At 41.9% G+C, this 57,671-nt stretch carries 45 protein-coding genes, 1 tRNA gene, 1 CRISPR repeat array and 1 riboswitch (1 of these 48 cut by a window edge); of the genes, 31 read left to right on the forward strand and 15 right to left on the reverse strand.

Annotation, left to right across the window (positions count from 1 at the left end; translation table 11 throughout):
• The 4 genes from cas6 to cas2 form a co-directional block, all read left to right on the forward strand.
• Nucleotides 1-131 carry the end of a CRISPR-associated endoribonuclease Cas6 gene (gene cas6, locus RMZ95_RS07030; protein WP_322684384.1) on the forward strand. The gene continues 703 nt to the left of window position 1, outside the view, so only the last 131 of its 834 coding nucleotides appear in the window; its start codon lies beyond the left edge, outside the window; the stop codon is at nt 129-131.
• A 31-nt stretch (nt 132-162) separates the two neighbouring features.
• Entirely contained in the window at nt 163-759 is a 597-nt protein-coding gene (gene cas4, locus RMZ95_RS07035; RefSeq protein ID WP_322684385.1) for a CRISPR-associated protein Cas4, read from the forward strand.
• A 360-nt stretch (nt 760-1,119) separates the two neighbouring features.
• Entirely contained in the window at nt 1,120-2,124 is a 1,005-nt protein-coding gene (cas1d, locus tag RMZ95_RS07040) for a type I-D CRISPR-associated endonuclease Cas1d (protein ID WP_322684471.1), read from the forward strand.
• Nucleotides 2,125-2,155: 31 nt separating this feature from the next.
• Nucleotides 2,156-2,443 carry a CRISPR-associated endonuclease Cas2 gene (gene cas2 / locus RMZ95_RS07045; RefSeq protein WP_322684386.1) on the forward strand — a complete coding sequence of 96 codons (288 nt, stop codon included), beginning with the start codon at nt 2,156-2,158 and terminating at the stop codon, nt 2,441-2,443.
• 267 nt (nt 2,444-2,710) lie between these two features.
• A CRISPR array of direct repeats spans nt 2,711-3,475; the repeat unit is 37 nt; unit sequence ATTGCAATTTATCAAAATCCCTATTAGGGATTGAAAC.
• Between the two features lie 43 nt (nt 3,476-3,518).
• Here the strand turns inward: cas2 and RMZ95_RS07050 are convergent.
• Entirely contained in the window at nt 3,519-4,103 is a 585-nt protein-coding gene (locus RMZ95_RS07050; RefSeq protein WP_322691611.1) for an NAD(P)H-dependent oxidoreductase, read from the reverse strand.
• A 161-nt stretch (nt 4,104-4,264) separates the two neighbouring features.
• Between RMZ95_RS07050 and RMZ95_RS07055 the strand changes: the two genes are divergently transcribed.
• Genes RMZ95_RS07055 through RMZ95_RS07065 form a run of 3 tightly spaced genes read left to right on the forward strand, consistent with a single transcriptional unit; the run spans nt 4,265 to nt 5,437 of the window.
• The gene (locus RMZ95_RS07055) at nt 4,265-4,507 is read left to right on the forward strand and encodes a hypothetical protein (protein WP_322674758.1); all 243 of its coding nucleotides are present in this window, start codon (nt 4,265-4,267) and stop codon (nt 4,505-4,507) included.
• On the forward strand, nt 4,504-4,893 hold the full coding sequence (locus RMZ95_RS07060; RefSeq protein ID WP_322684388.1) for a type II toxin-antitoxin system VapC family toxin: 390 nt from the start codon (nt 4,504-4,506) through the stop codon (nt 4,891-4,893). The genes RMZ95_RS07055 and RMZ95_RS07060 overlap by 4 nt, the downstream gene beginning before the upstream one ends.
• Nucleotides 4,894-4,948: 55 nt before the next feature.
• A complete protein-coding gene (locus RMZ95_RS07065) occupies nt 4,949-5,437 on the forward strand; it encodes an NUDIX hydrolase (protein WP_322684389.1) in 489 nt (162 codons plus the stop codon).
• On the opposite strand, the gene RMZ95_RS07070 is transcribed toward RMZ95_RS07065, so the two are convergent.
• The 3 genes from RMZ95_RS07070 to RMZ95_RS07080 all read right to left on the reverse strand — a co-directional run bounded on the left by RMZ95_RS07070 (nt 5,434) and on the right by RMZ95_RS07080 (nt 9,089).
• The gene (locus RMZ95_RS07070) at nt 5,434-6,168 is read right to left on the reverse strand and encodes an amino acid ABC transporter ATP-binding protein (protein ID WP_322684390.1); all 735 of its coding nucleotides are present in this window, start codon (nt 6,166-6,168) and stop codon (nt 5,434-5,436) included. The two genes, RMZ95_RS07065 and RMZ95_RS07070, sit on opposite strands and share 4 nt — an antisense overlap.
• Nucleotides 6,161-7,651 carry an ABC transporter permease subunit gene (locus RMZ95_RS07075; RefSeq protein ID WP_322684391.1) on the reverse strand — a complete coding sequence of 497 codons (1,491 nt, stop codon included), beginning with the start codon at nt 7,649-7,651 and terminating at the stop codon, nt 6,161-6,163. Before RMZ95_RS07075 ends, RMZ95_RS07070 begins: the two co-directional genes overlap by 8 nt.
• Before the next feature lie 457 nt (nt 7,652-8,108).
• On the reverse strand, nt 8,109-9,089 hold the full coding sequence (locus RMZ95_RS07080; RefSeq protein WP_322684392.1) for a 2-dehydropantoate 2-reductase: 981 nt from the start codon (nt 9,087-9,089) through the stop codon (nt 8,109-8,111).
• Nucleotides 9,090-9,403: 314 nt separating this feature from the next.
• Here RMZ95_RS07080 and RMZ95_RS07085 point away from each other — a divergent pair, with 314 nt between their 5' ends.
• On the forward strand, nt 9,404-9,589 hold the full coding sequence (locus RMZ95_RS07085) for a hypothetical protein (RefSeq protein ID WP_409882188.1): 186 nt from the start codon (nt 9,404-9,406) through the stop codon (nt 9,587-9,589).
• 99 nt (nt 9,590-9,688) lie between these two features.
• Here the strand turns inward: RMZ95_RS07085 and RMZ95_RS07090 are convergent, their stop codons facing one another.
• From RMZ95_RS07090 to RMZ95_RS07120, 7 genes are all read right to left on the reverse strand, one after another.
• Nucleotides 9,689-10,558, reverse strand: coding sequence for an inositol monophosphatase family protein (locus RMZ95_RS07090; protein WP_322684393.1), 870 nt, complete (start codon nt 10,556-10,558; stop codon nt 9,689-9,691).
• Nucleotides 10,559-10,972: 414 nt separating this feature from the next.
• A complete protein-coding gene (locus RMZ95_RS07095) occupies nt 10,973-11,578 on the reverse strand; it encodes a PEP-CTERM sorting domain-containing protein (protein ID WP_322684394.1) in 606 nt (201 codons plus the stop codon).
• A gap of 89 nt (nt 11,579-11,667) precedes the next feature.
• Complete coding sequence (locus RMZ95_RS07100) at nt 11,668-12,405, reverse strand: cobalt-precorrin-6A reductase (protein WP_322684472.1); 738 nt, start codon at nt 12,403-12,405, stop codon at nt 11,668-11,670.
• The gene (locus RMZ95_RS07105; RefSeq protein WP_322684473.1) at nt 12,405-12,824 is read right to left on the reverse strand and encodes a DUF1636 family protein; all 420 of its coding nucleotides are present in this window, start codon (nt 12,822-12,824) and stop codon (nt 12,405-12,407) included. Before RMZ95_RS07105 ends, RMZ95_RS07100 begins: the two co-directional genes overlap by 1 nt.
• 21 nt (nt 12,825-12,845) lie before the next feature.
• Nucleotides 12,846-13,008: riboswitch (cobalamin riboswitch) on the reverse strand.
• Between the two features lie 49 nt (nt 13,009-13,057).
• A complete protein-coding gene (gene cobA / locus RMZ95_RS07110) occupies nt 13,058-13,837 on the reverse strand; it encodes a uroporphyrinogen-III C-methyltransferase (protein WP_322674764.1) in 780 nt (259 codons plus the stop codon).
• Nucleotides 13,834-14,580 carry a sirohydrochlorin chelatase gene (locus tag RMZ95_RS07115; RefSeq protein WP_322684395.1) on the reverse strand — a complete coding sequence of 249 codons (747 nt, stop codon included), beginning with the start codon at nt 14,578-14,580 and terminating at the stop codon, nt 13,834-13,836. The genes cobA and RMZ95_RS07115 overlap by 4 nt, the downstream gene beginning before the upstream one ends.
• A gap of 139 nt (nt 14,581-14,719) precedes the next feature.
• Nucleotides 14,720-15,103: a DUF4359 domain-containing protein gene (locus RMZ95_RS07120; RefSeq protein ID WP_322674766.1), complete on the reverse strand. Its 384-nt coding sequence runs from the start codon at nt 15,101-15,103 to the stop codon at nt 14,720-14,722.
• A gap of 124 nt (nt 15,104-15,227) precedes the next feature.
• Here RMZ95_RS07120 and RMZ95_RS07125 point away from each other — a divergent pair.
• The 5 genes from RMZ95_RS07125 to RMZ95_RS07145 all read left to right on the forward strand — a co-directional run bounded on the left by RMZ95_RS07125 (nt 15,228) and on the right by RMZ95_RS07145 (nt 25,612).
• Nucleotides 15,228-15,300 (forward strand) — tRNA-His (locus RMZ95_RS07125).
• A 457-nt stretch (nt 15,301-15,757) separates the two neighbouring features.
• The gene (locus RMZ95_RS07130; RefSeq protein ID WP_322684396.1) at nt 15,758-20,437 is read left to right on the forward strand and encodes an ATP-binding protein; all 4,680 of its coding nucleotides are present in this window, start codon (nt 15,758-15,760) and stop codon (nt 20,435-20,437) included.
• 739 nt (nt 20,438-21,176) lie between these two features.
• Nucleotides 21,177-23,597, forward strand: coding sequence for a sucrose synthase (locus tag RMZ95_RS07135; RefSeq protein WP_322684397.1), 2,421 nt, complete (start codon nt 21,177-21,179; stop codon nt 23,595-23,597).
• Between the two features lie 267 nt (nt 23,598-23,864).
• Nucleotides 23,865-24,959 (forward strand): AAA family ATPase, encoded by a 1,095-nt coding sequence (locus RMZ95_RS07140; RefSeq protein WP_322684398.1) that lies wholly within the window; start codon nt 23,865-23,867, stop codon nt 24,957-24,959.
• Nucleotides 24,956-25,612: a DUF4276 family protein gene (locus tag RMZ95_RS07145; RefSeq protein WP_322684399.1), complete on the forward strand. Its 657-nt coding sequence runs from the start codon at nt 24,956-24,958 to the stop codon at nt 25,610-25,612. The genes RMZ95_RS07140 and RMZ95_RS07145 overlap by 4 nt, the downstream gene beginning before the upstream one ends.
• 167 nt (nt 25,613-25,779) lie before the next feature.
• On the opposite strand, the gene RMZ95_RS07150 is transcribed toward RMZ95_RS07145, so the two are convergent.
• Nucleotides 25,780-26,334, reverse strand: a complete 555-nt coding sequence (locus RMZ95_RS07150; RefSeq protein WP_322684400.1) for a peptidoglycan-binding domain-containing protein — start codon at nt 26,332-26,334, stop codon at nt 25,780-25,782.
• Between the two features lie 955 nt (nt 26,335-27,289).
• Entirely contained in the window at nt 27,290-28,006 is a 717-nt protein-coding gene (locus RMZ95_RS07155) for an ROK family protein (RefSeq protein ID WP_322684401.1), read from the reverse strand.
• Nucleotides 28,007-28,514: 508 nt separating this feature from the next.
• Between RMZ95_RS07155 and RMZ95_RS07160 the strand changes: the two genes are divergently transcribed.
• Nucleotides 28,515-29,018, forward strand: coding sequence for a 2TM domain-containing protein (locus RMZ95_RS07160; protein WP_322674770.1), 504 nt, complete (start codon nt 28,515-28,517; stop codon nt 29,016-29,018).
• A gap of 318 nt (nt 29,019-29,336) precedes the next feature.
• Here RMZ95_RS07160 and RMZ95_RS07165 read toward each other — a convergent pair whose 3' ends face one another.
• Both RMZ95_RS07165 and RMZ95_RS07170 read right to left on the reverse strand, forming a co-directional pair.
• Nucleotides 29,337-29,903 carry a phycobiliprotein lyase gene (locus tag RMZ95_RS07165; protein WP_322684402.1) on the reverse strand — a complete coding sequence of 189 codons (567 nt, stop codon included), beginning with the start codon at nt 29,901-29,903 and terminating at the stop codon, nt 29,337-29,339.
• A gap of 75 nt (nt 29,904-29,978) precedes the next feature.
• Entirely contained in the window at nt 29,979-30,659 is a 681-nt protein-coding gene (locus tag RMZ95_RS07170) for a HEAT repeat domain-containing protein (RefSeq protein WP_104905234.1), read from the reverse strand.
• A gap of 78 nt (nt 30,660-30,737) precedes the next feature.
• On the opposite strand from RMZ95_RS07170, the gene RMZ95_RS07175 reads away from it, so the two are divergent.
• The 17 genes from RMZ95_RS07175 to RMZ95_RS07255 all read left to right on the forward strand — a co-directional run bounded on the left by RMZ95_RS07175 (nt 30,738) and on the right by RMZ95_RS07255 (nt 56,919).
• Nucleotides 30,738-30,860, forward strand: coding sequence for a hypothetical protein (locus RMZ95_RS07175; protein ID WP_322674773.1), 123 nt, complete (start codon nt 30,738-30,740; stop codon nt 30,858-30,860).
• Nucleotides 30,861-31,295: 435 nt separating this feature from the next.
• Nucleotides 31,296-32,108, forward strand: coding sequence for a DUF3102 domain-containing protein (locus RMZ95_RS07180; RefSeq protein ID WP_322684403.1), 813 nt, complete (start codon nt 31,296-31,298; stop codon nt 32,106-32,108).
• A gap of 1,033 nt (nt 32,109-33,141) precedes the next feature.
• Nucleotides 33,142-34,248: a 3-deoxy-7-phosphoheptulonate synthase gene (gene aroF, locus RMZ95_RS07185; protein ID WP_322684404.1), complete on the forward strand. Its 1,107-nt coding sequence runs from the start codon at nt 33,142-33,144 to the stop codon at nt 34,246-34,248.
• Between the two features lie 76 nt (nt 34,249-34,324).
• Nucleotides 34,325-36,028: an aromatic amino acid ammonia-lyase gene (locus RMZ95_RS07190; protein WP_322684405.1), complete on the forward strand. Its 1,704-nt coding sequence runs from the start codon at nt 34,325-34,327 to the stop codon at nt 36,026-36,028.
• An 18-nt stretch (nt 36,029-36,046) separates the two neighbouring features.
• The gene (locus tag RMZ95_RS07195; protein WP_322684406.1) at nt 36,047-37,471 is read left to right on the forward strand and encodes a cytochrome P450; all 1,425 of its coding nucleotides are present in this window, start codon (nt 36,047-36,049) and stop codon (nt 37,469-37,471) included.
• A 184-nt stretch (nt 37,472-37,655) separates the two neighbouring features.
• The gene (locus RMZ95_RS07200) at nt 37,656-39,176 is read left to right on the forward strand and encodes a long-chain fatty acid--CoA ligase (RefSeq protein WP_322684407.1); all 1,521 of its coding nucleotides are present in this window, start codon (nt 37,656-37,658) and stop codon (nt 39,174-39,176) included.
• A 53-nt stretch (nt 39,177-39,229) separates the two neighbouring features.
• Nucleotides 39,230-41,032: a thiamine pyrophosphate-dependent enzyme gene (locus tag RMZ95_RS07205; RefSeq protein WP_322684408.1), complete on the forward strand. Its 1,803-nt coding sequence runs from the start codon at nt 39,230-39,232 to the stop codon at nt 41,030-41,032.
• 26 nt (nt 41,033-41,058) lie between these two features.
• On the forward strand, nt 41,059-42,207 hold the full coding sequence (locus RMZ95_RS07210; RefSeq protein WP_322674437.1) for a 3-oxoacyl-ACP synthase III family protein: 1,149 nt from the start codon (nt 41,059-41,061) through the stop codon (nt 42,205-42,207).
• Between the two features lie 137 nt (nt 42,208-42,344).
• Nucleotides 42,345-44,450 (forward strand): calcium-binding protein, encoded by a 2,106-nt coding sequence (locus RMZ95_RS07215; protein ID WP_322684409.1) that lies wholly within the window; start codon nt 42,345-42,347, stop codon nt 44,448-44,450.
• Nucleotides 44,451-44,840: 390 nt separating this feature from the next.
• Nucleotides 44,841-45,830: a hypothetical protein gene (locus tag RMZ95_RS07220; protein ID WP_322684410.1), complete on the forward strand. Its 990-nt coding sequence runs from the start codon at nt 44,841-44,843 to the stop codon at nt 45,828-45,830.
• Nucleotides 45,830-46,741: an SDR family oxidoreductase gene (locus tag RMZ95_RS07225; RefSeq protein WP_322674440.1), complete on the forward strand. Its 912-nt coding sequence runs from the start codon at nt 45,830-45,832 to the stop codon at nt 46,739-46,741. The genes RMZ95_RS07220 and RMZ95_RS07225 overlap by 1 nt, the downstream gene beginning before the upstream one ends.
• Before the next feature lie 432 nt (nt 46,742-47,173).
• On the forward strand, nt 47,174-48,922 hold the full coding sequence (locus tag RMZ95_RS07230) for a cupin domain-containing protein (RefSeq protein ID WP_322684411.1): 1,749 nt from the start codon (nt 47,174-47,176) through the stop codon (nt 48,920-48,922).
• Between the two features lie 153 nt (nt 48,923-49,075).
• Nucleotides 49,076-49,468 (forward strand): chorismate mutase, encoded by a 393-nt coding sequence (gene aroH, locus RMZ95_RS07235; RefSeq protein ID WP_409882178.1) that lies wholly within the window; start codon nt 49,076-49,078, stop codon nt 49,466-49,468.
• Between the two features lie 444 nt (nt 49,469-49,912).
• The gene (locus RMZ95_RS07240) at nt 49,913-50,938 is read left to right on the forward strand and encodes a zinc-dependent alcohol dehydrogenase family protein (RefSeq protein ID WP_322684412.1); all 1,026 of its coding nucleotides are present in this window, start codon (nt 49,913-49,915) and stop codon (nt 50,936-50,938) included.
• Nucleotides 50,931-53,162, forward strand: a complete 2,232-nt coding sequence (locus tag RMZ95_RS07245; protein ID WP_322684474.1) for a pentapeptide repeat-containing protein — start codon at nt 50,931-50,933, stop codon at nt 53,160-53,162. Before RMZ95_RS07240 ends, RMZ95_RS07245 begins: the two co-directional genes overlap by 8 nt.
• 1,079 nt (nt 53,163-54,241) lie before the next feature.
• Complete coding sequence (locus RMZ95_RS07250; RefSeq protein ID WP_409882179.1) at nt 54,242-55,162, forward strand: hypothetical protein; 921 nt, start codon at nt 54,242-54,244, stop codon at nt 55,160-55,162.
• A gap of 392 nt (nt 55,163-55,554) precedes the next feature.
• On the forward strand, nt 55,555-56,919 hold the full coding sequence (locus RMZ95_RS07255) for a hypothetical protein (protein ID WP_322684414.1): 1,365 nt from the start codon (nt 55,555-55,557) through the stop codon (nt 56,917-56,919).
• Nucleotides 56,920-57,671: the final 752 nt, after the last annotated feature.

Here is a 57,671-nt window from a genome sequence, read left to right on the forward strand (position 1 = left end):
AGATTTTGGGAGAAATTGAACCCATCCAAATTAAGCAAATTAATGCTTTAGCTGATTTTGCTTTGTATAGCGGTGTCGGGAGAAAAACAACTATGGGAATGGGAATGACGCGGCGGCTGTATTCTCCCTAATTTCAATAATCATTTAAAAACCACCTAAGTTATGAATCAAACTGAATATATTTCTATTGCGGCATTGAATCAATATGCCTATTGTCCGCATCGCTGTTGGCGGATGTTTTGTGCAGGAGAATTTACCGATAATCAATACACAATTGAAGGCACAACATTACACGATCGCGTCCACACCACAAGCGATATCCAGCGAGGAGAAACTTGGCAAGTTCGAGCAATTTGGCTAAAGTCTGAGCAATACAAACTCATCGGTAAATCTGATTTGATTGAAGCCGAATCAGGTGAAATTTATCCAGTGGAATATAAACGAGGACGCAAAGGCGAATGGGATAACGATGAATTGCAAGTTTGTGCCCAAGCCTTATGTTTAGAAGAGATGACAGGACAACCAGTTAACACTGGATATATCTATTATGCCCACTCCCATCAACGGCAATTAGTAGAGATTAATCAAGAGTTACGGCAAAGTGCGATCGCAACTATTGAAGCTGTCACAAATCTCCTAGAAACAGGAGCAATGCCAAAACCAGTTTACAGCAAACGCTGCCAAGGATGCAGCCTTTATTCGCAATGTTTGCCCAAAGCAACTGATAAAGTCAAAAGTTATCAAGAAGTTAATTTTTGAAAATTATCTTGGATCATAAAATTTCCTACTACATCCACATACATAACTGATGCGAATTTCTCTAAAGTTTGCTTAGGTGGACTTTGTTTGTGTCTGATTTTTCATTTATACGACAAATTTAAAGTCCTTTGACCTGCATCTTTATTACATTGACCTGCATGTTTGTTGCATTGACTTGTACCTTTGTTGTATTGACTTGCACCTTTGTTGTATCGACCTGCATCTTTGATGTATCAAGCTGCACCTTTGTTGTATTGACTTGCACCTTTGTTGTATCGACCTGCATCTTTGATGTATCAAGCTGCACCTTTGTTGCATCGACTTGAGTTTGACAATTTTCAATTAATTAAGGATGAAATCATGGGAACACTTTACGTAACACAAGCCGATGCTTTTATCGGTAAAGTTGACGAACGTCTCACCGTCAAAGCCGAACAAAAAACTATCATGGATATTCCTTTAATTAAACTAGAGGGAATTGTAGTACTAGGACGAGCTACTATTTCTCCCGCCGTCGTTAGTGAACTTTTAGAACGTCACATTTGTTTAACATTTCTTACACAAAACGGACGATATTTAGGGCGTTTAGAACCAGAAGCGACTAAAAATATTTTTGTTCGTAAAGCCCAATGGCAAGCTGTGGGAGAATCAGAACCAGCAATACATTTAGTTAGAGGATTTGTGCGAGGTAAATTAAAAAATTACCGCCATAGCTTACTTCGCACTCAGCGAGAACATCCCGATCTTGACCTGAATAATAATATTACTCGATTGGAAAACGCGATCGCACCAATCGAAAAAACTAACAGTATTGATTCCCTCAGAGGCTTAGAAGGTGCTGGTAGTGCAGCTTATTTCGGTTGTTTTCAACAGCTAATCAAAACCTCAGAATTTCGATTTGAAGCCAGACGCCGCCGCCCACCAACCGATCCAGTTAATGCTCTACTGAGTTTTGGGTATTCATTGCTACGTCATGATGTGCAAAGTGCCTTAAATATTGTTGGCTTCGATCCCTATCTAGGATACTTACATGTTGAACGTTATGGTAGACCTTCCCTAGCCTTAGACTTGATGGAAGAATTTCGTCCTTTAATAGTGGATGCTGTAGTGTTGTCGCTGATTAACAAGCGATCGCTCACCCTAACTGACTTTACCACCGAACCGCTCAGTGGTGCTGTGTCTTTAACCAAAGAAGGACTGCATACATTTCTTCGCGCCTACCAACAAAAGAAACTATCGAATTTCAAACATCCAGTCATGGGAAACAAATGCACCTACCAAGAATCCTTTGAAATTCAAGCGAGGTTATTAAGTAAATACCTGATGAACGAAATCGATAAATATCCCCCTTTAATTCTCAAGTAATTTGTAATTTATCCCTCTCCCCTACTTTCCCATGTATATTGTTGTCAGCTACGACATTCCAGAAGATAAGCGTCGGACTAAAATCCATTCGGTTTTGAAGTCTTACGGACAATGGATGCAACTGAGTGTATTTGAGTGTGATATCACTCTGACTCAGTATGCTAAACTGCGATCGCGTTTAGCCAAATTGATTAAACCCGACACTGACAGCGTTCGTTTTTATTTTCTCTGTGGCTGTTGTCAGCGAAAAGTCGAACGCATTGGCGGAGAACAGCCACGAGACGAAACAATTTTCTTTGCTGAGTCTCCTTCTAACTAGGTTTCTGCTTCTCAAATGCGCGGAAGGGTAGGTGTAAAAATTTCACAGCCAAAAAAAATGCTTCTATCCCAACTCCAGCAAGGCTTTGAAGCCATTAGTCGCCTAATCCTCATCCGCGCAATCCCTGAAATGCTTATCAAAATACGATTTCAGCCTTTAAATTTTCCTGGCGCTCTTTCCAAACGAATTCTCTAATGCTATGATTGCTCGATAATCGCGCAACCGCACCTTGAAAACTAAATACAGCTTGGCTTTCAGGCTCCCGCTATTGCAATTTATCAAAATCCCTATTAGGGATTGAAACTTTAGCTGGACTTTGGGATGGTGCAATAGAGGGTAAGATTGCAATTTATCAAAATCCCTATTAGGGATTGAAACTGCGTTGCCAATGGCATTGCAGACATCGGGGCATCATTGCAATTTATCAAAATCCCTATTAGGGATTGAAACGACGAAAATATTATTTCTGATGATTCTAGATTGGAATTGCAATTTATCAAAATCCCTATTAGGGATTGAAACGCCCTGCTTCACTCATTACCCCCTCATTACGTTCAATTGCAATTTATCAAAATCCCTATTAGGGATTGAAACCTGCTCCATTTAAGAGCAAAAAGGGCGGACTATCTGAATTGCAATTTATCAAAATCCCTATTAGGGATTGAAACAAAAGCTTCTTGAGCCTCGCCCTTGACTTTACGTGTTAATATTGCAATTTATCAAAATCCCTATTAGGGATTGAAACATGGAAAATGCAGCGACATCATGGCAGTTGCGATCATTGCAATTTATCAAAATCCCTATTAGGGATTGAAACTAAGTTTGAGATTCGTACTTCATGGATACGTCGCATTGCAATTTATCAAAATCCCTATTAGGGATTGAAACAGAACTAAGCGATATTCAAAAACTAATCGTAAAAATTGCAATTTATCAAAATCCCTATTAGGGATTGAAACACAGCCTGACCCCGTTTTTCTGGATGGGGTAAACTCATTGCAATTTATCTAAATCCCTATTAGGGATTAAAACATTTACTTATAGGTGTTCGTTATTTACTGAACACCTGAAGAATTTAGTTAAGCTTCAGCAATATCTTTGTTAAGCCATCGCCTAACTGCTCAATAGATTGTTGCTGTTTCGGATCTTTTAAGGTGCCATCAGCATCAAAGGCTTCATAAGCTTTGGGTACTGCTATTTGATCGGGAAGTACCAAAACTTTGATGTTTCCCAAAATAGAGCGCAGGTGAACTAACCCCCGCAAACCACCAAGAGCGCCTGGGGAAGCGCTCATAATACTAGCAACCTTCCCTGCAAAAGCAGTCAAAGCCAAAGGTGCTTCATTTTGATATGGACGAGATGCCCAGTCAATGGCGTTCTTCAAAACTGCTGTGAGTGAACTGTTATATTCTGGCGAAGCAATCAGCAATCCTTGATGAGAAATCATCAAGTCCTTAAACGTGCGGGCGTTGGCTGGTAGTCCTTCTTGAGCTTCCAAGTCTTCATCATACAGAGGCAAGGGCAAATCGCGGAGGTCTATATAAGTCACTTCTGCGCCAGCTGCCTTAGCGCCAGCTGCCGCGATTTTTACCAGTTTTTTGTTGTAAGAATCTATCCGGGTGCTGCCAGCAAAGGCGAGGATTTTCGGTGTAGATGCCATAATTCTAGGTTGAATGGGAAGGATTAACCTGTTCAGCTGCATTATCCTGTTTTCAGGCGATCGCTGTTTGCTACTTTTAGAGTTTCTTTACAAACTATCTCTAAGTTACAAAATTACACTAATTCTAGTGAAGACTGAAAATTTGCCTTTGGAGTCGAAATATGAATGCTCACAAGATAGAAGTCGTTTTAACTGAAGATGGAACTTTGACACTACGCGGTTTACCCTTTCATGCCGGAGATGCTGTGGAAGTGATTATTCTGGAAACGAAAACTTCACACCACCAAGCAGCGCCAAAACCCAAATTTGAGACAAATCCAAATCTATTACACAACACACAGCCATACCGTTATGACGACCCCACAGAACCCGTCGCCCTAGAGGACTGGGAAGTTTTGCAATGATTGTACTTGATACTCATATTTGGGTTTGGTGGGTTCAGAACGATTCACGACTGACTAAACAACAGCGACAATGGTTACAAGATTACGAGTCTGGCGGTTTAGGAATCAGCATTCTTTCTTGTTGGGAAGTAGCTAAATTGCTAGAGAAAAAGAGACTAATTTTACCTTTAGCTATTGATAAATGGCTAGAAGCTGCTTTAAGTTATCCAGGAGTACAACTATTAGATTTATCTGTGCTAATAGTAATTGATTTAACTCAATTAAGCGGCTTCCATAACGACCCATTTGACCAACTTATTGTGGCTACAGCCAGATTTTATGATTGTCCTTTGTTAACTTCAGATGCCAAAATTCTTAACTACCCTGGCGTGAAAACACTGAAGTAGATTTAGATCGCTGTTTGCTACTTTTAGATTTTCTTTACAAACTTTCTCTCAGATTATGGCGAATTGGTCAGATTCTTATCTTGGCAAGTTACGACAAGTTGTAGGCGATCGCTTACTTCTATTATTTGGCGCACGTGTGATTATAGAGGATAATTTGGGGCGCGTTTTGTTGCAAAAGCGGAGTGATTTCAAACTTTGGGGGCTACCTGGTGGCTGTCCAGAAGTAGGTGACTCTGCCGAAGAATGTTCAGCACGAGAAGTTTTTGAAGAAACTGGTTTAACAGTTAAGCGTTTTGAAGCTGTGGGGTTTTCTTCCAATCCAGCCTTTGAAACTGTAACTTATCCCAATGGCGATCGCGTCCAAAATTTCATTTTAATTTTGCGAGCCGTTGAATGGTCAGGCAGTCTCGCTTGCTTAGATGGAGAATCGCTGGCGCTGGAATTTTTTGATTTAGCTGACTTACCTACGTTAATGCCAAACGATCGCCCTGTTTTAGAAAAGTTTCAAGAATATAAAGAAAGCGGCAAATTCCTGATGTTCTAAAGCATTTTTTCCAAAAACTGCTTGGCGCGATCGCACTGAGGATTTTGGAAAAACTCGCTAGGAGTAGTATCTTCTGCTAAACTTCCCCGATCGAGGAACATAATCCGATTGGCAACTTCTTTGGCAAAGCCCATTTCATGCGTAACGATCGCCATTGTCATTCCAGATAGCGCTAAACCTTTCATCACTTCCAGCACATCTTTGACCATTTCGGGATCTAAAGCAGAGGTGGGTTCATCAAATAAAATCATCTCAGGTTCCATTGCTAATGCACGGGCGATCGCTACTCGCTGTTTCTGTCCCCCAGATAATTTGGATGGATACACAGACACTTTTGATTCTAAACCTACCTTCTTCAGCAATTCTAAGCCATGTTCTGCTGCTTTTTGCTTGTTTACTCCTTTTACCTTTATCGGCGCGTAGGTGACATTTTCCAGCACATTCATGTGGGGAAACAAATTAAAATGTTGAAATACCATCACCAAATGCTGGCGTACTTTAGCAATGTTTGCTTTAGGCTTGGTAATTTCTCGGTCGTGAAAGTAGATTCTGCCTCTGGTGGGTTGTTCTAGCAAGTTTATGCACCGTAAAAAGGTAGACTTACCCGAACCAGAAGGGCCTAATATGGCAACCACTTCCCCTTGGTAAAACTCAGTGGAAATATCTTTGAGTACGTCGAGTTTACCAAAGGATTTAGATAAGAATTCCGTGCGAATGATTACATTACTCACTTTCTCGTAACCTCCTTTCTAAAGCGGATGCACCCAAGGTCATACCCATTACCAAAACATAGTAGATTAACCCTGCAAATAGCAGTGGTTCAAAATAAATATATTTGTTTGCACCAACGATTTGGGCGCTGCGTAATATTTCCACTACCCCAATCGTTGACACCAGCGCGGAATCTTTAAGCAATCCGATAGTTTCATTTACCAATGCGGGAAGAATGTTCTTCAATGCTTGCGGCAAAATCACATCCCACATCATCAACCAATAGGGAACACCCATAGACATCGCCGCTTCACTTTGTCCTTTATCCACTGCTTGAATCCCACCTCTGATGGTTTCCGACATATAAGCGCCAGAATTTAGGGTAAAAGTTAGCACACCAGCCTGTAATGCTGAAATGTCATAGCCTGTAAGCTGGGGTGTTGCGTAGTAAACTAATGCCAACTGTAATAACAAAGGTGTGCCTCGAAAAACAGAGGTGTAGGCGTTAGCAACCCAGGTAAGCGGTTTAATGCCGAGAATTTTTAACAGAGACAAGATTGTTCCCCAGATTAACCCCAAGGTTATAGATAATAGGGTAAACAACAAAGTTAACGGGATTCCCCGCAGAATAAAGGGAATGTCAGGAAGAATTCTGGTGAAGTCGAGATTCAATCCGCCTTTGGCAGGAGTTGAAGATGCAGAATTGGCGGCGGTATTCTGTGAAAACCATTTGGTGACTAGTTTAGCCAATGTGCCATCATCCTTCATTTGTTGAAGGACTTTGTTAAACGGTTCTACAAAAGAAGAACCTTTAGGAAAAGCGATCGCCGATCCACTTGCTTCCTCTGAGGGAATAGTATTAAATTCTAAATCTGGGTTAGCTTGGGCAAATCCCTTAGCGACGGTATCTTCAACAATTGCGGCATCAATTCGCCCAGATTTGATTTCCTGAACTACTTCCGGCACTTTATTGAGTTGCTTTAGCTGAATACCTGCAACTTTTTTCGCAATTTTTTGGGCATTTTGTTCTTGTATCGTTCCTAGTTGCACCCCAACTTTTTTCTGTGATAAGTCTTGGGGTTGCTTGAGATTGCTACCTTTAGGAGCGACAATTGTATCTTTGGCTTCGTAATAAATAATTGAAAAATCAATATTTTTTTGACGTTCTGGAGTCGGAGTCATCCCAGCCATAACAAAATCAGCGCGATTTGCTTGAAGTGCAGGGATTAATCCATTAAAATCAGATTCCATTATTTGAAGTTTAAACCCTAGTTTTTCAGCAAGGGTTTTGGCAATATCTATATCAAAGCCAACGATTTGGCGATCGCCTCCTTTCGTATCATAAAACTCATAAGGAGGATAATCTGGGGAAGTAATCATCGTCAGCGTGTCTTTCTCTAAAGGTGAAGCAGCTTTTAGAGAATTAATATGTCCTGTGATGATGCTGATTCCTACTGCTGCTACAACCAGTATCGTCAATAGCCATCCTTTTTTTTTCTTCATAAAATATTCCGTACTTAAACTGCTACATCAATCGAGCAAATAATACCTGTGATATCATGTCCGCTTGATTGCTTATTAAACCCGAAGAACCCCACCCCGCCAAAGCTGTGCTTTGTCTCCCCTCCCCGCAGGCGGGGAGGGGTTGGGGGTGGGGTTCTTTTATTATGGGTAATTTGGCGGACATGATATTATGCCAATGCATCGGCTTGTTATGCCATTGCATCGACTTGTTATGCCATTGCATCGACTTGTTATGCCATTGCATCGACTTGCAAGCCTTAATTAATGCATAGTAAAGCCTCTGCTTAGGGAACTCTAATAAATAAATTATTCAATCTTGTAGGGTGGGCAACATGAGCGCCCAATTCACAGGACGGGCAAGATGCCCATCCCACAAGAAATATTGTGATATTTTATTACTTGGAAGTCCCTTAATCCCATGAAAACTTTGGGACTGTCAAATTCTGACTTTAGTCGCCTCCAGCAACTTAACGCTGGCATAAATCGCATCAATATAAGGTGTGGGAATTTGAGTAAGTTTTCCCAATTCTGCCACCGCACCAACGATCGCGTCTATTTCGGTAGCGCGTCCGGCTTCGATATCTTGTAGCATTGAGGTTTTATGGGCACCAACGTTTTCTGCACCATTAATTCGCTGTTCTAAAGTTATGCCAAATTTTATACCTAAGTTTTCGGCGATCGCTTGAGTTTCACTCATCATTTGTCGCGCTAGTTCGCGGGTGAGGGGATAGCGACAAATATCCTCTAGAGTCGCACCAGTTAAGGCACTGATGGGATTAAACGCTACATTTCCCCACAATTTGATCCAAATTTCCGTGCGAATTTGATTGCGGATTGGTGCTTTGAATCCTGCCTGTTTTAAAGTTTGTGCCAATAATTGAATGCGATCGCTTTTACTACCGTCGATTTCACCCAGAGTAAAGCGATCGCCTTCAATATGTTTAATTACACCTGGTTCAATTATCTCAGTTGCCGGGTAAACCACACAACCAATAGCGCGTTCAGCACCGATACTAGTTTCAATAATCCCATCTGGATCGACAGATTTAATTCGCGTACCTTCATATTCACCGCCATGCTGACGAAAGTACCACCAAGGAACGCCATTTTGGGCTGTCACCACCATCGTGTGAGCATCGTAGAGTGCCGGGAGGAAAGGTGCGATCGCAGGAACACTGTGAGCCTTCACAGTTAAAATTACGACATCCTGTGGCCCAGCTGACTGAATATCGCTAGTTGCCAGAAATGGAGTAGCAATTTGGCTAGAACCATCTGCCATAAACAACTTCAGCCCATTTTTTTGAATTGCCTCCAAATGAGAACCACGCGCAATTAATGTCACTTCTTCACCTGCCAGTGCCAATTTCGCCCCTAAATATCCACCAATCGCACCTGCGCCAACAATACAGATTTTCATTTTGTCAAAAGAAATATTAAGTTGTGGAAGATGGTATCCAGTCGTTTGCGATCTAAACCGAATACCTTGGACTAGCTTACCTTCAACATTAACCTGTGAATATAACAGTACCCATCAGTGAAAGGTTAAGATAAAGCACCTTTTGTCAATCAATTAAAATACTCAAAATAGTTTTTGTGATAATGATAATTGTGTGTGGGGATAGGCCATACAATGTAGGGAAAGTGGGAAAGGTAGGATATTTTACTGTTTTTGTTGATTTTCTTATTGCTTGTTGTTAGCCTATTATTGAACTGATATTAAGATTAGTAAATATGAAAACAATAGAAATTAAAAATTTGCAAGCATCAGAAATTGAGGAACTTGATGATTTGGAAGTAGCGGCAATTGTAGGCGGCGCTCTCATTAAAGGACAAGTAAAAAGGTTTAATGAGTCCAAAGGATTTGGCTTCATTACACCGCTACTAGCTGAGGGTCAAAATGTTGAAATTGAGATTTAAGATGGTTCAAAAGGGCCGGCTGCTGTAAATGTTACGGCTCTATAAGACTTGAAATAAACAACCACGAAAAATCATCTCCAAACCGATATTGATTAACCCTCAAGCAGCTACGCTTTGCATTGCTTCTAATAGGTCTTGATGAATAGATTTTGAGGCAGCTACGATCAATCCAGGCATACTATAGTTTTTACAAGTATGCAATGGCGGTAAAGTCGAACCGTCCACAGTAGTTACAATCCAGCCAGCCTCTTTTGCAATAAAAGCAAGTGCAGCACTATCAAGAAATTTGCCCGACTTGATGATTGCTCCACTCAAGTCACCACTGAGAATACCATTGAGATTTGGAATTTGAATATCACTAGAGTAATCAGTCGCTATATCGATTACTTGATATCGATTTTTTAGTAAGGGTGCGATCGCATTCATACCCCATCCCAATAAAATAGCAGGTTTGGCGGATCTTATATCTAATGGGGCACAGGCTTCTAAGTTCATGTCTAGCGTGCCTTTAAAAGCACCTTCACCTCGAAGGGCGTAAAAATAAACGTTTTGGGCAGGAGAAATGGCAATTACTGCTTCAAAGTCATCCGCATTTAGAATACTGAGAATAATTTGGTAATTAGAATGTCCATCCATATAAAACTTCGTACCATCAATCGGGTCAAGTGTTACTAAGTAATCACCTTCTGAACCAAGTTCGATAGCGCGAAAATATTTGGTATTATTAGAACTTTCATATTCTTCACCATAAAAGCGAATATCTGGAAAAGTTCCTAGTAATACTACTTCTACTAAATTTTGAATAGCCACATCCGCATCAGTAAGTGCAGCACTAAAAAAGTTATTTGCTTCTTCTTTAGCGGGAAGTGCAGCAATTTTTGGTTGTAGAAAATGGGCATAGGCTGCTGCTACCTTGAGATGGGGAAGTAAAGTCTCTAAAATTAATCGAGTAGTTGGTGTTGTGGACATTGCAGCAAACTCCTTTTAGAAATAATCTATCGTCAACAGGGCGATAGAATTCTATATCTAGACAAAATTACGGTATCATTTGGATGCAATGATACCACCGTTGCTATATTACTTTAATCTGTATGTCTCCAAGAGCCTATAGAGCGATCGCAAGTTTTATTGCAAAATAAAGGGTTTAAGACCGAACGTCAACACTTAGTACAGTATTTCATTAATTCATCGCGAATTAAATTTGACCATACCTTGCATTGTTAATACATCGGCTTGTATTGTTAAGGGAACTCCAAGAAAAAATTATCCAATATTGTGGGGTGGGCAGCGTTCGACTGAGCGCTCACGCCGAAGTCTTGCTCGCCATCTAAACGCGTAGCAAGATCCCTGTAAAGGTACAATTTTGAATTGTTATTAATGGTTTTAGGAAACTTTTTCGAGCTTCTTCTGAGTAATTTTGGATAGATTGTGGCCTTTGAGTAATGAAGGTGCGCCAACAAGAGTACCTAGAATGAGCAGGCTAAGGATAGAAGTGGGTTCAGAAACAGTGACTATAGTTGCAGAAAAACTAATAGGTAACTCACTATCTTCCAATCCTAAATTTTCAAAACCTGGTATGATTGGCGGCGCAGAAAATACCTCTAAATAACCTGGTGTCGGCAAAAAACTCGCAAAAAATGGACTAGAATAGTTTCCTCCCGAAGTGGAATATCCAAAACCATCACCTGTTAACTGCTGAGTATTAAGACTAATTAAATTATCAACATTAAAAGGTTCGTTTCCTGGGATTGGAGTTCCAGCGGGTTGCAGACCAGTAATTGTTTCACCATTTCGCGTACCAGTAATTCCAGTAATTGAGTAAAAACCCAAATCGTTTGGGGTGTCATTAGTAGTGAAAGTACCATTCGCCTCTATGCCAGTACCAGAATAATTCCAACTCCAACTTAAAGCAGAAGCAGCTGGCATTGTCCCGAAAACTAATCCAGATGTGGTGACGAGGGCTATGGCAGATAAAGCTAGATTTTTCATGGAAGTCGTTACTGCGATCGCGGATCTTGTAGAAGGTTCCCGTGTATTATACGGAAGGAAAGATAGTATTATCAATCTTGGCTATTTCCTCAGCAGCGACCTAATAACCAGGCCAAAGCAGCATCAACATTATTAACCTGCTCCCCTGGCGGTATCGCTGGACGATTTACCATCACAACCTTTACGCCCAGTTCTCGCGCGGCAATAATCTTGGGCTTTGTGGCATCGCCACCGCTATTTTTACTGACGATGGTATCAATGTTATTCTCAATCAGAATTTTTCTTTCATTATTGAGGGTAAAAGGGCCGCGATCGCACAATACCATCCCCGGCGGTACTAAAGCATCTTCGCCAGGAGGGTCAATCATCCGCATCAAAAACCAAATTTTCTCTAAATGAGCAAAAGCGGCGAGTTCCTGTCTACCAACTGTCAAAAACACTCGCTGTGACTGATTTTGCAGGGCTATTGCTGCGGCTGCAACGCTGTCAACTTCAATCCAGCGATCGCCACTTTCTTTTTCCCAAGGCGGACGGATTAACATCAAACGGGGTACTGCAACTTCCGTTGCCGCATCTGCCGCATTGAAGGAAATCTGACTAGCGAAAGGATGGGTTGCATCAATTAATAAGTCGATTTGCATGACTCGCAGATAGCTAGCCAATCCAGCCGCACCCCCGAAGCCTCCAACCCGTAAATCGCCCAACGGTACTGACGGTTCGCGGGTGCGGCCAGCTAGAGAGGTGATTACTTCTAACCCTTGGATAGTCGTAACTTTGGCAGCTAATTCTGCTGCATCGCCCGTCCCACCCAGAATCAAAACGCGCATCATTTAGATAAAGGTGGAATCTTTGCTAAAATCCCCTTTTTCATTGCTTCTGGACGCTCTGACCAAGGCAGCAAACCATCTGCTTTAGCATAGTATTGACTAGCACATTCCAGCACCGCAGAGGCACTCCCATCAACGGCTAAATCACCAAATAAATATGTTAATTTGCCTTTGGCACTAAAGGCGACCACGCAAGAACGATTACAAGCACTCATACATTCAACTTCCTGAATCGGGAATTCATCTCGTAACTCCCAATCTTGTGCCAACTGCTGAAGTTGGTGTAAAAGTTTTTCACCACCACTTTCACCTAAGCGTTTTCCATTTTGCCAAACACTGGCACAGGTTTTGCAAACAAATAAAGTATGTTCAGCAACATCCAAAGGATTAGTTGGGGAAATATTTACAGTAGTAGTCATCTGTACCTCGCAGATATGTGAAACTAATAAATCGATTTCGGCGGGCATCCTGACTCACTCAACTTGAGATTTTCTTTAATCTCAAATTGGTTCACAGTTGCGGGACAGTGCCGGATTTGCACCGAACTTTCCCCGTTACCTCTGGTAGCTGACTCCCACCAGAACCGAACAACCTTATCGATCGTACACTAAAGTTATCGGAGAATACGAAACAATAAGCTTTGCGCCAACTATCAAACTGGACGACAGCCAGATAAAATACTGTGCATCTTTACTACTTGTCCAATAACTGCGATCGCAGGCGCACCAAATCCAGTTTGCTCTACCTGTGTGACTATTGTTTCTAATGTCCCAATTAATTCTTCTTGTTCTGGGCGCGTACCCCAGCGCACCAAAGCAATCGGTGTTTCTAAATTCAACCCAGCCGTAATTAATTCTTCCACAATATAAGGCAGATTGTGAATTCCCATATAAATTACAATGGTTTCGGAACCGTGAGCGATCGCACTCCAATTTACTTGCGGTCTATACTTACCCGCTGCTTCATGACCAGTTACAAATGTCACCGATGAACTATATAGCCGATGCGTCAAAGGAATACCTGCATAAGCTGCTGCTGCAATTCCCGAAGTGATACCTGGCACAACTTCCGTTGATATTCCAGCTTTGACTAATTCTTCCATCTCTTCGCCACCGCGACCAAAGATAAAGGGATCGCCACCCTTGAGCCGCACTACAATTGCACTATCCTGCGCTTTATCAATCAGCAATTGAGTTGTTTCTGACTGCAACAACGAATGTCTCCCAGCACGTTTACCAGCATTAATTTGCTCGGCTTGGGGATTAATCATTGCCAAAATTGCCGGACTCACCAAGGCATCGTAGATGACTACATCTGCACATTCCAACAAACCTTTTGCCTTCAAGGTAATTAGTCCTGGATCTCCTGGCCCTGCACCGACTAAATAAACCTTTCCTAAATACTTGTTTCTTTGTGTCATTGTGCGGTTCATCTATCTATTAAATCCCAAATTAGCTCGGCTAATTCTGCACTTGCTCCCAGTGGCTCTGCCAATTGGAAATTCACCGCAGAAAATTGTAATTTTAGTTCCTCTATTGAGGTGGCGATCGCATCGGTTATTCCACCAGCGAATAAAAAGTATGGCAAAATTGCAATTTCCCGATAACCAGCATCCACCAATTCTTTCACCCGTGATTCTAAACTAGGAGGCCCAGCCCAATAAGCAGCCACGGCTGGCAAACTCGCCGCTATTGCTTCCACAGTTTCTTTAGAACCTGGGCGACGGCTACCATGAGCTAAGAGAATCCATGCTTCTGCTTTCATAGCAGCTATTTGTTTTGCCAGCAATTTCTCTAAATTAGGGTGAGAGCCTAAATATGGTTGCAATTCAATGATGATATCTTGACCAGCAGCCTGTTGGGCGAGTGCTACTTCGGCAGGAATATCTGTCATCACATGGACTCCCGGCAGTAGAAATAGCGGTACAATTTTGAGACGATTTTCATTTTGAGACAGTGGGCAATCGCCAAAAGCGCTTTTAGCAAATTCTTGAATCTGCTCGTGTAAAGGCTGAGGATTCATTTCTAAAGCAGCGATGCCAACTAAATGTTCGCTATGTACTGAGTTATGGTTTTTTGACAATTTGTGACACACCAGCCTAGCTAGTTGTTGCATAGCAATTTCTGGGCGCGGGTCGCGGCTTCCGTGAGATAGTAGTAGATAGGCAGATGACATCGGTAATTGAATTCTTAGTTACTATTTTTATTTAAGATTAAGCCGGGGATAATAAGTACTCTGGTAATTATTGAAACTATTATTAATTATTAAATAGAAGTATTCTTAACCACTTTTATATTCTCCCCTACTCCTTCTCTTATTGTTCTTCGGCAGTGTAAGTATAAAATTGATCGAAAGCTCCTACCGTTTCAAATTTGTACGAAGGTATCCAAGAGTTTATTTTTAAATCTGTACGGTAAATGCTAAAAATCACGAAATCTTGCCTTTCTGTGGTCTTGGCAATAATTTCTTGGATTTGTGGGTTAGCCGAGTCAACTAACTTATCGCAATTAAAACGGATTAAATTTTCAAGAATATTCGTAGTTTTATTACATACATCGGTTTTTAAGTATTTTGTCAGCCGTTGAACTGCATATTCTTCATATTCAACTTGACTGGGATTGGTTTTCGCCATTGTCACACCCAAGGCGGCAAGTCCTACTGCTGCTCCAGTATACGCGATGATGGTCAATGGTTTCATATTTGCCAAGTAAAATTCATTGTAATTGTTAGATTCTGGAGACTCTAAATCAACTAAGTCCGTTCCTTGAAGAAAAACTCTTGATCGCTTGCCAAATTGTTGCTATAATTCAAATTGTTGAATGGCGAGCGTAGCCAAGTGGTTAAGGCAGTGGTTTGTGGTACCACCATTCGTGGGTTCGAGTCCCATCGTTCGCCCTACATAATTTCATATTTATAGCTATACTCCTATTAAAGGTGTGTTGTATGGTGCGAACAATCATAAGCATCACTTTACCAACAATTGTCATCTCATAAGTTTATAGACTTGCAAGGATTGCAAGTCTATAATAATTCATTAGATTATCTTATTAAATAAGTTTATGTATATAAGCAAAATTACTTGCTAAATTAAATTTAGGTATGCAATGCCTTATATCCTTTTGGGCTGATGCGATCGAGGCAAGTAATATCACTTTTAATTATTTTATTCTTTTACTATATAGTGAGTGCCTCGATTTCATCGTAATTCTGCTTCTGCAAACCTCTGTCCTCTTAAACCCAAGCTCTGGACTGTTGAAGCTATAAATTTAGGCTTTGCAGCACCCTTTAATTGGACTGCTGTTTGTTTTAATAGCTTTTTAAGCCAAGAAGTTAATACTGCTCAAAAGAAGGGATGCTGAATTTTCAAACATTGTTTGAATCAATACCAGGATTGTATATCGTCTACTCACTCGACTTAGTGATTGTCGCCGGAAGTGATGCTTACTTTCGGGCGACCAAGACCAAACGAGAAGAGGTCGTTGGTCGCCATTTATTCGAGGTTTTTCCGGATAATCCCGACGATCCAAATGCTACTGGAGTTCGGAATTTACGTGCCTCGTTAGAAAACGTACTCAAGTATCGCCAGCCTCAGACAATGGCAGTGCAGAAGTATGACATTCGCCGCCCGGAATCAGAAGGCGGTGGCTTTGAGGAGCGGTACTGGACACCAACCAACTCGCCAGTCTTTGATGAAAATGGTGAAATGACGCACATTATTCATCGAGCCGAAGATGTCACCGAATTTATGCGGGTGCAGCAGCAGCGAAACGAACAGCGTCAGTTGAATAAATCACTCCAGACTCGCACCGACCAAATGGAGATGGAAATTTATACTAGAGTGCAGGAGTTACGAGAGGTCAACGAACAACTGCAAGCGGCGAATGAGGCATTGTCAGAACTCGATCGCGCCAAAACCGTTTTTTTCAGCAATATCTCCCATGAGTTTCGCACGCCTTTAACACTGATGTTGAGTCCGCTCGAAGACTTGTTACTCGACACTCAAACCCCATTAGTGCCCCAACAGCGCGATCGCCTTGAACTCGTGCAGCGAAGCGGACTCCGGTTGCTGAAATTAGTCAACACGCTGCTTGATTTTTCGCGGCTGGAAGCGGGGCGAATGCAAGCATCATATCAACCAATTGACTTAGCCGCATTCACAACAGAGCTAGCTAGTATGTTTTGCTCGCTCATGAAACAGGCTGGTCTGGAGTTCGCGATCGACTGTCCGACCTTGCCAGAGGCAATCTATATCGATCGCCAAATGTGGGAGAAAATAGTATTTAATTTATTATCGAATGCCTTTAAGTTTACGTTGACGGGAACCATCACCGTTCGATTGCAGCGCGATCGCAATACTGTTAATTTAATCGTTGAAGATACTGGAAGTGGCATTCCAGAAACTGAAATTTCGCATCTGTTTGAACGGTTTTATCAAGTCAAAGGGTTACAGGGACGAAGTTTTGAAGGCTCTGGAATTGGCTTATCGCTCGTGCAAGAACTGGTGAAGTTGCATGGCGGTTCTATCAGCGTTACCAGCGTCTTAGGACAGGGTAGCCGATTTACAGTTTCGATTCCAACTGGGTGCGCGCATTTACCACAAGAACGGTTAAATGCCCCTGGGACTGTGGCATCAAACACACTCAGCGCCACGCCATACCTTGAAGAAGCTTCGCGCTGGCTTTTGGAAGCAGCAGGGGGGCAGAGGAGCAGGGGGGCAGGGGGGCAGGGGCGCAGAGGAGATACGGAGAAAGAAGGTAGTTTTAATAGAGTGTTTTTCCCCTCTACTGCTTCTGCCCGTATCCTCTTAGCAGATGACAACGCCGATATGCGCGATTATATGCGGCGATTGTTGAGTCAACGGTATGAGGTTGAGGCAGTCGCTGATGGAATGGCGGCTTTGGCTGCAATCCAGGCACAGCACCCGGATTTGATTCTCAGTGATGTGATGATGCCGGGGCTGGGTGGGTATGAGTTGCTACATCAACTGCGGGCTGACCCCCAAACCAGAGAATTGCCCGTGATTTTGCTGTCAGCGCGGGCGGGTGAAGAGGCTCGTGTAGAAGGGCTGGCAGCGGGAGCCGATGATTATTTAATCAAACCGTTTTCGGCTCGCGAACTACTGGCTCGTGTTGAGTCAACTTTAAAACTGATAGATATCCGCAAACAAGCGGCTCAGACGCTGCAAGCCAGCGAACAGCAGCTTAAACTTGCTCTGGAGACAAGCAAACTCGGCTCTTGGCAACTTGATATTAAGACCAATGTTCTGTCTACTTCTGACCAGTGCAAAGTCAACTATGGTCTGCCGATTAATACTGATTTCTCGCACAAAGTTTTAATGGAGCGGATTCATCCAGAAGATCGGACTTGGGTACAGGCGGCAATTCAAGACTCGATTACCAACAGCAGCAATTATGAGGTGGAGTATCGCACTGTTTGGGATGATGGCAGCACGCACTGGGTGCTGGTTCGGGGGCATATAATTGACGACGAGGCGGGAAATCCGGAACACATGATCGGGATTTCCATCGATATTAGCGATCGCAAACAAGCCGAAGCTGACTTACGGGAAACCCACGTGCAATTGGAGTCCGCTTTAGCAGCAGGAGCCATTTACACATGGCGGTGGAAGATTTCTGAGAATCTAGTAATCGTGAATGCAGCCTTTGCTCGCTTGTTTGGGGTTGACCCTGTGGAAGCAACAACAGGTTTGCCGATTGAACTGTTTGTCCAAGCAATGCACGAAGAAGACCGCCCACGAACGGTCGCTGCAATTAATCAGGCGATTGTAACCGGGGAAGAATATTTTAGTGAGTACCGCGTTTATACGGCAAGAGGCGAGGAGCGCTGGCTTGCCGCACGCGGCCGAGTTGAATATGCTGCTGATGGCAGACCGATTGCTTTTCCTGGAGCATTAGCAGACATTACCGAACGCAAACAAGCCGAATCCGCTTGGCAACAGATTTCTGCCGAACTCGAACGACAACTGCGAAAATTCGACGCGATCGCCTCTTCCGTAACTGATTTTATTTACACATTCGATTTGTCTGGAAGGTTCACTTACGTCAATCAGCCGTTGCTTGACCTCTTACAGAAAACTTCGGCCCAAGCCCTTGGCAAAAACTTTTTTGACCTGGATTATCCAACCGATTTAGCAACCACACTCCAAAGACAGATTCAGCAAGTCATCGAGACGCGCCAACCGCTCAAAGATGAAACGCCGTATACAAGTGCATTCGGCACGCGTGCCTATGAATACATTTTTGTCCCACTTTTGGACGTAAATGGGATGGTAGAAGCGGTGGCAGGTGTGACGCGAGATATTACCGATCGCAAGCAAATCGAAGCGACTGTGAAAGCAAGCAACGAACGTCTGAAGCTGCTTTCAGAAGTTGCCAACGATCTGTTGCTCAACGAAGATCCCAAGATGTTTTTAGCGAGTTTGTTTGAAAAAATTTCGACTTATTTGGGACTGGAAGTTTATTTTAATTACTTGTTTCAAGAAGACCAGCAACGCCTTCAACTTAATACCTATGGGGGTATCTCAGAAGACATTGCTTTATCCGCTAAATTTTTGGAGTTAGGGCAGGGTGTATGTGGTTATGCGGTGCAACATCGCCAGCCAGCTATCGTTGAAAATGCCCTCTCAACCACCGATCGACTTCCTATTCCAGTTCATCATTCAAGCGGCATCAGAGCTTATGCTAGTCATCCGTTAATCGTGGGCGAACGCGTCTTAGGCACCCTGGGACTGGGAACTCGTCAACGCGATCGCTTTACGCCAGACGAACTCGACCTCATGCAAACAGTAGCCAATCAACTAGCTGTTGCCTTAGAGCGATCGCGTCTAATTGCAGAGCTACAGGCACGAGCCGAAGCGTTAGATCGAAGTAATCGCATTAAAGATGAGTTCTTGGCAGTTCTTTCCCATGAACTGAGAACGCCGATGAATCCAATTCTGGGATGGTCAAAACTGTTGCAGCAAGGAAAGCTAGATGCCCAAAAAACGAATGCTGCGATCGCCACGATTGAGCGCAACGCCCAGCTTCAAGTGCAACTCATTGATGACTTGCTGGACATTTCCCGGATTTTGCGCGGCAAAATGAGCTTATCAACCTCACCCATTGACCTCAATACAGTGATTTGGGCCGCGCTGGAAACAGTTCGGTTAGCCGCTGAAGCCAAGTCAATCCAAATTCAGACTATCGTCTCGCCCGTTCTGGGCGTGGTAGTCGGGGATGCAGGGCGATTGCAACAAGTCGTATGGAATCTGCTGTCGAATGCCGTTAAGTTTACACATAATGGGGGACAAGTCACGATTGCCCTATCTCAAGCTGAAAATCGCGCCCAAATTCAAATCACCGATACTGGAAAAGGAATTAGTGGCGACTTTTTGCCCTACGTGTTTGAGCATTTCCGGCAAGAAGATAGTGCAACCACCCGCAAATTCGGCGGACTAGGGTTGGGATTGGCGATTGTGCGCCAAATTGTGGAAATGCATGGTGGAACCGTAACAGCAGAAAGTCCAGGTGTTGGGCTAGGAGCGACATTTACGGTTAAAATTCCACTTGCACCTCAGTTAACTCAAGCACCAACCTTAGAGCGATCGCCCGTTCAGGAGGGTGATTTGAACGGCATTCAGATTTTAGTCGTCGATGATGAAACGGACTCGCGAGACTTCATCGCTTTTGTTTTAGAACAAGATGGGGCGATCGTCACTGCTGTTGGATCTGGGACTGAGGCGCTGCAAGCGATCGCTCAATCCATTCCCAACATCATCATCAGTGACATTGGGATGCCAGAGATGGATGGCTATATGCTGATGCGACAAATTCGTACCCTTGGGCTTGAGCAAGGGGGACAAATTCCCGCTATTGCTTTAACAGCTTATGCCGGAGAACTCGATCGGCAGCAAGCGATCGCCGCCGGATTTCAACGTCATATCGCCAAACCCATCGAGCCAGAAACTTTGGTGGCGATCGTCGTCGAAATGCAGACTTACAATAGAATTCAGAGTTCAGAATTCAAAATTTAAAATAGTTAAAAAATCAGAAGAACATTTGATGAATAAATATACTAATTATTCTAAATTATTCTATATTTTTTTGACAAAGAGATAATAGCGGCACAATTACTTATTCTCAAAATTAGCACAATATCGCTAATACTGAAAGTTGCAGAATAAATTATTTATACGCACTATAACAATGAATATTAGCACTCTGAAATAATTAAAAAATATTGATTTAAAAGTCTTATAAAGCTTGATAATTAGGTCGGCTTAAATAATTATCGTTGGGATAAAGCAGAGGGCAGGGAGCAAGGAGCAAGAAGAAAAAGGGTTTGAGCCTTATTTATTTTTCTTCACACAGTTTGGTTTTATTGTGCCAACTTACTTAGTTAAATCTTTTCCTTCTAGATGTGCTGATAATCAAAATATACGCAAATAAATGATATAGTAAAGATTACATTAAGCAATTGAGGGTGCGATCATTTTTGCCCCAAATATTATTATGCAGTTATTTAGTAACCTCTATCAAAAGAAATAAAAATTGTATTCCTTTAGTGAGATCCAAAAATACTGAGTCATAGATACTTTAGGTAAAGAAGAACACGCTTTAAGTGTCTGCTAAAAAGTTGATACTTGTATGTACACAGGTAAATATAATTTATCTGTGTTGTTTCGTGTTTATATATGTCTAACAAAAGGTGGAGGCTTATTTGTCTTGCCTAGAAAGTTAACAATGCAAACATCGTCATTTAGTGGAGTTGCTATGTCTGAATTGCTTCAAGCAGTCTTAGATAGTGAAGAAAGAAGTGATTTACGTTCTTTTCTTAGTGAATTACGCCAAAAAGAAAAGAAGTACTTACTACGGAACGACATACTGAATGTATATAGTGAGTATTGCTCCAAGTCTCAGAAACCTGAGACTTTTTACACTTCTTCTGAGTTGGGAAAACTCATTTACTATACTCAGGAAATAATTCAAGAGGACTCAAACTTCTGTTTCATCATCCGTTCTAAGATTGCCAGCCAAGAAGTTTACTGGCTGACATCAGACTTAAGCATTCAGCCGATGACGGTGCAGGATTTGTTGGATCTGCGCGATCGCTTAGTAAACAAATATCATCCCAACGAAGGCGACCTGCTAGAATTGGACTTCGGCCCGTTTTATGACTACACCCCAATCATCCGCGACCCCAAAAATATTGGTAAAGGGGTACAATTTCTCAACCGCTATCTATCCAGCAAAATATTTCAAGACTCCAAACAATTGCTCGACAGCTTATTGAATTTCTTGCGCCTGCACCACTACAACGGTGTGCAACTGCTACTCAACGATCGCATTCAATCACAGCAGCAACTTTCCGAGCAAGTTAAGAAAGCGATCGGTTTTGTTGATAACCGCCCCGAAGATGAACCCTACGAACAATTCCGCTTCCAATTGCAGTCAATGGGTTTTGAGCCAGGTTGGGGTAACACCGCAGCGCGAGTGCGGGAAACTTTAAGTATTCTCGATGAATTGATTGATTCTGCCGATCCTCAGACTTTAGAAGCATTCATTTCTCGTGTCCCGATGATTTTTAGAATCGTCTTGGTATCAGCTCACGGTTGGTTTGGGCAAGAGGGAGTTTTAGGGCGTCCCGATACCGGCGGTCAGGTAGTTTACGTCCTTGACCAGGCAAAAAGCCTAGAGAAGCAGTTACAAGAAGATGTCCTGCTTGCGGGTTTAGAGAAATTGAATGTCGAGCCAAAGGTAATTATTCTCACCCGCTTGATTCCCAATAGTGATGGCACCCTTTGTAATCAACGGCTAGAAAAAGTTCACGGTAGCGAAAATGCCTGGATTTTGCGAGTGCCTTTACGGGAATTTAATCCTAACATGACTCAAAATTGGATTTCCCGGTTTGAGTTTTGGCCTTATCTAGAAACTTTCGCCATTGATTCCGAAAGAGAACTACGAGCAGAATTTCACGGCACACCTGACTTAATAGTTGGAAACTATACTGATGGAAATTTAGTAGCATTCTTGCTGGCGCGACGGCTGAAAGTTACTCAATGCAATGTTGCCCATGCTTTGGAGAAATCTAAATACTTGTTCAGTAACCTCTACTGGCAAGAATTAGAAGATAAATATCACTTTTCATTGCAATTCACAGCTGACTTGATTGCCATGAATGCTGCCAATTTTGTGATTAGCAGCACCTACCAGGAAATTGTCGGAACACCGGATAGTGTGGGACAATACGAGTCATATAAGTGCTTCACCATGCCGGAGTTGTATCATGTTACCAATGGCATTGAATTATTTAGTCCCAAATTTAATGTTGTACCGCCTGGAGTAAATGAAAATAATTACTTCCCTTACACGCGGATTAAAGACCGAGTAGAGAGCGATCGCCAACGCCTTGCAGAAATGCTTTTTACTCTGGAAGATCCCACGCAAATCTTTGGCAAACTCGACGATCCTAACAAGCGCCCTCTCTTCTCAATGGCGCGTCTTGACCACATCAAAAACCTCACAGGTTTAGCTGAATGTTATGGTCAAAGTAAAGAATTACAAGAGCATTGCAACTTAATTTTAGTCGCGGGTAAGTTACGCGTCGAAGAATCAGATGATAACGAAGAACGCAGCGAAATTATCAAACTTTACCAAATAATTGACCAGTACAATCTCCACGGGAAAATTCGTTGGTTGGGTGTGCGCCTCTCTAAAACTGATTCTGGTGAAATTTATCGAGTCATTGCCGATCGTCAGGGGATTTTTGTCCAACCAGCTTTATTTGAAGCTTTTGGTTTAACAATTTTAGAGGCGATGGTTTCAGGATTGCCAACTCTTGCCACACAGTTTGGCGGGCCACTGGAGATTATTCAAGATAAGGTGAATGGCTTTTTGATTAACCCAACGAATTTAGAAGAGACAGCCACCAAAATTGTTGACTTCATCACTAAATGCGAACAAAATCCTAACTATTGGAGTGAAATTTCTCAGCGAGGAATTGACCGAGTTTACAGCACCTATACTTGGAAAATTCACACTAGCAAGCTGTTATCATTAGCACGGATTTATGGCTTCTGGAACTTTACCTCTATGGAAAATCGGGAAGATTTGTTGCGTTATCTTGAGGCTTTGTTCTATTTAATTTACAAGCCAAGAGCGCAACAGCTATTAGAGCAGCACAAGCACCGATAATAAGTTAGAAGAGACAAGCTGTTCCATATTTAACTCAATACGCTTGGATTAAGGATTTTTGGTATGTAGAGACGTTGCAATGCAACGCCTCTACATACACCTACGCCTATGTATAAAATATTGTCAACAAGCAAGATTTAATGCCAATATATCAGAAATTATTGATAAAATGTGCTAACCCTAGCTAGATGAGCTAAATCACAATTACTATTGAGGTCTATTTGTGAAATAAGCAGCCCAAAAGCTTAAAAATCAGGAAACCATTCCATGAGCGATCTGACCAGTGACAGCCAACTATCAAGGATTGTTTTGAAGGGCTTTAAGTCTATTGCTGAATGTGACCTTAAGCTTTTGAAACTCAACATACTTATTGGATGTAATGGTGCAGGTAAATCTAACTTCATAGGCTTCTTTCGCATGGTTCAGCAGATGCTTGAGAGGAATCTGCAAGTTTTGGTAAGCCGCCAGGGTGGCCCTGATGCGATCTTGCATTTTGGACGTAAAACAACTGAGCAATTAGAGATTGAGCTTTATTTTGGAAACAACGGGTACTTCGCAACGCTTGAACCAACTCAAGACAACCGTCTGATGTTTACCAAAGAGTCTTTTTGGTGGAACATGAGCGGTGAGCGTGAACTCGGTAGTGGTCATTTTGAGAGTAAGGCTTTACGGGGCACCAAGACAAGAATTGACCAGTACATATTGCCCACCATGCGGCAGTGGCGGGTTTATCATTTCCATGACACAAGCGACAGCGCTTATGTGAAGCAACCACACGGGATTAATGATAATGTTTACTTGCGTTCTGACGCACGCAATCTTGCAGCTTTTTTATATTTGTTAAGTGAAAATTATTCGGAATCTTATCGGCGAATTGTCAAAACAATTCGACTTGTTGCTCCTTTCTTTGGTGATTTCTATCTACGCCCTTCTCCACAAAACAATGAGGCGATCGAGTTGGAATGGGTCGAGCAAGGTCAGGATATTCCGTTTAAAGCTCATCTTCTTTCGGATGGAACACTTCGTTTTATCTGCCTGGCCACTGTCTTTTTGCAACCTACTTCCCTTCAGCCCGAAACGATTTTGGTTGATGAACCTGAGCTAGGTCTTCACCCGTATGCAATTACTGTTCTTGCATCGTTAATGCGTTCCGCCGCAAGAGAAAAACAAGTTATTGTTTCAACTCAGTCCGTTGAATTGCTCAATGAATTTAGCGCGGAAGATGTAATTGTTGTGGATCGCGATCGTGGTAAATCATCACTCCGAAGATTGAATGAGGATGATTTATACGAGTGGCTTGAAGACTACAGCTTAGGAGAACTGTGGAAGAAGAACATCCTTGGCGGGAGACCTTCACGATGATCCGAATACACGTTTTTGTAGAAGGACAGACGGAAGAAACTTTTGTAAAAGAAATACTCTGTGAACATTTTCAGCGAAAAGACATATACCTCAACCCCATTCTTGTGCGAACTAGCTCAACAAATAAGGGCGGTGTAGTGAGCTATGCAAAAATTAAGCCGCAATTGAATCGTAAATGCCTTGAAGATGATTCGGCGTTCGTCACTACGATGTTTGATTTATATCGATTGCCAAATGATTTTCCAGGAAGCAGTTCTCTGCCTAGTACGAATGACCCATTTCAGAAAGCTGAATATCTTGAGCAGCAAATGAGCGCAGACATTAAACACCAAAATTTTCTGCCTAATTTACTGGTTCATGAGTTTGAGGGACTCCTGTACAGCAATCCACAAGCTTTTCTCGCATGGTTTGACCAAAGTATAGTAGATAGTCTACAGGCAGACCGTAACTTATTTATTTCACCTGAACATATTAATGAAGGCCCGACAACAGCCCCATCCAAACGAATTATTAGATGTTGCCTTGGATATGAAAAGCCATTACATGGCTCCTTGATTGCAATGGATATTGGGTTGGATACAATACGTCAGCAATGCCAGCATTTCAATCAATGGTTAACACGTCTTGAAAATATCAGCGGCAGTAACGGTTGAAGAGAATATATTGCCCTCAAAAGACAGTAAAAATGTTACTTGTGTACTCCACATTTTAGAAAGTTTTCAGGATTATTGCTAATTTACAAAAGTGATTTTTTCTCAGATTTTCATAAATGAATCAGGAATTATGAATAATACGAAGTTTCATAACTCCTAACTCCTCACTAAATTGTCAACGCACTCCAAGTTCGTTGACCAACTACTCCATCCACACCTAAATTTTGCTGGTTTTGAAAGGCTTTGACAGCAGTCTCTGTTAGTGCGCCAAAAATCCCATCTACTCTCACAGCATAACCGTTAGACACTAATAACTGTTGTAAGGCTCTGACAGCAATACCAGAACTACCGAAATAAAGAGTCGGTAGAGGCTGGCTACTAAACTTCTGAAACCGTCCTGTAGCCTTTGTACGGACTTTACCTCCAGACTGAAAAGACTTCTTAGGCTTACCTAAATTAGAAGAAATTAGTCCCAGATTCTTTTTGCTAATTTTCTGAAGTATGTGTTCTTTTTCTAGTTTTAGCGCTGAGAGAGAAGCCTGGGAAATCTCATCTGTCTGCATAAATTCAGGTGGCGTAACTTTAGCAGCTATCTCTAACTGACTCTGTTTTGACTGGTTTACATCATTTTCCATCTGAAATAATTGCTGCTGTGGCAAATTGATCCCAGATGCTTGTCTTATTGTTAACACGCCCGTCATCATCAGGCCAATTTCATTCATTTTAGTTTATTTTACTTCAACCAATATTTCTTTTAACCAACATTTGCTGTCCGGGATAGTACATACTGACCAAATAAAAAGTCATGTACTAATTTTTCCAGGTAATATTTTCATGTTCATATTTGCTCACCCCCGATCCCATTTAATCAGATTAATATTATTAATCAAGCCATCAAGTTATCAGACATACTATCTAAATCAATGGTTTAGACAATAACATACTAAGTAAGTCGCTGTGAATATTTATCATCAGGTTCAGACAGGAGGCAGGTGGTCACTGAGCGTAGTCGAAGTGAGGCAGAAGGCAGAAGGAAAGAGGGTTTTAGTCCACTTTACTTTTATTAACATAGTTTGATTTTTCCCGCCTGTTCTACTTATACGATCGCCAGGGAATCGCATCAAACAAATTTATCTAGTTATATTTAGCTCATGCTTGATATGCTGATGTTACTTTTATCATGTTTATACTGCCAGTAAAAATACTACTTAATTCATTGAGGCAGTTTTTTAACTATTGATTAAAAGCTCTTAATTTCAAATACTTTTTATCAATCACAATTTCTGTAAATACGGTTTACTTAAGGATTATTGGTCTTTGAAGACGCGATTTATCGCGTCTCTACAATAAGGGTTTTGTTGCTCATTCTGAACTGTATTGCAACTTATGTCGCTCCTTCAAGCTATTCTCGAAAAGCTCACACTTTCACCTCAAAAGAATGAAACCGCACAACCTTGTTGCACGGTATGAAATTTGAGTTAAAGTTTAGATACTACATGAAAAAATTACACAGAGGCACTGAACATAATGTTTGTGCAATTCTCTTTTCTAATCTGTGTTAATTTTTATATCATTTTGAAACTTTGAGAAAGAATGCACCTTAATCAAAAAGTGTGTAGGTGTAGGTAGCCCTTAGATATCGCTTAGTACTCTAAGTTGTGGATATTGAAAAACTTTTTACCTTTTATCATCTCGCCACAAAGCAATACCGCCTAATAAACCAGTGATATTGGGGATGAGTTTGACATTTAACGGGAGCTGTAAATTCACTCTCACCGCTTCACCACCGCCAATGTAAAGGTAGTCATAATTAAACAGATGTTGCAAGGATGCGATCGCTTTTTCTAAACGCCTATTCCATCTTTTCTCACCAATTTTTTCTAACTCTGCACGCCCCAACTGTTGCTCAAAAGTCTCTCCTTTGCGAAACGGATGATGCCCCATTTCCATATTTGGTACCAGCTTACCATCTACAAATAAAGCCGAACCAAACCCCGTACCCAGAGTAATCACCAATTCGACACCTTTACCAGCGATCGCACCAAATCCCTGCATGTCTGCATCATTAATCACCCGTACAGGCTTGTTTAAGTGTTTTAATAATGCTTTTTCCAAATCAAATCCGATCCAATCTGGATGTAAATTTACCGCTGTTTCCGTGACTCCACAGCGTACCACACCGGGAAAACCGACCGAAACACGATGAAATTCACCTTGAGCGGCGGCTAAAACTACAATTGCATTAATTACAACCTCCGGTGTCGCAGGTTGCGGTGTATCTAAACGCGCTCTTTCTGTTACAGGATGCCCCGTAATATCCAAAACCATAGCCTTAACACCACTACCGCCAATATCAACCGATAGGGTACGAATCGATCCATTTTCTTCAACCATTGAGTTACATCCTTGTTAATGCTTGTTATTTCGTTATTAATTATGCTCTGCTGCATTTGATAATATCTTGGATGTTTGGAGAGTCTCTATATTGGTGGAGAGAAGGCAGATGCAGTAAATTTTTCCCCCCTGCCCCTCTGCCTCTTTACCCTATGCCCGAATGGCACGCTTGTTAAGCACAAACCCCTGATCTAACCGGATGAGAGGGTGTGGGGGGTAGGGTGTAGGGTGTAGGGAATCAAGAAAATGTTGAACTCCTTGACGCAACTAAAGGTTAATTGTCTTAAACACTACACCCAACACCCTACCCCCAACACCCTGCCAAACACGAGGTTTCACGTTTTCTTAGTGACATTCACCCTATGCCCAAAGTTAAAAATCCCATACATTCAATGCCGGACAGCATCTAGATTTGTTAATCTAAGAATAATGGAAATAGTACTAGCGTAGCTGCTTAAAATCTATCGGGCAGCAAATTTCTATTAAAAGTAATATAAGAGAAAAAATTATGACGGCGTTTGAACCTCAAAGCATCCGCTCGTATAGCCAAGAAGATGTCCAACAAATTCTGCACTTAGCGATCGCTCGTCAAGCAGATGATAAAGACACAGAATTTTCTTATGAGCATATATTAGAAATTGCTGCTGAGTTAGAAATTTCACCTGAGTCTTTAAAATTAGCAGAGCGCGATTGGGTATTACAACAGGGCCAAGTTCAACAACGAAAAGCTTTTGACGCTTACCGCATCAGAAGATTTCAGAAGCGTTTAAGCAAATATGCAATTTCCAATGGTTTTTTTATACTGCTTGATTTAATTACTGGTGGCGGAATTTCTTGGTCGCTGTACATTTTACTATTCTGCGGATTGCCTGTAGCGCTTGATGTCTGGAATACCTTTCAAATCAAAGGTGATGAGTATGAAATGGCATTCCAAAAATGGAGCCGCAACCATCAGATTAAGAAAACCATCAGCACAGTTTTGAATAAGTGGTTTAAGGTATTACAGGCTTAATCAAAACTTTCTCTAACTCTAACCCATCTCTACTTAATTCCCCCCAGGAACCTACGGTGTACACACAAGTCTGAAATAAGCTGATTAACTAGGGTTTTACCCCACCCTAACCCTCCCCTTGCCAAGGGGAGGGAACTGGATTTCTTTTTTCCCCCCGTCGTAAATCCAATAAAATTGGCACGCAAGCTACAAAACCAACTTGCAAAGGGGAGGGAACTGGATTTCTTTTTTCCCCCTTTATAAGGGGGGATTAAGGGGGGTAATTTGACTTGTCTGTACACTGTAGCCAGAAAGGGGGAGAATATTTTGCGATCGAACTTAACTAGATACTGAATTAGCCGCCTCGGAAACCTTCTCAGGAGGTGGAAAGCCACCCATGCGAATCTCTGAAGTGAAGGAAGTGATGCTAAATCCACCAAAACTCTTGAGGACATTTACCCGCATTCGCAAATTGGGGCTAGCAAACCACAGCCGTTCCTCTGAGAATATGTTTTCATCCTCTGTAGTTAGGATTAAAGCACCATCACTGTCAAATTTATAGCGTCCGGCAACTGGAGTTTTATTGGCATCAACTATTTCTCTGAGTAACCTGCCTTGGGTCGGATTATCTGCATCAGGTACCGAAACTAACACAGTTGAACCACTATGTTTTGCTCGATCCTTGTCCATTGTGCCGTTCCAGATAATTTTGGTAGCACAGGAAGCAGAACTAGGATTAATGTTGTAACTTTCACACAGCTTAACTACTTCTGGACGATCTAATGGCAGCGTCTCAATGATGATATCTGACTTGCTATGTTCTGATTGGTTAAAAGCCAAATGTTGATTAGTGCGATGAGAAAACCATTTACCAGCACTTAACTGAAAAAACTCTTCAATATTCATGAATGAAATTACCCTGCATCAAAATGCTAAAATTCCCACTTAATTATTATTAAAAGCTAGCAGGAGGTTTTAATATTAAGCTTGATTGCCTATTTCCTCAAGCTTCTTGAGGCCAATTCTGGCTGCCTCAGCAACGTTGAAATGATTGTCTTTTTCTAAGTATTTTAAAGCTGAGACACTCTTGGGAGTGGGAAGATTTCCCAAGGCTTCTGCCAAACGCTGCCTCACTAACCAATCATCTGATTGGGCGAAGCGCAGGATCTTATCTACAGACTCGATGTCTTGAATTTCTCCCAGTGCAGAGATTGCAGCTTGTTGCAACACGACTTCTTTGCTATCCAATGCCTGAATCAGAATTTGATGGGCACGAGGGTCTTTAATATTACCTAGAGAAACAGCTGCACTAAAACGTACTAGCCAATCAGTATCTTCATAAAATGCCCGTGAAAGCACCTCAAAAGCTCTGGCATCACCCAAATATCCTAAAGCACCAGCGGCATCAGCGCGTATACCATAATCAGGGTCATTTTCGAGAATTTTTACCAAAATAGAATAACATTCTGGTGTTGGCTTGATTCCCAGAGCAAATATTGCCATCGAGCGCAGTTGCAAAGATTCATCGTCTAGTACCTTTTTAATCAAAGGCACTGCATCCTCAGCCGCAACATGACGCAGATTAGCAAGGGCTACCATGCGATCGCGTAAATTCGGACTTTCTAGCTGAGTAGAAATTTCTTGTAAGCTTAGAGCTGCCATTTAGTTCAAAGCGTTTTCTTTACTTATCTTAATTTACCTGATTTGTTCATCACGCTGTCGCCCTACTGAAGTAGGAGTTTGGCGACTTTACAAAATGGCTCAATTATGAATAAAAAAGCGATCGCGCTTACACCAGTGAAGGAAATCGGTGTAAAGCCTCTGCCAATTGGGAAAATCACTCGCATTCATCGCCCTCTCTAAGAAAAGGCGTACTTGCCAATTCATTTAAGAAATATTAAGTACATCTTCATCGTGAATTGGTACGAGTAATTCTGCGTAGGCGTAGCTCGTCGTAGACATCGCCAAAAAGCCACAAAACTGGCGAATAACAACACATTAGCATTTTTAAAATAGTATTTGGGATAGCAATCGATTATGTACTTTTGTAAAGATATAACAAGAAGTTGCGTAAAGTTATTAGCTTGACCTGAGTAACTTAATAAGCTAAAACACATCTAATTTGCAGATCAAAATTTTCTCAATATCTTGTGGGGTGGGCCGAAAAGCCCGCCCTGATTATGCAACTTGAATGCTGATTAGCTTACAAGTTCCCTTAAACATAAAATCACAAGCCTAAAAAACTGCTTTGCAAAAATATCTCTAAGAAAAATACAAATGCTAGCAGGAATAGATTGTATGAAAATTAGTAAGCATGAGTCAACAGCTTTTCCTATAGAAATCAAAGTAATACCTACCCAATCAGAGAAAATTATTGACCAGCCTTTAGTAGCTAAGAGCAAGTCAGACTTTGAGAGTAAAGAGGAAAAACAACAACGTTTAGCTATTTTAGCAGAAGATACACGACGTAGGCTAAAACGAAGCGCTATGGACATTTATTGTATTGGTGTCAACTTGCTAGAAGCTCAAAAAATTATCGAACATGGTGAGTTTCTACCTTGGCTACGACAGGAGTTTGGAATGGGAAAAACTTCAGCCTATGAGTTTATTCACGTTGCTAGAGCATTTGAGTCAAAAATTCCGATAATCGGAAATTTGATTAATGGCATTACTCCTACTGCTCTTTATAAACTGGCTGCTCCTAGTACGTCTGAAGCGGCTAGAGATGAAGCAATAAAGATTTTGAAAACAGGCGAAGTAGTCGATCCAGAGGTTGCTAAAAATCTCATCAAAAAATATAAAACTTCTAAAACAGTAAAGGAACAGCAACCAAAATTTTCTTCAGTTAGTCAGCAGATAGATACAAATCAAGTAGAAACATTAGTCTTACCCAAGACTGAGGTTTCTAGCATTGAACAAATAACCACTAATCATCTGCCACTTTCTTCTCCACTTCCACAAAATGAACTGCGAAAATTGGTAGCGGAGCGTGATACTTATAAAGCACAACTAGAAGCGCTACAAATAAAGAATCAGAAACTTAAGCAAGATATTGCAAAACTTCGTTCAGAACTAACTTTATTACAAACTAATAAAGCTAGCAGTAGTTAGAAAAATCTCTGATACTTGTCTAAGAGGATGTTTGAAAAGTCGTAAAGTATATAGCAGGGGACTCTTAACAAAGAACAGGGTCAAAAGTCCCTTGTTGTCTAGGTTTTATATTAGGTTTATGTCCTAAACTACTTGGCGACAACTATACATTCATTTATATTCATATTTCTAATATGCTCGTTTTAAGCTTGCGATTATAAACATTTGCCAGAAATGAGTGAGTTTCTAATTTACACAGCCCTGATTTTTTTGATGTTAAAATCTCTTATAAAATGCCATTCACGATTTTACAATCTCTTGCAGTACTAGCATTTAGCAAGGCTCTGTATATCTAGCTTTTCTTTAAAATCTATTTTTGGTAAATTCTTAAACTGGAAAAATTATCTAGTCTTAGATTTGCATAAAAAATAAAAAAACGTGAGTTCGACAAGCCCTTTTTTGACCTCTCCTCCAACCCCTCTTGGACACGGAGAGGGAAGCCAAAACCCTAATTTCTAGTTGCTCCTCCCTTTCACCGTGGGAGAGGGAGGTTGGCAGGGAGAGGTTCATCGAACTAACGTTAAAAAAGTAAGAAAAAATATTTAAAAAACATATTTTTAGATGGTAAATAAAATAATATCTGGGAAATTCTAAAAATTGAAAACAAAAATAAGAAAGCTTGCTTTTTTTTGAAAACAATGGTAGATATAAAACCAAGCAGCACCCAAATAAAGAACTTAGTATTTTTAGATGTAGACGTATTGGCAATTAGTTTGATATATAATGCTGCAAAAATTAACACAAGATAAATTTCAATAATTAGCCGTAAAATCGAGAGGCTTTTACAATGAAAACTTTGGAATCTAGCAATAAAGATCGGAAATAATTTGGATAATTACTTCGAGTAATTCTAACCAAATAGAAATTTTCTAGGATCTTGCATAAAACTCAAAGAATAAACTGATTGTTATTTGAAGGATTAAACAAACAACAAACAGCATTCTTAAGTTTAGGCACCACAAAATCAATAGTTGCAATTAGGAGATTCAAAGCAATGATTATAGTTATGAAATTAGGTACGCCATCAACAGAGATCGAGCGTGTTGTTAAAGAAATCAGTCATTATCAAATCACCCCAGAGGTATGCCAAGGTCAACATAAAACAGTAATTGGCTTAGTTGGCGAAACGGCAGAAATTGACACTAGGCAGATTCAAAATATTAGCCTTTTTATCGAGCAGGTTATCCGAGTAAAAAAACCATTTAAACGTGCTTCTTTAGAATTCCGCTATGGAGAACATAGTGAAGTGGTTGTACCTACACCTAATGGAGCTGTTACCTTTGGACAAACCCATCCTTTAGTTGTAGTTGCTGGGCCATGTTCTGTTGAAAACGAGCAAATGATTGTTGAAACAGCACAGATAGTAAAAGCAGCAGGGGCACAGTTTCTCCGAGGTGGGGCGTACAAACCTCGGACTTCACCTTATGCATTCCAAGGACATGGCGAAAGCGCATTAGGTTTGTTAGCAAAAGCTCGCGAAGTTACTGGTTTGGGTATTATCACAGAAGTTATGGATGCAGCTGATTTAGACAAGATTGTTGAAGTAGCAGACGTAATCCAAATTGGTGCCCGCAATATGCAGAATTTCTCCCTACTGAAGAAAGTAGGCGCTACTGGTAAAGCAGTGTTATTGAAGCGGGGACTATCAGCCACAATTGAAGATTGGTTGATGTCAGCTGAATATATTTTGGCAGCAGGTAATCCCAATGTAATTTTGTGCGAACGGGGAATTCGCACCTTTGACCGACAGTATACACGGAATACCCTTGATATATCTGCAATCCCTGTCTTGCGGACTTTGACTCACTTACCAATTATGATTGACCCTAGCCACGCCACCGGGAAATCAGAGTTTGTCCAACCGATGACTTTGGCTGCCTTGGCAGCTGGCGCAGATTCCTTAATGATTGAAGTTCACCCTAACCCAGCTAAGGCTCTTTCAGATGGGCCTCAATCTTTAACACCAGAAGCATTTGAAGAATTAATGCTAGAAATGGCTTCTTTAGCTAAGTTCTTTGGTCGTTGGTCTAAACAACATAGCCCCACCATTACCCCCAAGTTTGCTGCACGAGTTTCTACCACCGCCATTAGGGCTTTATAAGCGTGCCATTACCCTACCAACTAGGACATCCAATCAGTCCATCATCTGTGCAATCTAAATAATAATTGGAAGTTCAATGAATACAACATCACTCAACAAAAACAAGACCTTTCAACCTTCTGTAACCTCCCTAGTAAATTCCAGTAAAACTGTAGTTGTAGGCAACCAAGACCTAACAATAGACGAAGTAGCTAGTGTGTCCCGTCAGGGTGTTCAAGTACGCCTAACCGATAATCGAGATGTTGTGCAAGGCGTTCAAGCATCGTGCGATTACATTAGTAATGCTGTGGAATCTGGTCAACCAATTTATGGTGTGACAAGTGGTTTTGGTGGCATGGCCAATGTTGTCATTTCCCCTGAATCTGCGGCACTGCTCCAGAACAACCTGATTTGGTATCACAAAACCGGAGCCGGACAAAAATTACCGCTAGCTGATGTCCGCGCCGCCATGCTTTTGCGTGCTAACTCCCACTTGTATGGTGCATCTGGTATTCGTCTAGAACTTATCCAGCGTATGGAAACTTTCTTAAATGCTGGTGTCACACCCCATGTATATGAATTTGGATCTATTGGTGCAAGCGGTGATTTAGTGCCTTTATCCTACATTACTGGGGCATTGGTTGGTTTAGACCGTTGTTATACTGTTGACTTTAACGGCGAAGAAATCGACGCGCCGACAGCGTTGAGCCATCTGGGTTTAGAGCCATTACAATTACTTCCTAAAGAAGGATTGGCAATGATGAATGGCACCTCAGTCATGACAGGTATTGCTGCCAATTGTGTTTACGACACCAGAGTTTTATTAGCTCTCTCAATGGGGGCACATGCCCTAGCAATTCAAGGTTTGAATGGTACCAATCAATCATTCCACCCATTTATTCATCAACTCAAACCACATTCAGGGCAAAAATGGGCTGCGAACCAAATGCTGAACTTACTAGCAGGTTCACGCTTAGTCCGCGAAGAACTAGATGGTTCTCACAACTATCGGGGTGGAGATCCAATTCAAGACCGTTATTCACTGCGCTGTTTACCACAATACATGGGGCCGATTGTAGATGGGATCGAGCAGATTAAAAAACAAATCGAAGTAGAAATTAATTCTGTCACCGACAACCCACTGATCGATGTTGAGAACCAAGTTAGCTATCATGGCGGTAATTTCTTGGGACAGTACATTGGTGTAGGAATGGATCGGTTGCGCTACTACATCGGGTTGTTGGCTAAACATTTGGATGTGCAAATAGCCTATCTGGTAGCGCCAGAATTTAACAATGGCCTGCCAGCATCTTTGGTAGGGAACCGAGAGCGCAGTGTCAACATGGGGCTAAAAGGTCTGCAAATATCTGGGAACTCGATCATGCCATTGTTAACCTTCTATGGAAATTCGATCGCAGACAGATTTCCTACCCATGCCGAACAATTTAACCAAAATATCAACAGTCAAGGTTTTGCTTCGGCAAACTTAGCGCGTCGCTCAGTAGATACCTTCCAACAGTATATGGCGATCGCTTTGATATTTGGGGTACAAGCAGTTGATTTACGCACCTATTTAGTTGCAGACCATTATGATGCTCGTGCTTGTTTATCTCCTGCTACCAGAGATTTATATATGGCAGTGCGCGATATCATCGGACAACCAGCTTCATCTGACCGTCCTTATATCTGGAACGACCACGAACAACCTCTTGACGAACATATTGCCCGGATTAGTGCAGATATCGCATCTGGTGGGCAGATTGTGCAAGCAGTTCAAGATATTTTGTCAAGTCTCAATTAAATCTTGAGGACAGTTAAGATGCACAAACAGAGCATTTCACCAAGTATCAGCAAAGCTCCTCCCGGCCCTATCGGCTACCCGATTATAGGCAACCTCCCGCAAATGTTGCGGAATCCACTACAGTTTCTCACGAATGCCGTACAGGAGTATGGCGAAGTAGTCCATCTGGGGGCAATGGGGCCTCAACAACTTTATTTAGTCTCTCATCCAGATCATCTGAAGTATATCCTGCAAGAAAATAGCCGCAACTACATTAAAGGCGAAAACTTTAAATCAATTAAGCAGGTAATCGGTAATGGTCTAGCAGTTGCCGAGGGTGACTCCTGGCGGCGCGAACGCCGCTTAATGCAACCAACCTTTCATCGCCATCGGGTTGGAGCATTAGTCACCTTCATGACCAAAACCATTAGCCAAATGCTAGATACCTGGAGCAGCATCGGCTCAGACAAACCCCTAGATGTCTTTGCACAGATGATGCAACTAGCCCAGAATATCCTCCTCAAGAGTTTGTTGAGCATTGATTCTGAAGACGAAATTTCCGAGATGAATCAAGCATGGGATACTGCTTACGAGTATCTTAGTAGTCAACTATGGGCAGTCTTCAAACTACCTCTATGGATACCCACACCGAAAAACCGCGCCTTTGTGCAAGCGATGGGAACATTAGATAGAATCGTCTATCGGATTATTCGCTCCCGCCGGGAAAATAGTAATAGTCCTGACGACCTGCTCTCTATGCTGATGGATACTTACGATGAAGAGTCTGGTCAGGGAATGAATGATAAACAACTGCGCGATGAGATTATGACCATCTTTACCGGTGGATTTGAAACCTCAGCAGCTGTACTTGCATGGACTTGGTACTTGCTCTCTCTTCATCCTCACGTCGAAAGTCGGCTTCAAGATGAACTCAAGAGGGTTTTAAATGGGCGTACCCCGACTCTTGAAGATTTACCAAACCTGAAATATACCAGGATGGTACTGGAAGAATCGATGCGGCTTTATCCTGGTGCATGGGTCTATACTCGCACTAACTTACAGTCTGACGAGGTTGGAGGCTATCACATACCAGCTAACTCTGTAATCATGATTAGCCCTTATGTCACCCATCGCCTACCGGCTTTTTGGGAGAATCCCGAAGACTTTGACCCTGAGCGCTTCACGAAAGAACAAGCGGCTGCGCGTCCCCGCTATGCTTACTACCCCTTCGGCGGCGGGCCACGCCAATGCATAGGTGAGATATTTGCGATGACTGAAATGCAGTTGATAGTTGCAATGGTAGCTCAAAAATATCGGCTGCACTTAGTATCTGGACATCCAGTTGAGGAAGAGCCAATGTTTACATTACGTCCCCGTCACGGCATCCTCATGACATTGGAACCAAAAATCAGTTTTGGTGATGTTTACACACCAAATATTCAGAAAGGAATCACACTAAGATAAACGCAAACCTTGAATTTAACTGGCTTTTGGGTGTAGGGAAAAACATCACAATACTTGGCGCGGTAGTGCTTCACTTACACCCAGCCTTAGCAATGATTTTACTTTTGATTCGTGCCATTCTATTCCGAAAGTTTTGTTAACTTAATTTGTTGCCATACTCAGATGAAAGAGAGACTTTTAAGTTATGAATATCGCCAATCATATCGAACGCGGTCATCTATTATTTCCTGATAAAATTGCCCTGATTTTTGAGGATAAATCTTTTACTTACAGACATCTAGATCGGTTAGTAAATCGAGTAGCTAATAGTTTACAAGGATTGGGAATAAGAAGAGGCGATCGCGTGGCCTTGTTTTTGCCAAATATTCCAGAGTTCATTACTTCTTATCTTGGCATTCTCAAAATTGGTGCGATCGCTGTTTCTGTAAATGTGATGTTGAAAAGTTCTGAAGTCAGCTATATTCTTCACGATTGTGCTGCTAAAGCCATCATCACCACAGAGTCAGGTAGTTTGGAGGTATTAGAGGCAGATTTACCAGAATTACAACACATTTTGATTGCAGAAGGTAGCGCCAAAAAGGGGATAAGTTTAGCCCAACTAACAGAAACCTCTTCTCCGAATGCCCGCGCTGTGAAAATGGATCGCCATGCTCCTGCTAGCATAGTCTACACATCAGGAACTACAGGTTTTCCTAAAGGAGCTACTCTTTCTCACGGCAATATCATCTCTAATATGTATTCCCAAAATCGTTGTTGTGGAATGCAAGCTAATGACCAATTATTACTTTTTCTACCATTATTTCATTGCTTTGGTCAAAATGCAATTCTCAATGCTGCGCTCAATACTTGTTCCACCCTCGTCCTGCAACGGCGGTTCGATCTGACACAAGTCTTGAATGCGATCGCTACTCATAAAATCACCATGTTCTTTGGTGTGCCGACAGTATTCATCAAAATCTTAAATAGCGGCATACCTCAGCAAGCATTTGAGAGCATACGTTATTACTTTTCTGCTGCGGCACCTATGCCAATTGAAATAGCCCAAATTTGGCAGGACAAGTATGGAATAGTGATTCATGAAGGCTATGGTTTAACTGAAACATCACCATGTGCATGTTATAACCACGACTTGAAATACAAACTCGGTTCCATTGGCGCTCCCATTGAAAATGTAGAAATGAAAATTGTTGATGCTGACGATCATCAGGTACAGCCTGGTGAATTGGGTGAGATTGTCATCCGCGGCCCCAACGTCATGCTTGGTTATTGGAATCGCCCATTTGAAACTGCTGAAGTCATTAAAAATGGTTGGTTATATACTGGCGATATTGGTCGAATGGATGAAGATGGTTTTTTCTATATCGTCGATCGCTTAAAAGACATGATTAATGTCTCTGGATTTAAAGTATATCCAACTGAAGTTGAAAATGTCATTTATCAGCATCCAGCAGTTGCCGAAGTAGCTATTTATGGCATTCCTGATAGTTTCAAAGGTGAGATAATCCAGGCGAATATCGTAGCTAAATCTGGTAAAGAAGTTACAGAAAAGCAAATCATTGAATTCTGTCGGCAAAAAATGGCAGTCTACAAAATCCCCCATGTAATTAACTTCGTGGATTCAATTCCTAAAAATCCTACAGGTAAAGTACTCAAGCGAGTTTTACGTAAGCAATCAACATCTCAATTCGCTACTATTACCTATTAATTGACAATCCAAACAAACTACCAAAATAAAAAAGATAAATAGAGGTTTCATCGATGCGTCATACTAATGTTAGAACTAATCATAAGTCAGTTAAACATACAATAGCTGAACCTGCTATTGGATCGCAATCCACAAGCTCTTCTTTGCTATCCCCTCATGGAAAGCCCAGCTACTCAGAATCAACTGAAATAACAGTTGCAGCAGCTATAGTCAAAATGCTCGAAGATTTGGGAGTACGCCAAGCTTTTGGTCTATTTGGAGGTGGAATTACGCCACTGGTAGCTATGCTAGAGCAAAGCTCAATCCAGGTGCTGCAATTTCGTCACGAAACCGGAGCAGCCTTTGCAGCTATTGAGTCGTACTTTGCCAATGGTCGTCCTGTGGTAGTATTCACCACAACCGGGCCAGGAATTACCAACGCCCTGACTGGAATGTTTGCTGCACGCTGGGAAGGTGCAAAGGTAATTTTTCTCTCTCCTTCTACCTCAACACAGCAACGTGGACGCTGGGCTTTTCAAGAAACTAGTGCCTACACAATGTCTAATACAAGTATTTTTACTTCAGGAAAGCTTTTCCATTATGCAACGACTATTGAATGCAGCGATGAACTTTCAGTAACTGCTCGCAGACTTGCCCTCGGTCTAGGACAACCTGGTAGCTTTGTTGCACATTTAAGTGTCCCCCCGGTGATTCAGACAAGTTTTCTCAAGGCATCAATACCCCGTATAACTAGCTCACCAATTTTGCCATCTGCGGGAGAAGATACTGTTTGGAAATCTGTACAATTGTTATCTGAAGGGCCATTTGCTATTTGGGTGGGCTTTGGTGCTAAGGATGCCGGAGAAGAAATCCGCCAACTTGCCGAGAGAACCGGATCTGCCGTAATGTGTTCGCCTCGTGCTAAGGGTATATTTCCTGAAGATCATCCTCAGTTTGTGGGTGTCACAGGCTTCGGTGGACATTCCTCAGTTCTGACATATATGCAATCACAAAGTCCTCTGCGCGTACTGGTTTTGGGAACAAAATTGAGTGAATTTACCTCATTCTGGAATCTGGAAATGATTCCCTCACGCGGTTTTATACATGTCGATATTGACCCGGAAGTACCTGGAGTTGCTTATCCATCTGTTGAGACAGTGCCTATTCAGTCTGATGTCGGAGAATTTGTTAAGGCATTATTGAAGCATTTTCCCAAGCGTTCCGATCGATTACCAGTCTCATCACTGCCCCGGCCCCAATTCGATCCGACTGATTCTCAGAATGATGGTTTAATTAGGCCAGAAATACTGATGGATCGGATTCAACGTGTAATTGTCGAAAATAGTGATGCAATAGTAATTACCGAGGCGGGTAACTCCTTTGCTTGGGGAACCCACTGGCTACGGTTTAACACCCCTAGACGATATCGAGTCAGTACTGGTTTTGGGTCAATGGGTCATGCTGCCACAGGTGTTGTCGGTGCTGCACTGGCACGCAATAGTAAAGCTGTTGCTATTCTTGGGGACGGAGCTATGCTCATGAACAGCGAGATTAGCACTGCTGTCAAATACAAAATTCCTGCCGTTTGGATTGTACTCAACGATGGCCATTACAATATGTGCGACCAGGGGATGAACTTGTTGGGATTTAACGGTGTAGACGCAGAGATACCCAGTACAGATTTCGTCATGATTGCTCGTGGGATGGGAGCTGATGGCATCCGGGTGGAGCGGGAAGCCGATGTCGAAGCCGCTTTAGAAAAAGGGCTAATTTCCAATGTCCCCTTTGTGATTGATGTCGTAATCGATCCGACCAGACCTGCCCCCATTGGCACTCGAATTCAAAGTTTGATTTCACAAGTTGCAAAAGAATCTTAATTTTCTTAATTTTAAGGAGTAATATCATGACACATCAACCAGTAGGTATTCGTTCAGTTGCCCTTAACTTCCCTAGCATTGTGCGTACCAACGATTATTGGCAACAGAATTACCCAGAATTGGTAACTGAGGCAGAGAGCAGAACCCTCGCGAAGCTGTTTAAACCTGCTGAACCTGCCGTTAACCAAAAAGAGCAAGACCTCCTCTGGTCTGAAGCTATAAGACCTTATCTGTCCGATCCCTTCCGAGGTACTGTTGAGCGGCGGGTGCTGGCTCCTGGTGAAACATCGTTAGCCTTAGAGTATGGGGCGGCTAGAAGTGCCCTGGAAGCGGCAGAACTTTCCACAGATGAAGTCGATCTGATGATTGTAACTACTCTGTTTCCTGAGCAAATCGCTCCTGGTAATGCTTCTTATCTCGCCCGTAAATTAGGATTGAACTGCCCCGCCTGGAATCTGGAATCAACTTGTTCGAGTGCTTTAGTGGCAATGCAGAACGCCTCGGCGTTAGTGCAAACCGGAGAGTACCGCAATGTCCTAGTAGTGATTTCGTGCATCTATTCGCACTTTGTTGATGAAGATGATACCCTTTCGTGGTTTATGGCCGATGGTGCTGGTGCATTTTTAGTTAGTACCCTCAAACCGAACCAAGGAGTCTTGGGTACGAAAATTGTTCACACTCAAGCAACTTGTGGTGCTTTCTTTAATGAACTAGTTACAGACGCGAATGGCTTGCCAAGGATGCGGATACAGACTGGTGAAAGCGCCAGTAAGCAACTAGGTGGCACATCTGTTCATCTTGTCCGTACTTGCTGTGAAGGTGCGATCGCATCTGCTGGTGTTAGTCTCGATGATATTAAGTTCTTTGCTTTCAATACACCAACTGCCTGGTACGCTAATCTGTGTGCCCGCTCACTAGGTATCGATCCAGACCGTACAATCAATCTCTACCCGTATTATGCAAACATTGGGCCTGTCCTCCCCATTGCCAATCTGTACTACGGCGCTCAATCAAAGAAAATTCGCGAAAACGATTTAGTGCTTGTTTATACTATTGGTTCAGCATCTACTGCTGCTGCCACCGTCATGCGCTGGGGTGAAGTCAAACTGGGAACCCTCCCTGCTTCCGCAGTCAATCTGAATAAGTCAGTTAGCAACATCCTGACTACTGTATAGCAATTAATCTCAAAATCATCCCACAGGAGTTTCTTTGAGAAACTCCTGTGAATGAACCAACAATTCCACAGTTTCTATTGGTGGAAAACTGAAAATATTTGCCTACATAATTTGCGATCGTTATCAGGAGAACAAAAATGTCTCAAGATCAGAAACAAAAACAAGCTCAAACTTCTACTAATTCCTACTTCCCTAAGACCTTAACTGCACCTGGTCAACTCTTTGGCACATTTGAAGACAATATACTGGTTGGTAGTACAGGCAACGATCAAATTTTTGGTTTGGCGGGCGACGATCTGATTTCGGGACGTGAAGGTGATGACTTCATCGTTAGTGGGACTGGAAATAAACTAGTGATTGCTGGGCCTGGAAATGATACTGTTGCGGCCACAGGAGGCAACCAATTCATTTTAGGTGGTGCCGGAAATGATGAACTTGCGGGTGCTAACGGCAATGACCTGATACTTGGTGAAGATGGCGACGATTTTATCAATGGTAAAGACGGGATTGATGATATTTCGGGTGGTACTGGCAACGATTTCATCTTGGGCGGTCTTGGGAATGACAAAATTTTGGGTGATGATGGCAACGACCGAGTTTTTGGTGGAGAAGGTGATGACGACATTTCTGGTGTCGCCGGAGAAGACTATATAGATGGTGGTTTAGGGAGCGATCGCGTCTTGGGTGGTTTTGACGACGATCGAGTTTTTGGTGGAGAAGGTAACGATATAGTTGTTGGTTCGGTCGGTAATGACTATGTAAATGGTGGTTCTGGAGATGATGTAATTATTGGCAGTAATCCATTTATCCGCATACCTGGACTGGACGGTATTGAAAGAGATGAGATGCTCGGTGGTTCAGGGCACGATACTTTTGTACTTGGGGATGTTGCTGAATCCTACTATGATAATAAAGGTGGCTCTGACGTTTCTGACGCTGGTTTAATTGTTGACTTCAACCCTGATGAGGATTTCATTCAACTGAAAAAGTTGACAGATGGTAGCACTTATGTAGTAGCTCCTGGGCCTAATTCGACTGCGGGAAATGAATACACCACAGACATACTCATCAGTCGGCCAAATCAGCCGCTAGAATTGATTGCTAGCGTGCAAAGCGTGAAAAATCTGGATTTAAACGATAGTTACTTCGTTTATGTTTCCGCCGATGCCGGATTAATTGTTGGCACAAATAGTAATGATGTTATCGGTGGCACTACGGGTGACGATAACATTTATGGTTTAGACGGCAACGATTTGATCGACAGCCGTGACGGCAACGATTCTATCTATGCTGGGGCAGGAAATGATTTGATTGTTTCTACTTCTGGAGATGATGTTGTCTCAGCTGGAACTGGTGATGACATCGTTGCCGCAGGTTTTGGGAATGACATTATTTCGGGTGGTGATGGTCTTGACCAATTATTAGGCGACGAGGGCGATGACTTTCTGGATGGTGGTTCTGGAACTGATGACCTTTTTGGGGGAGTCGGGGACGATGTTATTTTAGGTGGTGATGGCAACGATCGCATTTTTGGAGAAATCGGCAACGATCAAATCAATGGTGAAGATGGTAATGACGACCTCAATGGCGGAGATGGTAACGATACTATTTATAGTGGTTTTGGTAAGGATAGAGTTTTAGGTGGTGCCGGTAATGACCGGATATTAGGTCAAGAAGGTAACGACATCCTTGATGGTGATGTCGGGAATGACATCATCAATGGTGGAGATGGTGATGACTTCCTTAATGGTGCGGATGGCAAAGACAACCTCTATGGTGGTACTGGCAATGATATTATCGTCGGTGGGACAGAAGCAGACTTACTAGTTGGTGCATCCGGGAACGATTTTCTCTCTGGTGAAGCTGGAGATGATGTGATTGTTGGTGTTGACCCATTCGATCCGTTATTTGGGTTTGGTCGTGGTGAAGTTGATACGCTCACCGGCAATCAAGGCAGAGATACATTTATTCTGGGGAATAACGGTCATGTATTTTATGATGGTGGCAGTTCTGATGTTTATGATGCTGCGATCGTTACTGACTTCAAAAAGAATGAAGATTTCATCCAATTGCAAAGTGTAACGGATGCTAATTATGTTTTAGCTACAGGTTCTAGCTCTCCTTCAGGTGTAGCATCCACAGATATATTTTTACAAAGAGCAAATCAGCCTCTAGAATTAATTGCTACTGTCCAAGGAGTCACAGGTTTAAATCTGAGTGATAGCTATTTCGTTCGCGTTTAAAAAGTCTCAGGAAATTCCCAGTTAGTCGTTTTTTACGATAGGTTATTGGAAATTACCAACATTGAGATTTGGCAAATCAAATCTGGGAAACTGGCTTTAGAGGATGTTTGAAAAGTTATGATTGATGTATCAAATATTTTTTTACCACTCCCTAACCCTGCCCGGATGTATTGGGGAGAGAATCGGATTTTTCTTGTTTCCCCCCTTTATAAGGGGGGACTAAGGGGGGTAAAAACGCAATTAAAATTACAGTTAACCACTTTTCAAACAACCTCTTAGCGATCGCATATATTTTCAGCAGCAAAAAATATTTTGTTTGGGAAATTATTTCTTCATCGCTATGCCAGGTTCCTAGTATTTTGTAACTTAAATTTTTTGAAGTAATCAATTATGAAACTGCGTTATCAGCACAAATTATTAGGGTTTATACCACTTTTATTTACCTTGGGCTTTACTACTCCTGTAATTTATTTTAGTAGTCCAGCTCTTGCTAGTGAATTCAGTTTGCAATCAGAACCTTACGACCCACTGAAAACCCATTTGGAATTGTTTACAGAACCTTGGTCTCAAAATCCCACAGTTAAGGCAGCCCTTCAAGCAGATAACGGCAACTTGCAGTTACTTACTGGAAATAAAAAAGTTTTTTATGACGAAATTTCTGTTTTGGTTGACAAAATGCCCCAAGGGCTAACACCTACAGATTTTCTCTTAGAAATAGCTAAAGACCCAAATGGGGCAATAAATTATCAATCTTTTGATGATTATCTCTCTAGCGGTGATGATACGCTCAATCAGCTAATTCCCAGGAACACCTCCACACCACCAAAGGTAGGCGATATTTATGATATAAAATTGCGCCTTTTTGCAGCACTGGGTCTTCCTAATTACGAAGATGATGTTTCTGTGATGCTTACAGATTTGACCGACGATCATTTTACCTTATCAACTATTACCAGTGGCGTAACGGGAAAACATCCAGTGAACGGCTCAAGAAAATTTGGGTTTAAAGAAAACCCAGATGGTACGCTGACATTTTATACTAACTCTGTCACACAGTTGACTAATGTATTTGGAGATTTTGGTGGTGATTTCGGGGGGCCTCCTGAAATGGGTTGGACAAACTATATCAAAGGTTTAAGTCAAGAAGTTCGTAATAGAGGCGGGGAATCTGAGGAAAGTACTCTGAGAAAATTCACCGCTACTTATCCTGGTTTACCAGTTTCTTCTATCGCTGTTCCAGAACCAACTTCTACATTGGTGATTTTGGGTTTTACTGCTTATATCGCTACAAATTTAGTACGGAAAACTAGACAAAAAAATAGAACTTTAATCAAGTCTGAAAAGTCAAATAAAATGTTTAGAGTTAAGGAGTTTAGATAATGCTTCAGCGTCAAGTTCTCGTAATTGGTGCAACTGGTTTGCTTGGCGGCAAAGTGGTTAAAGAACTGCTGCAAAAAGGTCATAGAGTCCGTGCTTTAGTTCGCCCTGGAACTGAAGCTTCTCACTTGCAAGCTCAAGGTGTGGAAATAGTTCGGGGCGACATAACCGAGTATGAGACACTTTTGCCTGCAATGCATAATATTGATGTTGTAATTACAACGGCTAACGGTTACTCACATAGAAAGAAAGGAGACTCTTTAGAAAACACTGACGACAAGGGAAATCGCAATCTGGTTGATGCAGCCAAGCAAATGCAAATTAAATTGTTCGTTTTTACAAGTATTTTGACGGCAGAAAAAGCAAAATCTGTACCTCACTTTTATCAGAAATCTGTGACTGAGGACTATATTGAGAAATCTGGAGTTCCTTTTGTATCGTTGCGACCAGGCGGATTTGTTGATACACTATTGGGCTTTAGTCTTAAAGATATCAAAAATGGTAAATTTCGAGCTATGGCTGATGCAGACGCGCCAGCATCGACGATTCACTCAGATGATGTGGCCCGGTATCTTGTCTTAGCTATTGAGACACCTGAAGCTGTAGGACATCGCATCGATTTGGGCACTGAACAGCCAACTAACCTTAGAGAGATTGCTAATTTACTCTCAGAAATAACTGGACAGAAAGTGCAATTGCAAACAATTCCACCTTTGGTCAAAACAATCTTGTTTAAGTTTATGGCAGTTATTAATCCTATGTTTCGGGGTACTGATAAGGCTATGGAATATGTTTCTTCAGGTAAATATGTAGCTGATACTACTTTGCAACGTCGTTTATTTGCTGAGGTTCCGTCTTTGAGAGATTCTATTAGACGTTGGGCAAACCAAAATGGGCTGGCGGTAACGAGGTAATTTATTAGCATCAGTTTGATCCAAACAATCTCATCCAAACTAGTTTGGATGGGAACAAAAAGAGTGGAATCTACATCTATTGAGGTTTTTATGGGCGATCGCAACCCTAAAAAATATAGGGTGAACTTAATAGCGATCGCAATTACTACAATATTGCTGCGATCCAAATTCTAAAGTGTTTTCTCAGACTTTTTGCGTAAATATCAAAGAAAGACGCGATAAATAAGTATCATCCGTAACTATTTCCTACCAAACTTGAATCTTGTAAGTCAAGTTCCAGATTAATAAATCCACATTTATTCGCAGATGCAGACATAGATGCTCAAAACTTGACTAAACAAGAAAATATTCAAGCAATAGAGCCGATGTCTGCGCTTACAACATCAAACCAAAACTAGCTCACCATCAATTCAGATCGAAAGGAGAACAAGAATGACAGAATATAATCGCTTTCAACAGACACCAGCCAACAAATCTAGTAAGTCATTGTGGGTGGTTGGAGACTTGGTTAAATTTATCTCCACTGGCGAAGATACTGGTGGTAAATACGATCTATTTGATGCTTATGTTCCATCAAATGTCGGGACTACACCGCATATCCACCTTCAGCAAGACGAAGGATTTTACATTGTCGAGGGAACTGTAAAATTTCAGTTGAACGATCGAGTTATTACTGCAACTCCTGGAACTTTTGTGAATGTGCCTAAAGGGCAAACCCACGCCTATCGCAATCTTGAAGATAAGCCAGCGAGAATGATTATCCAAGGTATTCCCTCCGGGCTTGACAAATTGATTGAGGATACAAGTCGTCCAGGGACAGATATATCTGCGGCTTTTCCGCTATTTACAGATGAAGGACTTGATAAAATCGTGCAAGCCTTTAAGGATAACGCATCAGTACCCCTAGACTCAATAATTTTTGCTGGCACTGAATACAGCGTCAATGAAGATGGTTCTCCCATAGCAGCAGTAACTTTGATCCGCCCGTTAGATGATACAGGGGCAGTTGGTGCTACTATCACTTTAAAAGATGGTACTGCTAAATATCTCGAAGATTATAACGGTTCTCAGCAGATAAAGGTTAACTTTGCTGACGGAGAGAGAGTTAAAATTGTAAACATTGCGATCGTTGATGATAATTCAATCGAGGCTAATAAAACTATCAACCTCACCTTAAGCGATGCTACAGGCGGCGCAATTATTGGGCTATTGCAGAATACGGCTACTCTGACAATTGTAGACAATGACGCTCGACCCAAAGGAAAAAATGGTGTTCTTCTGGTTGGAGATGATAGTGATAACATCCTTATCGGTGGGAAAAGCAGTGAAAACATTATTGCTGGAAAAGGAAATGACCTCCTTACGGGTGGTGGAAATATAGACTTGTTTACAGTTCAACTTGGTAACGGCATCGACACCATTACTGACTTTGGTGGTGTAGGGTCGGGATCTCGGCCATCTACAGACGTATCTGCTGAAATTGATACTCTAAAATTTGAGGGTAATGGGCTGACTGCTAGAAATCTGCTCTTAAGTCAGAATCAAGATGACCTGCTCATAACCTTTGAGGGAGTTGAGAATACTGGGGTCGTCTTGCAAAAATTTGCCTTACAAAACCTAGATAACCTTCGCCAAGCCACAGGTGCATCGGTGGATATTGGCAATATTTTGTTTAACGGGCAGACGGGGTTTCAAGACAGCTTTGATGTCTTGAATGCGAATGAACAAAGAAGTAGTGTTTACAATCGTAACTCGGTAACATTCCTGAACGATCTTAATAATAATACTAGTGGCTTTGACAAATCTAATGATGTTATTAACGGTCAGGGTGGCAATGACTATCTGTCGGGGTTGAGCGGTGATGACATACTTCGAGGCGGTGCTGGTAATGATACCCTTGTAGGCGGGTTTGGTTGGGATACTCTGATTGGTGGTAGTGGCAAAGACACATTCTCCTTTACATCTGGATCGGGGATTGATACCATTGTTGACTTTACTGATGGGGAAGATTCTATTAGGCTTTTTGGTGGTCTGACATTTGCCGATTTAACAATCTATCAAGGTACTGGTGGTAGTGTAAATGATACTTTGATTAATATTACCAGCAGCAATGAGCCTTTAACGATCTTGAGTGGGGTACAAGTCAGTACTATAACAAGTGCTGATTTCTTGATTGTCTAGCTCTCTTTAACTAATCTGAGATTGCCAAATAAAACTATCAACAATTGAGATTTACAATTGGCAATTGCTGTATACAGAAAAACTTAAATACATAACCTTCAAATTAATATGGATAAGCTCACTTTTTCAACGCACATAGATCAACATTCCAGCGTGTCAAAGGTATCGGGAGAATGGCGAGTCCGAGGACTTCGAGGCGCAACGACAGTCAGCTACAACTCTATAAAAGCAATTACTGAGGCTGTAGATGAATTATTAAACGCCTTAGAAACAAACAATGTTTTAGATCCTGATGAAATCGTCAGTGTTACCTTTTCGGCAACTTCAGATTTGGATGCAATGTTTCCGGCTGCGGTAGCACGTCGTCGTCCTGGTTGGGATCGAGTTCCTTTGCTAGATGTACAACAGATGCAGGTTGCCAATAGCCTCGATCGCTGCATTCGGGTGCTAATCCACTTAAACACTCCTCTACCCCAGAATGCATTACGCCCAGTCTATCTACACCGTGCCGCTCAGTTACGTCCAGATATAGCATTGTTACGTTAGGCGATCGCAAAACCTCATCCAAAAATTTAAGCTAGCACACAGCTTTTTACGAGAAGAAGTCAATGGTGCTGGCGAGGAAAGTACTTATGTGATAATGCCCTAAGGGACTTCCAAATAAAAAATAATCAATCGCTTTGGAAAGACTTGGGAGAGATATTGCTACCTTGTCCTCCAAGTCTACCAAGTCTACCTTGTCCCCCCTGCTCCTATTGGATGCAAAAATTGAGTAATTTAATTTTTGGATGTCCCTAAGTGTATTACTGGCAGCCAAAGAAGTTGGACAAAAACAATCATCTTTTGTAATTTAGGAGGCAGGAGACGGAAGGGAACCCATATTTAAAAACGTGGGAGACATTGCAGTTTTGGCTGATAAATATCTCTGGATCTACCCTCTTGCGGTAAAGTTGCATAAGAATGTGCATCTAAAGCCAGGAGGAAAGAGTTGTGAAAGCAGTCTTGATGACAGCAGCTGGCAATCCCGAAGTTCTACAAGTGCAGGATGTGCCAAACCCTGCTGTTCCTGTCGGGAATACTGAACTTTTAGTGCGTTTGGTGGCGGCTGGCATTAACCCCATTGACACTAAACTTCGGAGTCGAGGCAGTTTCTACCCCGATCGCACGCCAACAATTTTAGGATGCGATGGTGCAGGGATCGTGGAAGCAGTGGGTGCTGGCGTTCAGCGTTTTCGCGCAGGTGATGAAGTATATTTTTGCTATGGTGGCTTGGGCGCACACCAAGGAAATTACGCTGAATATACCGTTGTTGATGAGCGGTTTGTGGCACGTAAACCCGCCTCTATCTCCTTTGCCGAAGCCGCAGCAGCACCTTTAGTATTAATCACCGCCTGGGAAGCTTTATATGAACGGGGACGATTAGAACCTGGGGAACGGGTTTTGATTCATGCGGGTGCTGGTGGTGTCGGCCATGTAGCAATTCAATTGGCGAAACTCAAAGGTGCTACTGTTTCCACCACAGTGGGTTCTGAAGAAAAAGCTAATTTTGTCAAAGAACTCGGTGCCGATAATGTAATTTTTTACAAACAAACAGACTTTGTGCAAGCGGTATTAGATTGGACTGGTGGCGAAGGCGTAGACTTGGCTTTTGATACCGTAGGTGGCGAAACTTTTCACAAAACCTTCCCCGCAGTGCGAGTCTATGGCGATATTGTCACAATTCTCGAACCAAATGCCAATACTGTTTGGAAAACTGCTAGAACTCGCAACCTCCGCATTGGTTTAGAATTCATGTTGGCACCAGCCTTGCTAGGATTACAAGATAGTCTCCACCATCATGCAGAAATTCTCGAACAATCTGCCACCTGGATCGATGAAGGCAAATTAAAAATCCATGTGAGTCACAAATTTCCCTTAAAAGAAGCAGCTAAAGCCCACCAATTAATTGAAAGTGGGTCTGTGACAGGTAAAATTGTTCTGCTGATTAGTGACGAACGATCGAAACAATTTGCATAATTTATCTTTTAAACGCAAAGGCACGCAGAGGTTAAACGCAAAGGTACACAGAGGAGTTTCTTGGCGTACCTCTGCGCTTCCCTTAGCGTTCCTTTGCGTTTTACTCTTCCTCCCCCTACCAGCTTCGGCAGCACAAACACAACCAGAACGCACACCCTTAACCCTAGAATTATTGCAAGAACGACTACGCACACCGATACTCCGCGAAGGAAATTTAACCGTAGATTTGCAAAAAATGGCGATCGATTTACGCCCAGAAAACGCCAGCTTTCGTGATGCTTTTTACCAACTACTGCGAAAAGAACTCGGTACAAAACCTTTGGGTTTAGACCTCAGCTATGCTTTGATTCTGGGGGATTTTGTCGGCAGCGATTTGGGTTTAAGAACACCATTATATGCAAAAGCGATCGCACCCATTTTCACTGCTACCGAACAAGAAAAACTAGAACGTTTGCGCTTTGTTTGTCTAGAGTCACTTGCAATCGCTTTACCCAACTCTAAAGATTGTCGCTCGCTTCTGGGAACAGAGTCAACTCCAGCCAGTGAAATCGCCGTCTTTCGTGGTGTCTTAACACTGGTGCAAACTCGCTTCAACGGCGAAGTGAAGTTTTCCAATACTTTTTTTCTTCAGTCTGTTGATGCCCAAGGTGCAACTTTTCTCCAACCTACTGACTGGACTCAAACCAGATTTGCTCGTCCTGTTAATTTTACCAGTGCTAACTTCCAGCAACCAAGCAATTTTCAGGGCAGTATATTTTTTGAAAAAGCTAACTTTAAAAAAATTAAATTTCGGGAACTGGCTGATTTTCAAGGTAGTATCTTTGAGACAACTGCCAACTTCAACCAAGCAATTTTTAAACAGTTGGCTAAATTTAGTAGTGTCCAATGGCAAGGAAATACTGATTTTTCGCAAGTGGATTTTGCCAGTCAAGCCCAGTTTACTAAAGCTGATTTTAATCAGTTTCTTCTTTTAACAGAAGCGACTTTTGAGCAAGGTGTAAGCTTCCGAGAAGCGGAGTTTAACCTATTGGTAAATCTGCAAGGTGCAAATATTCTTAACCTTGCAGATTTTAGTGATGCCAGGTTTGCTAAAGAGGCTTGTTTAAGCGTACCTAGTTTAACTTTTAACTCTAACCAAGCGAAAATTTTAGGTAATCCCGGTGAGATTGGTCAGATGTTCTGCATCCCAACATTGCAAGGTAATCAAAACGTCTTGCGGAATTTGGGGCAAAATTTCCGTCAGCAACAGCAAGTTGCCGATGCTAATGAACTGGAATACACAAAACAACGATTGCGATTAATCGAGTTTGGGCATCGGTTGACGGCTACAAATATTAATAGTGCAACTGTTGCAAGTTTGATGAATTTGGGTTTTTCTGCAACTCAAGCCCAAGCGATCGCCCAGCGTCGTCTGGTAAAATCCTTTCGTAACAGTAGTGAGTTACTCACCATTGCAGACATCGATTTAGAAAAATATACCCAACTAAGCGATCGCTTAATTGTTGGCGAAACCCTTTCTATCGGTGGATGGTTGCTGCAAGCTTGGAGTTGGTTGGCATTGAGTGTATTGCTGTTGTTGAGTGGCTATGGGACGAATTTTTGGTTAGTCTTTGGCGTGGGAGGATTAGCGATCGCTTATTTCGGGCTACTATTTTGGCTAGTGGATCGCTATCGTCGGCTGCATCCCGTACCAATTATTCCCACATTCTACGAAACCATTTCGATATTAATCAGTTTTAGCGTTTTAGAATTCTTCAGCTTACTAGCGATCTTTCGCAATGCCGAACAACCTTGGCTGACATTGGGATGTCTGGTAATAATTCTTGTCCCCGTCCCAATGGCTTTATTAATCCGACTTTACCAACAAGGTCGTTATCATGACTTAATGGACGTTTCTTACTTCACAGAAGATGGCACATTTCGCCAGTTACGATTATTGATTGGACGTTTGCCAGTGATACCAAGGAATGAGACATTTCGGGAACGATATATGCCTCTGTTGGGCGATCGCCGTTGGAACTGGCTCAACTACTATGATTTTAGTCTCAACAATCTAGTGAAATTAGGATTTAACGACATTCGCTTGCGAGACGAACACTTACCAGGTATTATCTCTGCACTTGCTTGGTATCAATGGAGTTTGGGTTTAATTTACATCACCCTAGTTTTATGGACACTTTCCCGCACAATTCCGGGATTGAATTTGCTGATTTATCTGAAGTAATTCCTGCACTTTTTATTAGCGCTAATATGATACAACGTAGTGTATAATGCCAGCAATTATACTATTTACTGCTATCAGTCTCGTAGTATATAGCGGTTATCGTTTATATGAAGTAAATTTTTCAACCTCACCCCCAACGCCTCCTCTTACAAAGGAAAGAAGAGTGTTTACACGTTTCAAATACGGGATGAGGATATGACTGTGTTGCACCCAAGTGAGAACCACTATAACGTCAGATCAACCCAGATTAAATATAGCCGTAGTCACACATGTTAGGATATTTTGAAAGCATGAAAGTTAGGAATAGTAATACTTTTACCTCCTGCCTCTGGTCACTAAGCGTCTTGCTCTGAGCGCAGTCGTTGGCGCAGCCTCTCGTAGAGAAGGGAGTCGAAGTGCTGCCTTCTGCCTCCTGCTATATCTAAAAATTTGGTAAATTTATCAAAAGATTGTTCATTGTAAATAAATAAGTCGGCATAATAAAACCAAACTATGTAAATAAATATAAACTAGGCTAAAACCCTTTCCTCTCCTGCCTTTTGACTTCTGTCTCTTACCTTATCCCAACGACAAATTTTTACACCAACCTACTTAATATTTAAACAAAATTAAATTTTATTATACAAATAAATCATTTATTTTTTCTAAATTATTATCTAAAAATATCTACAACTTTGATATTTTTATCAAAACATTTTTCATTGTTTTTGAAAATAAAATCATATACATTGTAAGTGTAAGTAGCAATTGATGAAAAATTGATTATCTAATAAAGATAACAAAATAATCTAACAGCTACTAACTAGTTTTGCTAACAAAAAGATAACAAATAAGTCACAAAAAAGACTTAAGTTTTGTCTATTTTAACGTGAATTCGACGGATCTCAAAAACCCCGTTTCCATTCCTTTGTCACACAGCGAGAGAGGCTTTGAAACCATAATTTTCTCGTTGTCAACGAAGAATATTTCTGCCCATCTTTGCGTCGCAGAGGGGTTGGGGAGAGGTTTATCGAACTGACGTTATTTTATGTTGCGATGTTAGCAAGATTTTTATCCAAACAATAGGAGGATTAATCCTAATGGCAGAAGATTTGAGTAACGGTGGTAGCAGTAACTCCTCTACTAGTGGGAACAATCCGATTGAACAATCACCCTTCGGTCGCTTGGAAGAAGTTGTCGGTAAGGAAGGGGTCAAAAATCTATTCAGTGGTGTTGGTAAGGGAGAAGATGGCAGTAGCCCATTTGGTGGTAGTGCTGGTGGCGGTGGCAGTCAGCCTGATTTAGCCTACGGTGGTAATCCTTTCGCTGGCGACAACTTCTGGAATATCTTTGCAGGCGGTGTAAACCCATCTAAAGTTAGCGGTAGCCCATCCACAGGCGGCGGTAGCCCATCCACAGGTGGTGGCAACCCATTCGGAGGCGGCAGTAGCACATCCACAGGCGGTGGTAGCCCATCCACAGGTGGTGGCAATCCATTCGGAGGCGGCGGTAGCCCATCCACAGGTGGTGGCAACCCATTCGGAGGCGGCAGTAGCGCATCCACAGGCGGTGGTAGCCCATCCACAGGTGGTGGCAACCCATTCGGAGGCGGCAGCGATCCTTTGACTGGCGGCGGTAGCCCATCCACAGGCGGCGGTAGCCCATCCACAGGCAGCAGTAGCGACCCTTTGACTGGTGGTAGCAGCCAAACCTATGGTATTAGCACAACCGAAATACCGGACGGGTTTACTTTGAGGGCTACTATTGACAAGCTAGTTAACTCAAGGCTTGACAAGGAAGTGGGTGGTGGGCAAATCCCTTCATCTGGTGGTGGACAAATCCCTTCATTTGGTGGTGGACAAATCCCGTCATTTGGTGGACAAACCTCTTCATCTGGTGGTGGACAAATCCCTTCATTTGGTGGACAAACCTCTTCATCTGAAGGTGGACAAATCCCATCATTTGGTGGTGGACAAATTCCGTCATTTGGTGGTGGACAAATTCCGTCATTTGGTAGTTGACAAAGCTCGTTTACTTAATACAATAGTTCCGAAAATCAGCAGATAAATAGAGCAGAACAATAATAGAACAATAATGAGTTCTTCAGTACATAGTATGCTAGTACAGCTTGGCGCAAATAAACATATTATTCGATAAACCTCAAAAGCGTGTATTATCGGTTATGTGCCTTCTGCCTCACTGTACTAGTTTGCTATTTTACGCCCTGAAACTCTTTAGAGATAAAAGTTTAAGCAATACTTTCTATTAATTTGATGGGAACTATTAATTTGATGGGAAGATTATTAAAGCCTTTATTATTAAAGAGATTTTGGGTTGAGCAAATTCATAATTTGTAGAACAGGTACTGAAGACTCCATAAATTTTTAACTAATAAATAGGAGAATTAGTGCCAATGGAAGCGTCTGCTGTCAATCCCATTAATGGTGGAGTTAATCCCTTAAGTTCAGGTGGCGCTAGCAATCTGTATAGTGCTAATTCCTTTGCTGCCAATAGCAGTTTTTCTGCTGAAGGCAGCCTGTTAACGGGTAGTAGCAATCTGTTATTAGGTAACGGTAACAATCCCATTCCAGGTGGCGGTATTAACCCGTTTGCAGGTGATGGTGGCAGTGGGCTTCAGAAATTAATCTTTGAACGATTAAAGTTAGTTTTGGGTGATAACTATTTCAAGAATATTGACAAGACATTGGCAGGAGGTAGTAACCCGTTTGCAGCCAGTGGTTATCCCATTCCAGGTGGGGCTAACAACCCTTTTGCAGGTAACAGTAATCCGATCGCAGGTGGGGCTACCAACCCATTTGCAGGTAGCAGCAATCCGATCGCAGGTGGCGCTGACAACCCATTTGCAGGCGGTGGTAATCCGATCGCAGGTGCTGGAGGTCTGCTTCAACAATCGCCTTTCGATCCGTTGAAAGAAGTCCTTGGTAACAATATACCTTTTAGTAACACTGGGAATACATCTAATTCAGGTAGCCAAACCTTTAATCAGAGCAACGCACCGGTTGGCAATGGTAACAAGGACTCTGGTAGTAATAACGCAACTATTGGTAATTTTAACTCGGATTCTGGCAGTAACAGTGCAACCATTGGTAATGGTAACTGGAACTTTAATAATGACAACACAATTATCGGAAATGGCAACTGGCTATTTGGAAAGGATAACACAACCCTTGGTAACGGCAACTGGTATTGGGACAAGGGAAGTAATAATGCAACACTAGGTAATGGTAATTGGCATTTCGGCAGCGACAACGCAACCATTGGAAACGGCAATTGGGATTTTGGTAAAGATAATACAATTATTGGTAATGGTAACTGGGTTTTTACCAATGGAAATGAAATTATTGGTAATGGCAATTGGTTAACAAAGACTGACAATACAACGATTGGAAACGTCAATAATCTCAGCAGTTTAAAGTTATCCCCACTTGGGATAAAAACTGATGTTAACAATCTGATTGATTCTCTGATAGGTAAAATAGGTCAAAATTTTCTTGGGTTCACAGGAGATTTTGATAAATCGAGTAGCCAAACCTTTAACCGCCTCATCTCTTCTAAAAGTGTTGGTAATGACACTAATATATCTAAGGATATTGAGCAACTTTTGGCATCACTCAGCCCAATTCAAGGAAATTTCATCAATTATCAGCCTGTGCAAAACCCTCAGCCTGTCCCAGAACCTGCTGCTTCAGTGCCATTGTTAGTAATGGGACTGGTGTGTTTGCTGTTGTCACTGTTCAAAAAACAACAACACTGTTAACGTAAATTCAATCTTTCTCAGCTAATTGCGATCGCACTTCCTGTTTTATGTTAAGAGCATCTCACTTTTTTGTATGTCATTGCGAGTGATATCATGTCCGCATAATTAGTTATACTAACCACAGTCATTACACCCCACCCCCAACCCCTCCCCGCTCTTCGGGAGGGGAGACAAAGTGCAACTTTGGCGAGGTGGGGTTCTTCGGGTTTAATAAGCAATCAAGCGGACATGATATGAAGCGAAGCAATCGCAAAATCTCCAACTAAGAACTAGTCCATGCAATTGCTTGTCTGGGACACGCTGCGCGATCGCCATGACAGTTATTCTCTCAGTACAAAATAAAACTGGGATATACCTCTTTCTGTTTTTGTACCAGGTTGACTTACAGCAGTAATTAGCGAGAATTGATGCTGTCTGCGCCAAGCTATGCTCATGGAGACGGTTTGCGATATCTACGACGCTCACTGAGCCTGTCCTGAGCGTAGCCGAAGTGACGCACTATAAAGCAACTCATAAGTTAATTACAACAATTGTTGCAATGATTTAAACCTTTCTTATACATAAACAAGTAATTGTTGCAAAGCATGAAACCTTTGCAGCAACTGCTTATACCTTTCTTGGAAATACTTAAACCTTTCTTATACATGAACAAGTAATTGTTGCAAAGTATGAAGTCTTTGCAGCAACTGCTTATATCTTTCTTGGAAATACTTAAACCTTTCTTATACATGAAAGAGCAATTGTTGCAAACG

The sequence above is a fragment of the Nostoc sp. DedQUE07 genome (assembly GCF_034530975.2).
Lineage (GTDB): Bacteria > Cyanobacteriota > Cyanobacteriia > Cyanobacteriales > Nostocaceae > Nostoc.

Coding starts and splice junctions, on each gene's coding strand:
- cas4 (WP_322684385.1), top strand. CDS start 163: ATGAATCAAACTGAATATATTTCTATTGCGGCATTGAATCAATATGCC.
- cas1d (WP_322684471.1), top strand. CDS start 1,120: ATGGGAACACTTTACGTAACACAAGCCGATGCTTTTATCGGTAAAGTT.
- cas2 (WP_322684386.1), top strand. CDS start 2,156: ATGTATATTGTTGTCAGCTACGACATTCCAGAAGATAAGCGTCGGACT.
- RMZ95_RS07050 (WP_322691611.1), bottom strand. CDS start 4,103: ATGGCATCTACACCGAAAATCCTCGCCTTTGCTGGCAGCACCCGGATA.
- RMZ95_RS07055 (WP_322674758.1), top strand. CDS start 4,265: ATGAATGCTCACAAGATAGAAGTCGTTTTAACTGAAGATGGAACTTTG.
- RMZ95_RS07060 (WP_322684388.1), top strand. CDS start 4,504: ATGATTGTACTTGATACTCATATTTGGGTTTGGTGGGTTCAGAACGAT.
- RMZ95_RS07065 (WP_322684389.1), top strand. CDS start 4,949: ATGGCGAATTGGTCAGATTCTTATCTTGGCAAGTTACGACAAGTTGTA.
- RMZ95_RS07075 (WP_322684391.1), bottom strand. CDS start 7,651: ATGAAGAAAAAAAAAGGATGGCTATTGACGATACTGGTTGTAGCAGCA.
- RMZ95_RS07080 (WP_322684392.1), bottom strand. CDS start 9,089: ATGAAAATCTGTATTGTTGGCGCAGGTGCGATTGGTGGATATTTAGGG.
- RMZ95_RS07085 (WP_409882188.1), top strand. CDS start 9,404: ATGAAAACAATAGAAATTAAAAATTTGCAAGCATCAGAAATTGAGGAA.
- RMZ95_RS07090 (WP_322684393.1), bottom strand. CDS start 10,558: ATGTCCACAACACCAACTACTCGATTAATTTTAGAGACTTTACTTCCC.
- RMZ95_RS07095 (WP_322684394.1), bottom strand. CDS start 11,578: ATGAAAAATCTAGCTTTATCTGCCATAGCCCTCGTCACCACATCTGGA.
- RMZ95_RS07100 (WP_322684472.1), bottom strand. CDS start 12,405: ATGCGCGTTTTGATTCTGGGTGGGACGGGCGATGCAGCAGAATTAGCT.
- RMZ95_RS07105 (WP_322684473.1), bottom strand. CDS start 12,824: ATGACTACTACTGTAAATATTTCCCCAACTAATCCTTTGGATGTTGCT.
- cobA (WP_322674764.1), bottom strand. CDS start 13,837: ATGAACCGCACAATGACACAAAGAAACAAGTATTTAGGAAAGGTTTAT.
- RMZ95_RS07115 (WP_322684395.1), bottom strand. CDS start 14,580: ATGTCATCTGCCTATCTACTACTATCTCACGGAAGCCGCGACCCGCGC.
- RMZ95_RS07120 (WP_322674766.1), bottom strand. CDS start 15,103: ATGAAACCATTGACCATCATCGCGTATACTGGAGCAGCAGTAGGACTT.
- RMZ95_RS07130 (WP_322684396.1), top strand. CDS start 15,758: ATGCTGAATTTTCAAACATTGTTTGAATCAATACCAGGATTGTATATC.
- RMZ95_RS07135 (WP_322684397.1), top strand. CDS start 21,177: ATGTCTGAATTGCTTCAAGCAGTCTTAGATAGTGAAGAAAGAAGTGAT.
- RMZ95_RS07140 (WP_322684398.1), top strand. CDS start 23,865: ATGAGCGATCTGACCAGTGACAGCCAACTATCAAGGATTGTTTTGAAG.
- RMZ95_RS07145 (WP_322684399.1), top strand. CDS start 24,956: ATGATCCGAATACACGTTTTTGTAGAAGGACAGACGGAAGAAACTTTT.
- RMZ95_RS07150 (WP_322684400.1), bottom strand. CDS start 26,334: ATGAATGAAATTGGCCTGATGATGACGGGCGTGTTAACAATAAGACAA.
- RMZ95_RS07155 (WP_322684401.1), bottom strand. CDS start 28,006: ATGGTTGAAGAAAATGGATCGATTCGTACCCTATCGGTTGATATTGGC.
- RMZ95_RS07160 (WP_322674770.1), top strand. CDS start 28,515: ATGACGGCGTTTGAACCTCAAAGCATCCGCTCGTATAGCCAAGAAGAT.
- RMZ95_RS07165 (WP_322684402.1), bottom strand. CDS start 29,903: ATGAATATTGAAGAGTTTTTTCAGTTAAGTGCTGGTAAATGGTTTTCT.
- RMZ95_RS07170 (WP_104905234.1), bottom strand. CDS start 30,659: ATGGCAGCTCTAAGCTTACAAGAAATTTCTACTCAGCTAGAAAGTCCG.
- RMZ95_RS07180 (WP_322684403.1), top strand. CDS start 31,296: ATGAAAATTAGTAAGCATGAGTCAACAGCTTTTCCTATAGAAATCAAA.
- aroF (WP_322684404.1), top strand. CDS start 33,142: ATGATTATAGTTATGAAATTAGGTACGCCATCAACAGAGATCGAGCGT.
- RMZ95_RS07190 (WP_322684405.1), top strand. CDS start 34,325: ATGAATACAACATCACTCAACAAAAACAAGACCTTTCAACCTTCTGTA.
- RMZ95_RS07195 (WP_322684406.1), top strand. CDS start 36,047: ATGCACAAACAGAGCATTTCACCAAGTATCAGCAAAGCTCCTCCCGGC.
- RMZ95_RS07200 (WP_322684407.1), top strand. CDS start 37,656: ATGAATATCGCCAATCATATCGAACGCGGTCATCTATTATTTCCTGAT.
- RMZ95_RS07205 (WP_322684408.1), top strand. CDS start 39,230: ATGCGTCATACTAATGTTAGAACTAATCATAAGTCAGTTAAACATACA.
- RMZ95_RS07210 (WP_322674437.1), top strand. CDS start 41,059: ATGACACATCAACCAGTAGGTATTCGTTCAGTTGCCCTTAACTTCCCT.
- RMZ95_RS07215 (WP_322684409.1), top strand. CDS start 42,345: ATGTCTCAAGATCAGAAACAAAAACAAGCTCAAACTTCTACTAATTCC.
- RMZ95_RS07220 (WP_322684410.1), top strand. CDS start 44,841: ATGAAACTGCGTTATCAGCACAAATTATTAGGGTTTATACCACTTTTA.
- RMZ95_RS07225 (WP_322674440.1), top strand. CDS start 45,830: ATGCTTCAGCGTCAAGTTCTCGTAATTGGTGCAACTGGTTTGCTTGGC.
- RMZ95_RS07230 (WP_322684411.1), top strand. CDS start 47,174: ATGACAGAATATAATCGCTTTCAACAGACACCAGCCAACAAATCTAGT.
- RMZ95_RS07250 (WP_409882179.1), top strand. CDS start 54,242: ATGGCAGAAGATTTGAGTAACGGTGGTAGCAGTAACTCCTCTACTAGT.
- RMZ95_RS07255 (WP_322684414.1), top strand. CDS start 55,555: ATGGAAGCGTCTGCTGTCAATCCCATTAATGGTGGAGTTAATCCCTTA.